Annotated in this window: 53 protein-coding genes (2 of these 53 running past the window's edge); 24 read left to right on the top strand and 29 right to left on the bottom strand. The window is 41.1% G+C overall.

The window, feature by feature from the left end; all coding sequences use genetic code 11:
• On the bottom strand, positions 1-782 hold the 5' portion of the coding sequence (locus A923_RS0103960) for an aminotransferase-like domain-containing protein (protein WP_017220356.1). 565 nt of this gene lie to the left of the window's left edge; the window shows 782 of its 1,347 coding nt (coding positions 1-782); it begins with the start codon at positions 780-782; its stop codon lies off the left edge, out of view.
• A 300-nt stretch (positions 783-1,082) separates the two neighbouring features.
• Here A923_RS0103960 and A923_RS0103955 point away from each other — a divergent pair, with 300 nt between their 5' ends.
• The 3 genes from A923_RS0103955 (at position 1,083) to A923_RS0103940 (ending at position 3,441) form a co-directional block, all read left to right on the top strand.
• On the top strand, positions 1,083-1,865 hold the full coding sequence (locus A923_RS0103955; RefSeq protein WP_017220355.1) for a sulfite exporter TauE/SafE family protein: 783 nt from the start codon (positions 1,083-1,085) through the stop codon (positions 1,863-1,865).
• Positions 1,866-1,953: 88 nt separating this feature from the next.
• Positions 1,954-2,502 carry a hypothetical protein gene (locus A923_RS0103945; protein ID WP_017220353.1) on the top strand — a complete coding sequence of 183 codons (549 nt, stop codon included), beginning with the start codon at positions 1,954-1,956 and terminating at the stop codon, positions 2,500-2,502.
• 54 nt (positions 2,503-2,556) lie between these two features.
• A complete protein-coding gene (locus A923_RS0103940; RefSeq protein WP_017220352.1) occupies positions 2,557-3,441 on the top strand; it encodes a 4'-phosphopantetheinyl transferase family protein in 885 nt (294 codons plus the stop codon).
• A 13-nt stretch (positions 3,442-3,454) separates the two neighbouring features.
• Here the strand turns inward: A923_RS0103940 and A923_RS0103935 are convergent, their stop codons facing one another.
• The 4 genes from A923_RS0103935 to pssA form a co-directional block, all read right to left on the bottom strand.
• Positions 3,455-4,096, bottom strand: a complete 642-nt coding sequence (locus A923_RS0103935; protein WP_083849957.1) for a M50 family metallopeptidase — start codon at positions 4,094-4,096, stop codon at positions 3,455-3,457.
• A 2-nt stretch (positions 4,097-4,098) separates the two neighbouring features.
• Positions 4,099-4,740 (bottom strand): peptide-methionine (S)-S-oxide reductase MsrA, encoded by a 642-nt coding sequence (gene msrA / locus A923_RS0103930; protein ID WP_017220350.1) that lies wholly within the window; start codon positions 4,738-4,740, stop codon positions 4,099-4,101.
• Between the two features lie 36 nt (positions 4,741-4,776).
• Positions 4,777-5,088 carry an HlyU family transcriptional regulator gene (locus tag A923_RS0103925; RefSeq protein WP_017220349.1) on the bottom strand — a complete coding sequence of 104 codons (312 nt, stop codon included), beginning with the start codon at positions 5,086-5,088 and terminating at the stop codon, positions 4,777-4,779.
• A 327-nt stretch (positions 5,089-5,415) separates the two neighbouring features.
• Positions 5,416-6,765, bottom strand: a complete 1,350-nt coding sequence (gene pssA / locus A923_RS0103920) for a CDP-diacylglycerol--serine O-phosphatidyltransferase (protein WP_017220348.1) — start codon at positions 6,763-6,765, stop codon at positions 5,416-5,418.
• 315 nt (positions 6,766-7,080) lie between these two features.
• On the opposite strand from pssA, the gene A923_RS0103915 reads away from it, so the two are divergent.
• Positions 7,081-7,344, top strand: coding sequence for a GrxA family glutaredoxin (locus A923_RS0103915; RefSeq protein WP_017220347.1), 264 nt, complete (start codon positions 7,081-7,083; stop codon positions 7,342-7,344).
• A gap of 9 nt (positions 7,345-7,353) precedes the next feature.
• On the top strand, positions 7,354-8,007 hold the full coding sequence (gene pdxH / locus A923_RS0103910; RefSeq protein WP_017220346.1) for a pyridoxamine 5'-phosphate oxidase: 654 nt from the start codon (positions 7,354-7,356) through the stop codon (positions 8,005-8,007).
• Positions 8,008-8,146: 139 nt separating this feature from the next.
• Here pdxH and A923_RS0103905 read toward each other — a convergent pair whose 3' ends face one another.
• The 3 genes from A923_RS0103905 to tyrR form a co-directional block, all read right to left on the bottom strand.
• On the bottom strand, positions 8,147-9,550 hold the full coding sequence (locus tag A923_RS0103905) for a cobyric acid synthase (protein WP_017220345.1): 1,404 nt from the start codon (positions 9,548-9,550) through the stop codon (positions 8,147-8,149).
• 35 nt (positions 9,551-9,585) lie between these two features.
• Entirely contained in the window at positions 9,586-10,236 is a 651-nt protein-coding gene (locus tag A923_RS0103900) for a DUF3108 domain-containing protein (protein WP_237716168.1), read from the bottom strand.
• 200 nt (positions 10,237-10,436) lie between these two features.
• The gene (gene tyrR / locus A923_RS0103895) at positions 10,437-12,005 is read right to left on the bottom strand and encodes a transcriptional regulator TyrR (RefSeq protein WP_017220343.1); all 1,569 of its coding nucleotides are present in this window, start codon (positions 12,003-12,005) and stop codon (positions 10,437-10,439) included.
• A gap of 307 nt (positions 12,006-12,312) precedes the next feature.
• Between tyrR and sapA the strand changes: the two genes are divergently transcribed.
• From sapA to A923_RS0103870, 5 genes are read left to right on the top strand one after another with little or no spacing between them, the layout of a single operon-like run.
• Positions 12,313-13,911: an ABC transporter substrate-binding protein SapA gene (gene sapA / locus A923_RS0103890; protein ID WP_237716167.1), complete on the top strand. Its 1,599-nt coding sequence runs from the start codon at positions 12,313-12,315 to the stop codon at positions 13,909-13,911.
• A gap of 3 nt (positions 13,912-13,914) precedes the next feature.
• Entirely contained in the window at positions 13,915-14,880 is a 966-nt protein-coding gene (locus A923_RS0103885) for an ABC transporter permease (RefSeq protein ID WP_017220341.1), read from the top strand.
• Positions 14,867-15,757: an ABC transporter permease subunit gene (locus A923_RS0103880; protein ID WP_017220340.1), complete on the top strand. Its 891-nt coding sequence runs from the start codon at positions 14,867-14,869 to the stop codon at positions 15,755-15,757. The genes A923_RS0103885 and A923_RS0103880 overlap by 14 nt, the downstream gene beginning before the upstream one ends.
• The gene (locus A923_RS0103875; protein ID WP_017220339.1) at positions 15,757-16,770 is read left to right on the top strand and encodes a peptide ABC transporter ATP-binding protein; all 1,014 of its coding nucleotides are present in this window, start codon (positions 15,757-15,759) and stop codon (positions 16,768-16,770) included. The genes A923_RS0103880 and A923_RS0103875 overlap by 1 nt, the downstream gene beginning before the upstream one ends.
• The gene (locus A923_RS0103870) at positions 16,755-17,579 is read left to right on the top strand and encodes a peptide ABC transporter ATP-binding protein (RefSeq protein WP_017220338.1); all 825 of its coding nucleotides are present in this window, start codon (positions 16,755-16,757) and stop codon (positions 17,577-17,579) included. The genes A923_RS0103875 and A923_RS0103870 overlap by 16 nt, the downstream gene beginning before the upstream one ends.
• 75 nt (positions 17,580-17,654) lie before the next feature.
• Here A923_RS0103870 and A923_RS0103865 read toward each other — a convergent pair whose 3' ends face one another.
• The 7 genes from A923_RS0103865 to tig form a co-directional block, all read right to left on the bottom strand.
• Positions 17,655-18,029: a hypothetical protein gene (locus A923_RS0103865; RefSeq protein WP_017220337.1), complete on the bottom strand. Its 375-nt coding sequence runs from the start codon at positions 18,027-18,029 to the stop codon at positions 17,655-17,657.
• A 119-nt stretch (positions 18,030-18,148) separates the two neighbouring features.
• Positions 18,149-20,053: a SurA N-terminal domain-containing protein gene (locus A923_RS0103860; protein WP_017220336.1), complete on the bottom strand. Its 1,905-nt coding sequence runs from the start codon at positions 20,051-20,053 to the stop codon at positions 18,149-18,151.
• An 87-nt stretch (positions 20,054-20,140) separates the two neighbouring features.
• On the bottom strand, positions 20,141-20,416 hold the full coding sequence (locus A923_RS0103855) for an HU family DNA-binding protein (protein ID WP_017220335.1): 276 nt from the start codon (positions 20,414-20,416) through the stop codon (positions 20,141-20,143).
• A gap of 125 nt (positions 20,417-20,541) precedes the next feature.
• Positions 20,542-22,893: an endopeptidase La gene (gene lon, locus A923_RS0103850; RefSeq protein WP_017220334.1), complete on the bottom strand. Its 2,352-nt coding sequence runs from the start codon at positions 22,891-22,893 to the stop codon at positions 20,542-20,544.
• A gap of 154 nt (positions 22,894-23,047) precedes the next feature.
• Positions 23,048-24,322 carry an ATP-dependent protease ATP-binding subunit ClpX gene (gene clpX, locus A923_RS0103845; protein WP_017220333.1) on the bottom strand — a complete coding sequence of 425 codons (1,275 nt, stop codon included), beginning with the start codon at positions 24,320-24,322 and terminating at the stop codon, positions 23,048-23,050.
• An 82-nt stretch (positions 24,323-24,404) separates the two neighbouring features.
• Entirely contained in the window at positions 24,405-25,028 is a 624-nt protein-coding gene (gene clpP, locus A923_RS0103840) for an ATP-dependent Clp endopeptidase proteolytic subunit ClpP (RefSeq protein ID WP_017220332.1), read from the bottom strand.
• Positions 25,029-25,122: 94 nt separating this feature from the next.
• Positions 25,123-26,433, bottom strand: a complete 1,311-nt coding sequence (gene tig, locus A923_RS0103835) for a trigger factor (protein WP_017220331.1) — start codon at positions 26,431-26,433, stop codon at positions 25,123-25,125.
• Positions 26,434-26,863: 430 nt separating this feature from the next.
• Here tig and A923_RS0103830 point away from each other — a divergent pair, with 430 nt between their 5' ends.
• From A923_RS0103830 to A923_RS0103775, 12 genes are all read left to right on the top strand, one after another.
• Complete coding sequence (locus tag A923_RS0103830; protein ID WP_017220330.1) at positions 26,864-27,136, top strand: hypothetical protein; 273 nt, start codon at positions 26,864-26,866, stop codon at positions 27,134-27,136.
• Between the two features lie 156 nt (positions 27,137-27,292).
• Positions 27,293-28,462 carry a cytochrome c oxidase subunit II gene (coxB, locus tag A923_RS0103825; protein ID WP_017220329.1) on the top strand — a complete coding sequence of 390 codons (1,170 nt, stop codon included), beginning with the start codon at positions 27,293-27,295 and terminating at the stop codon, positions 28,460-28,462.
• A 58-nt stretch (positions 28,463-28,520) separates the two neighbouring features.
• A complete protein-coding gene (gene ctaD / locus A923_RS0103820; protein WP_026006054.1) occupies positions 28,521-30,122 on the top strand; it encodes a cytochrome c oxidase subunit I in 1,602 nt (533 codons plus the stop codon).
• The gene (locus A923_RS0103815) at positions 30,122-30,673 is read left to right on the top strand and encodes a cytochrome c oxidase assembly protein (protein ID WP_017220327.1); all 552 of its coding nucleotides are present in this window, start codon (positions 30,122-30,124) and stop codon (positions 30,671-30,673) included. The genes ctaD and A923_RS0103815 overlap by 1 nt, the downstream gene beginning before the upstream one ends.
• A gap of 21 nt (positions 30,674-30,694) precedes the next feature.
• On the top strand, positions 30,695-31,591 hold the full coding sequence (locus A923_RS0103810; protein ID WP_017220326.1) for a cytochrome c oxidase subunit 3: 897 nt from the start codon (positions 30,695-30,697) through the stop codon (positions 31,589-31,591).
• A 254-nt stretch (positions 31,592-31,845) separates the two neighbouring features.
• Complete coding sequence (gene pyrC, locus A923_RS0103805; protein WP_017220325.1) at positions 31,846-32,877, top strand: dihydroorotase; 1,032 nt, start codon at positions 31,846-31,848, stop codon at positions 32,875-32,877.
• 152 nt (positions 32,878-33,029) lie between these two features.
• Positions 33,030-33,761, top strand: a complete 732-nt coding sequence (locus A923_RS0103800) for an SURF1 family protein (RefSeq protein WP_017220324.1) — start codon at positions 33,030-33,032, stop codon at positions 33,759-33,761.
• 35 nt (positions 33,762-33,796) lie between these two features.
• A complete protein-coding gene (locus A923_RS0103795; RefSeq protein ID WP_017220323.1) occupies positions 33,797-34,306 on the top strand; it encodes a hypothetical protein in 510 nt (169 codons plus the stop codon).
• A gap of 25 nt (positions 34,307-34,331) precedes the next feature.
• Positions 34,332-35,372 carry a COX15/CtaA family protein gene (locus tag A923_RS0103790; RefSeq protein ID WP_017220322.1) on the top strand — a complete coding sequence of 347 codons (1,041 nt, stop codon included), beginning with the start codon at positions 34,332-34,334 and terminating at the stop codon, positions 35,370-35,372.
• A complete protein-coding gene (gene cyoE, locus A923_RS0103785; protein WP_017220321.1) occupies positions 35,369-36,265 on the top strand; it encodes a heme o synthase in 897 nt (298 codons plus the stop codon). Before A923_RS0103790 ends, cyoE begins: the two co-directional genes overlap by 4 nt.
• A 361-nt stretch (positions 36,266-36,626) precedes the next feature.
• Positions 36,627-38,018 (top strand): L-serine ammonia-lyase, encoded by a 1,392-nt coding sequence (locus tag A923_RS0103780; protein WP_017220320.1) that lies wholly within the window; start codon positions 36,627-36,629, stop codon positions 38,016-38,018.
• A gap of 431 nt (positions 38,019-38,449) precedes the next feature.
• Positions 38,450-40,069 carry a wax ester/triacylglycerol synthase family O-acyltransferase gene (locus tag A923_RS0103775; protein ID WP_017220319.1) on the top strand — a complete coding sequence of 540 codons (1,620 nt, stop codon included), beginning with the start codon at positions 38,450-38,452 and terminating at the stop codon, positions 40,067-40,069.
• A gap of 32 nt (positions 40,070-40,101) precedes the next feature.
• Here the strand turns inward: A923_RS0103775 and cysB are convergent, their stop codons facing one another.
• A complete protein-coding gene (gene cysB / locus A923_RS0103770; protein WP_017220318.1) occupies positions 40,102-41,076 on the bottom strand; it encodes an HTH-type transcriptional regulator CysB in 975 nt (324 codons plus the stop codon).
• Between the two features lie 104 nt (positions 41,077-41,180).
• On the opposite strand from cysB, the gene A923_RS0103765 reads away from it, so the two are divergent.
• Complete coding sequence (locus tag A923_RS0103765; protein WP_017220317.1) at positions 41,181-41,918, top strand: sensor histidine kinase; 738 nt, start codon at positions 41,181-41,183, stop codon at positions 41,916-41,918.
• A gap of 55 nt (positions 41,919-41,973) precedes the next feature.
• Entirely contained in the window at positions 41,974-42,747 is a 774-nt protein-coding gene (locus A923_RS0103760) for a hypothetical protein (protein WP_017220316.1), read from the top strand.
• 98 nt (positions 42,748-42,845) lie between these two features.
• Here A923_RS0103760 and A923_RS0103755 read toward each other — a convergent pair whose 3' ends face one another.
• The 13 genes from A923_RS0103755 to flgJ all read right to left on the bottom strand — a co-directional run.
• Positions 42,846-44,129, bottom strand: coding sequence for a CinA family nicotinamide mononucleotide deamidase-related protein (locus A923_RS0103755; protein WP_017220315.1), 1,284 nt, complete (start codon positions 44,127-44,129; stop codon positions 42,846-42,848).
• Complete coding sequence (locus A923_RS0103750) at positions 44,129-45,313, bottom strand: Bcr/CflA family multidrug efflux MFS transporter (RefSeq protein WP_017220314.1); 1,185 nt, start codon at positions 45,311-45,313, stop codon at positions 44,129-44,131. The genes A923_RS0103755 and A923_RS0103750 overlap by 1 nt, the downstream gene beginning before the upstream one ends.
• Before the next feature lie 60 nt (positions 45,314-45,373).
• Complete coding sequence (locus A923_RS0103745) at positions 45,374-47,485, bottom strand: motility associated factor glycosyltransferase family protein (RefSeq protein ID WP_017220313.1); 2,112 nt, start codon at positions 47,483-47,485, stop codon at positions 45,374-45,376.
• Positions 47,486-47,494: 9 nt separating this feature from the next.
• Entirely contained in the window at positions 47,495-47,815 is a 321-nt protein-coding gene (locus tag A923_RS0103740; RefSeq protein WP_017220312.1) for a hypothetical protein, read from the bottom strand.
• Positions 47,815-48,237, bottom strand: coding sequence for a flagellar export chaperone FliS (gene fliS, locus A923_RS0103735; RefSeq protein WP_017220311.1), 423 nt, complete (start codon positions 48,235-48,237; stop codon positions 47,815-47,817). The genes A923_RS0103740 and fliS overlap by 1 nt, the downstream gene beginning before the upstream one ends.
• Positions 48,238-48,286: 49 nt before the next feature.
• On the bottom strand, positions 48,287-49,681 hold the full coding sequence (fliD, locus tag A923_RS0103730) for a flagellar filament capping protein FliD (protein WP_017220310.1): 1,395 nt from the start codon (positions 49,679-49,681) through the stop codon (positions 48,287-48,289).
• Between the two features lie 90 nt (positions 49,682-49,771).
• Positions 49,772-50,167 (bottom strand): flagellar protein FlaG, encoded by a 396-nt coding sequence (locus A923_RS0103725; RefSeq protein WP_237716166.1) that lies wholly within the window; start codon positions 50,165-50,167, stop codon positions 49,772-49,774.
• 77 nt (positions 50,168-50,244) lie between these two features.
• Positions 50,245-51,066 carry a flagellin N-terminal helical domain-containing protein gene (locus A923_RS0103720; RefSeq protein ID WP_017220308.1) on the bottom strand — a complete coding sequence of 274 codons (822 nt, stop codon included), beginning with the start codon at positions 51,064-51,066 and terminating at the stop codon, positions 50,245-50,247.
• Between the two features lie 361 nt (positions 51,067-51,427).
• Positions 51,428-52,255 carry a flagellin N-terminal helical domain-containing protein gene (locus A923_RS0103715; RefSeq protein WP_017220307.1) on the bottom strand — a complete coding sequence of 276 codons (828 nt, stop codon included), beginning with the start codon at positions 52,253-52,255 and terminating at the stop codon, positions 51,428-51,430.
• A gap of 514 nt (positions 52,256-52,769) precedes the next feature.
• Positions 52,770-53,594, bottom strand: a complete 825-nt coding sequence (locus A923_RS0103710) for a flagellin N-terminal helical domain-containing protein (RefSeq protein WP_017220306.1) — start codon at positions 53,592-53,594, stop codon at positions 52,770-52,772.
• A gap of 123 nt (positions 53,595-53,717) precedes the next feature.
• Positions 53,718-54,956 (bottom strand): flagellar hook-associated protein FlgL, encoded by a 1,239-nt coding sequence (gene flgL / locus A923_RS0103705; protein ID WP_017220305.1) that lies wholly within the window; start codon positions 54,954-54,956, stop codon positions 53,718-53,720.
• Between the two features lie 5 nt (positions 54,957-54,961).
• Complete coding sequence (locus tag A923_RS0103700; protein WP_017220304.1) at positions 54,962-56,941, bottom strand: FlgK family flagellar hook-associated protein; 1,980 nt, start codon at positions 56,939-56,941, stop codon at positions 54,962-54,964.
• A 104-nt stretch (positions 56,942-57,045) separates the two neighbouring features.
• Positions 57,046-57,671 carry the 3' portion of a flagellar assembly peptidoglycan hydrolase FlgJ gene (gene flgJ, locus A923_RS0103695; protein WP_017220303.1) on the bottom strand. 352 nt of this gene lie beyond the right edge of the window, so only the last 626 of its 978 coding nucleotides appear in the window; its start codon lies off the right edge, out of view; it ends in the stop codon at positions 57,046-57,048.

The raw sequence follows: 57,671 nt of genomic DNA, 5'->3' as shown, positions 1-57,671 counted from the left end.
ATATCATCTTCTAACAACCAGATGTTACCTGCTGCAATCACCTTGGCAATCGCTTCTCTACGCGCTTTCGGCATCGTCACGCCCGTCGGATTTTGATGTGACGGCACGATGACAACCACTTTTGGCTTATCGCTAAGAATAGTCTGTTTAAGCGCAATCGGGCACATGCCTTTATCGTCCATCGCAACTTCGACAATACGACGACCCAATAAATTAGCGATAGAGAGAATACCAGGGTAAGTAAATACTTCAACAGCAATACAATCCCCCGGATTGGTATAGGTCTGGATCAGAATTTCCAGTGCATTCTGCGCACCACTGGCAAGCAGTATTTGGTCAGGATCAGAAACTGACAAGCCAAACTCCGCCGCCCATTTCATCCCCGCTTGTCGATGCGCTAGATGTCCTGAGTGTTCAATATAACCTAATAGTTCACTCGGTAATGCAACATAGGTTTGTTGAAATGCGGCCTGCAGTGGCAACACATTATATTCTAAGCAAGGCTGTAGAATCGAAAAGTTATAATCCGCATCATTCTCTGGTGCTTGAATAACCGTTTCCAATTCTGAATCACCACAGACAAACGTACCACGGCCAACAAAGGATTCGACTTTGTTTTTATCTGCCAATAATTTATAGGCTTTGGACACCGTTGTTGGCGTGGTTTCAAGCTCATCAGCGAGCACCCGATGTGGCGGTAATTTGGTATTAGCTGGATACACACCGGTATTAATTCTAGCTTCAATGGTTTCGGCGATCTGTCGAAACTTAATATCACTCATTAACTTGCCTCTAATGAACACTGTAAAAACATAATCTTGATTGTCCTTAGTTTACCCTGCTGAAATGAAACATACAGCGCTAGATCCATCATACCTCTCTATTTATCGATTCATAAAAGCATCGTTTCATAAAAGCATAGATGTTAATTAATTGTATGAATGTAATTGACATACCACACCATAATGCAATACCGTACAAATTGACATATGTCACTGGCATTTTCGTTATGTTAGATCCAATTCAGGATCAGTAAGGATCATGGTGATGGCTAAATTACTTACACTGAGGAGATAACGACGATGGAAATTTTTGGTTCAGATATAACGTTATGGATACTGCTAGCATTAATGGCATCGGCTTTTGCGGCGGGCTTTATTGACAGTGTGGCAGGCGGTGGCGGCCTGATACTGGTACCTTCGTTCATCTTGGCAGGGCTGCCACCACAGGTCGCGCTAGGGCAAGAAAAGATAGTCAGTACGCTGGGCACGATTGCAGCAATCCGTAACTTTGTAAAAAACAAGAAGGTTATTTGGAATGCCGTAGCATCTGGGATCCCCGCAGGATTAGTGGGCGCTTACTTGGGCGCTGAAGCGATCCTCTACTTTGATCCTGATACGGTTGGTAAAATAATCCTTGGCATGTTACCTATCGGCATCATCATTTCTTTTATTCCCAAGCAAGATAATCACCACAGTGAGCAAGTAATTAATACCAAGATTATCTATTTTGGCGTGCCACTCGCGGTATTTATAATTGGTTTTTATGATGGGTTCTTTGGACCAGGTACGGGTAGCTTCTTAATCTTGGTTTTACACTACCTGTTAAAATTTGACTTAGTCTCGGCATCGGCAACCTCGAAACTCTTCAACTTTTCTTCTAATATCGGAGCACTAATAGCATTTATGTTAGCGGGTAAATTGCTTTATATGTTGGCGCTACCTTTAGTGTTTATAAACCTAATCGGTAACCATTTAGGCAGTGCATCTGCACTGAAATTTGGCCCTGACTTTGTGCGAAAAACATTATCCGTCTCGCTGATGTTATTGATGGCGTCATTAGGTTATAAGTTTCTATTAATGTAAATGCATTTTGGTATAGCCATAATCGACTATACTAATAAGGTTGTGCGCTAAAATCATTATCATGCCATTAAGCTGTAAGGTGGTTACCATGTTAAGGCATTATTATATAATCGATTCGCTGGATGAACTGGAGATGATCGAACATGAACTACAGTCTTTTGGCATCGATAAAGGTCAGATCCACACCTTAACCAATGATGATAAATCCCTCGGCAAGCATTATTTATATCAGGTTGATAACTCACTGAAGAAAGGTTTAGTTAAGAGTGGGGATATCGGCGCTGCGATTGGTATCGTGTTCGCTATCACCATCTTGTTGCTGACTTATATTCAAGGTTGGTATCTTGGTCCACTCGGAGGCATGCCGATTATCATGTTCGCCTTCATGGTACTGGTCTTTTGTACTTGGGAAGGTGAGCACATAGATATTCAGTTGCCCAATATTAATAGTAAAGTATTCAAACAATCCCTCGAAAATGGCAAGACCATCTTATTTATCGATCTCGAACAGCAACAAGAGTTAACGGTGAATAAAATAATGCAATTACACCCGATGTTAAAACCAGAGGGGGTCACCTCAACAACACCTGAATGGCTATTACAGCAGCAAAAAAAATACCGCAGTTTACTGAAGTAACAGGCAGAGATTGTTATACTTTGCGCCCACAGCACTATAACGGTCTCAGCTTGCATGCCACACACTGCCCTATTCTTTCGTCAGCAATTAACCTTTAGTTCGCATAACGACTTGCCAGTCAATGCAGATGCGCCAATGGACGTTTACTTATTTAACAGTAACACCATTGCTAGCGAACAGATCACGGCACTGGCTGCGCAGTATTTACAGCCGCAAGAACAGAGCATATTTACCAAACGTAAACAGCTGCAAGCAAAGCAAGAATACCTCGCGAGTCGTTTTATTATTAAGACTTATGCTAGCCAATACTTCGGCTATGATTTTGACTCACTTACTGTGCTGTTCGATGATAAAGATACTTGCTTAAAGGTGTATCAGCATGGCCAAGCTATCGCGCTGCGCAGTTGTATATCACACTCCCACGGCCAAGTGCTAATCGCCCTTGTGCCAAGCCAACAGTCTGCGGCATTACAATCAATACAATTGGGTGTCGATTTAGAATGGCTCTCGACCAAACGTTCACTCGAAAAAGTAGCGAAGCATTATTACCACAGTGAAGAATTACGCGCCTGTATGGCTCAAACTGAATATGTGGCTGAAGGCGTTACTGAAGACATTACTGAGGACGTTACTGAAAAGAAGAGCAAAGCAGTGCATGCTAAGGCGCTATATCGCATATGGACGTTAAAAGAAGCGTTAGCGAAAGCCATCAAACAACCGATAGCGACATTGCTACGTGATAATGTGTTTGAGCATTGCCAATCGTTGAATGTACGTTCTGGTCGTTATGAAGCACTAGATAAAGAACTAGATGAAGTACCGAGTGGAGTGGTTAGTAAGACATTTGATATTAGTATCATCAGTGATATTGAACTCACTGATGATACTCATATTCAGATACTAACCAATACGCTAGTCGATACAGTATTGGTGCAGTAGTTAATAGCTAAAATCAGGATTTACGCAGGGTTAAATAAATAAAATACAAACTCGCGACAAACCACAGACCGCCCCACATAAAGGTCGCGCCGCCCATTTCATTGGCTAACATACGCGCATCAGATAATGCGCCACTATGCACGATGGTATCTTGCCAAATATCGATGGGCACATAAATCATGCTGGCACTGGCAAACACCAATAATACGGTTTGCTTGACCGCCGCATTGGCATACTTTAATAATGTCATGATTGCCAAGGCAATGACTGCCGCAAAGCCAATGGTATATGCCGTGCCACCAAAGAACACAGCAACCATTAACATCGTAATAGCCAATAACGCTAAGCTAATATCGGTCGTTTTTCGTCGGCTACTGGCCGCATAAAATAACAAGCCAAACAGTAACGAGCCTAAATAGCCAGCACTGAGAATAATAAACCGCGAGCCGCCCATAGAACGCACATGGCCACTTTGATAAGCCGAGACCACAAACTCCACAACCTTGCCACCGGTTAACCAAGTCGCTAACGCATGACTCAGTTCATGTAAGAACACCACTAAAATTTTAAGCGGTGCAATTAGCGTACTTTGCCACATAAAAGCGAGTATCGTGAACACCAGTATAAATAGAATGCGTCTATCTCTCGCGATCATGATTAATTACTCGGGTAACAAATGCCACTACCGCCTATGCCGCAATAGCCTTGTGGGTTTTTAGCCAAGTATTGCTGATGATCGGCTTCGGCATAATAAAATGGTGCAGCGAGATCGATTTCAGTGGTAATGGTTTCAGTACTACCGCCATCTGCTAATGCTTGTTGATAATGCGCAGCAGAGTCTTTAGCTTCAGACAACTGCAGTTTCGAAGTGCAATAAAGCGCAGAACGGTATTGCGTACCCTGATCATTACCTTGGCGCATACCTTGGGCTGTTTGATGGTTTTCCCAGAACAGGATTAATAATTCTGCGTAGCTAATCACTTCCGGATCAAACACCACTAATACCGCTTCGGTGTGGCCCGTTTGACCTGTGCATACTTGTTGATAACTTGGGTTTACTGTGTAGCCACCTTGGTAACCAACAGCCGTTGTCACAACGCCAGGAATAGACCAGAATAATCGTTCAGCGCCCCAGAAACAGCCCATGGCGAAATAGCATACTTGATACTGGGCAACAAACGGCGGCACCATTTTGCTGGCAGATACATAATGTAACGCATCAACTGGGATCGCCGTAGGGTTGTCAGGCAGTGCTTCAGACTTGCTAACCATGGCTAACTTATTTTTTGAAAAAAACATAGTGAACTCCTGCGTTAATGAGTCAAAAGACAGCATTTACTTAAACATGCTATCGCCGACTTGATCGATGAATAACTTACACTTTTGTAACGTGATCTGTTCAGCTTGCGGTTTGCTCATGCAAACATCTGAACGAATAAATGCATGTTTTAAATTCTCAGCGTGTTCATCGTCTGCTACTGGTTTTTCAATTAAACCTGCCACACGGTATTGACCCGATTCTTCCTTCGGCATCACAAAAATAAGATAGCCGTTGTAAGCAACAGGTTCAACATTTGGTGTGTTGTCGACAGGTTTAGCATCCGAATCTTCAGAAGCAGAAAAAAAACGTTTTAAAAATCCGAACATGAAATCACAGCCAATTTATTGTTTAATAGTTAATCAAGTATAATCAGCAAGCTAGAACAGAGCAATAGCCTTTACGCAGAATGAAACTAATTTACATCATCATTTTCAATACACTTTTGCATGACTGTTTTTCAAGCCTAGTTTATGAATAATGAAAAAGAGTGCGATTCAGGTATGTAAAGCATAACCAGGGGTGTGTAAATCAGAATGAAGGTTGGAAAATAGCAGGACATATTAGTCGTTAACAATGCAAAAAGGCCTGCGGCTATCACGCTAATAAAGTGACAGTCACAGGCCTTTTTTTGCTTAATTTTTACAACAACTAAGTTACAAAATACGTTTTAGCAACATATCCAAGCGCGTGGTTTTAATACGGCGCATAAATTTCTGCACTGGTGCTGGGTAGTCCGACATACTTTCTAAATCAGAAAGGTGTTTAATACGACGGGTGTTTTTCAACACATGCTCTTGCTCAGCTTGCAGGGTATCTTTTAATAACTGTTTAGTATCATGAATTAAAATACCATTTTCGAGATCTAAACCCCATGCGCGTGGGTTTAAGTTATTACCTGTTAATAGATGATACTTATAATCACAACACAAACCTTTAAGGTGGAAGCTGTTGCCTTCATCGGTCCATAAACGCACATTAAGCAGGCCTTTGTCGATATAAGGCTGGCACGTTTTTACAAACTTATGCAGGTACGTTTCATAGATATAAGGCAGTGCAGATATCACTTTAAATGGTTCTTCCGGTGGAATGAAGAAATCATTCGCGGTTTTATCACCGATAACCAAGGTTACTTTCACATTACGTTTTAACAGACGCTTAATATCTTTCGATATTGATAGCGGTAAATTAAAGTACGGTGTAAAAATAGTCACTTCGCTTTCTACAGCGCGTAGCAAGTTAGTGATGGTTTGATTTAATTTATTACCATGACGACCAAACCCTGAAATAGGCGTGATACCCACTTCATTACTTTCCGGTGTCGTATTAATATAATGATACTGCGCGCTACGTAACGTTTGTTTGAATTGACGAATATCTTGCTTCAAGGCTTTGCTTGACGGAATAGACTCCTCATCAAGTCGGGTAACCGCGTTTTGGCTTACAAAGTAATCTTCTAAATACGCGACCATAGAATCTGCTAATGCAGGGTTGTACAACACATGGTAACGGTCACAACGGTATTTTTCTGCTTGGTGCAGATAGATATCATTAATACTCGCGCCACTGTACAGCACGTTATCATCGAAGATGAAACCTTTAAGGTGCAATACACCCAATACTTCCTTACCTTTAACAGGCACACCTAGGATCGTCACTTTATCGCCTAGTCTTTTGCGCATGTCTTTATACAGATCGGCATTACCGCCATGTTCTTTCTGGCCAATAAGACCACGTTGTGCACGATGAAAATCAACGAACACTTTAATCACTAAGCCCGGGTTGTTTACCCGCGCCTGGTACAGCGCATTAAGTACTTCTTTACCTGCATCATCATCTTGGAGATACAACGCCGAAAGATAAATACGTTTCGAAGATGAAGCAATTAAGTCTAATATTTTTGCTTTAAAATCACGCGCTGAAAATAAAACATCAATATGCCCTGCCGACATCGGCAGTTGCTTTAAGTTGGTAATCGTAGATTGATAAAACTCTAATGATTTCATATGTTGTTTCAAGCTGATTTATAAAAGTTAATCGATAATTATCACTGATTCCAATCATGATTGCTATTTATCTCTGCAATTATTAGAACTCGGTGCGAAAAATTTACGTTTCTTAACAGAAGTCATACGGATAATGTTAAATTTGTCATCAATAGATAATTCCTATTGATTATTATTAAATAAACAATTTCATTTTATTTCAGAAAAACATACTATGTAGGCATTAAGAGTGAAGTCACTCACTAGCAACTGGTACTTGATAATAGAGTACACATAGCGTGCTAACCAATTTTTTTTACCCGGAGTATTTATATTATGTTTACAGTTATCTTTGGTCGTCCTGGTTGCCCTTTCTGTGTACGTGCAAAACAAATTGCAGAAACATTAAAAGCTGACAATGAAGATTTTGATTACAACTACATTGATATGCTTGCAGAAGGCATCAGCAAAGCTGACCTAGAAAAATCAGCTGGCGTACCTGTTAACACTGTGCCACAAATTTTTGTTGACGAAAAACACGTTGGCGGTTGTACTGAATTTGAACAGTTCGCTAAAGCAAACTTGGGTTTATACGCATAAGGCTTAGCCATGTCGTTATTAAATAAGATCCGTTGTGCATTTACTTTAGGGCAAGGCGTATTAGTCGACTTGCCCGACCTTGATCCGAGTGTTGATCCATTTGAGCAGTTCCAAAACTGGTTCAAAGTGGCGCAAGACTGCGGGATCGTCTTACCTGAATCCATGACAGTGTCGACCGTTGATGCTAATGGTTACCCTTCTTGCCGTGTGGTTTTACTGAAAGAATTGACTAAAGAAGGCTTTGTTTTCTTTACTAATTACGAAAGTAAAAAGGGCCAAGAACTGGCTCAGAACCCACATATAGCAATCACATTCCACTGGAATATTTTACAGCGTCAAGTACGTATTCAAGGTGTGGTCGAAAAGATCTCAGCTGAAGACTCTAACGCTTACTTCCAATCTCGTGGACGTGGCAGCCGAATCGGCGCGTGGGCATCAAGACAAAGTACAGTGATATCTTCTCGCAACATTCTCGAACAACAAGTTAAAGATGTGACGAGTAAATTTGCGGATAAAGAAGTACCACTACCTGAGTTTTGGGGCGGCTACTTAGTAAAACCAAGTAGCATTGAATTCTGGCAAGGTAAAGCCGATCGTCTACATGATCGCTTTAGTTATGTGAAAGAAGGTAATGATTGGCGTGTTGATCGCCTAGCGCCTTAACATCGCCAATGTCAGTTACTTTTATCTTTGCAGATGAAAGCCAAAAAAGCAGGTAAGTCATTACCTGCTTTTTTTTATCTAGCGTTTATGTCGAACTCACTGTTTATAACTAATTTAGTATTTGTAACCAGCTCAGTATTTATAACCACTTTAGGCTTTCAAACATATCGCCCACACGGTTTAATTCCGCATCTAAGCTAACCGCATGATCATCCGCTTCACCAACCCAGCCTAAATTACCTAAAAACTGATTAATAAAGCCTTTGTTATCAAATAATCCATGTAAATAACAGCCATAGATATTACCTTTCTGCCAGCCTAAATTCACTTCGATAAAGCTTTTACAACGGGTCTTTTCACTCTCTTTACTTATTGTTGTTTTACCGTGATGAATTTCATAACCGGATAATTTAAAACCTTGCCAATCAATATCACGTTGTTTGGTGGTTTTAGTCTGTGCATGTGCCGTTACGATAGGCAATAGCCCTAAGCCTTGTTCATCACCACCTTCGATATAGTGCGGGTCAAGGATCTGCTCACCAAGTAATTGCATACCACCACAAATCCCCAAGATTGGCTGGCCACGCTGTGCCGCCTTGCTGATCTCGTTGGCTAAGCCTGATTCCCGTAGATGTAATAAGCTCGCCGCTGTATTTTTACTGCCGGGTAATATAATAGCGTCAAACTCAGCTAACGATTGACCGTCTCGCAGTGGTACAACACTGACGTTATCTTGATGGATCAAGTTATCAAATTCATCCATATTGGCGGCATAAGGATACGCGATTAAAGCGATATTAATCTGACCACTTTTAAATTCAGCACGGTGGTGCAAGGTATCTTCTTCCGGTAAACGATGGGGGAAGTAGTGAATGTTCGCTACTGTCGGTACACCCGTTTTATCTTCTAACCAGTCCATCGCATTACCCAATAGTAATGGGTCACCACGGAATTTATTTAACACAAAACCTTTAATTAGTTTTTGCTCTTCCTCGGCAAGACACATGAATGTGCCGAGCAAATGCGCAAATGCGCCGCCCTTATCAATATCGGCAACCAAATAAACATCGGCATTGCAGGCCAAAGCTACACTCATATTAACAATATCACTGGCACGTAAGTTTACTTCAGCCGGACTGCCCGCCCCTTCAATAACAATTTGTTGAAAATCTTGTTGTAAGTCAGCAAGGGCTTTTTCAACATGCTGAAACAGGTATTCTTTGCGTTCCATCCACGGAATGTTACTCAACTCAGGTGCCGGTTTACCATTGAGAATAAGCTGACTTTGAGTATCAGCACTGGGTTTAAGTAAAACAGGGTTCATGCGGACATCAGGCTGTACTTTCGCAGCAATGGCTTGTAAGTATTGTGCACGCCCAATTTCAGCACCTTGTGCAGTGACAGCGGCATTATTGCTCATGTTTTGCGCTTTGAAAGGCGCAACATTGACACCACGATTAGCAAACATACGGCATAATCCGGCGACAACGAAACTTTTACCGGCGTCGCTAGTACACCCCATTATCATGATTGGCTTGGTCATTTTATCTTCTTGAATTAAATATTAAGTGTCAGTGGTTACTGAAAAGTAAGCGCGGTGAGTTTTAAATACGATTTACGGACGCCATGTTTATACACTTCAACTTGCGCGAGTTGGTAATCTAATTTAGGTACAAACCAATAATAAGTCGCACGGTTTTTCTTCTTTTTAACTTCTTTAACTTTAACCGCAATCATGTCGCCATATATCGTATTGATCGTTTCTTCTTGTACAACTTCAAATGCAATGGTTTCCAATTTTTTTTCAAATACCCATTCGTAACTGAATGCAGTTTTGCCTAACTTAAGGTCATTTTGCACGACAATAGTCATCGCCCCTACATCCATCACATCCGGCTTTGATTTTATTTCGACATGGCCATCTTCAAAATCCATTAAAATGTCACCATTATCTTCAAAAGAGGCTGATGACACATCGCCAAAGCCCATTACCGATGTTTCATGTTCGTAACGGTCAGTGGTCAATACGTTGTCTTTAAAATTAAACCACGAATTATTGGTATAGTCACCAGTGCCAAATAATACGCTGGCTTGCGTTGTTATTTTATAACTATCACCATTTAAACGGCGCAATGTGCGTTCGCCACTACCAAATCTGACGTCTTTGTAATACACAGCGTATTTAGCTTGGAAAGGATATATCTCAGCGTGCACCGCAGATGCGCTCATAGCGTAAGTCCCTATACTCAATACAGCCGTGTAAAATAATTTGGTTAAAATATCCATCGTCTGAACTCCGTTCAAGTAGCGCGCAGTGGTCGGATGCGAGCCATTACTGTTTTAACTTATAAACCCTAATAATTTTAGTCTATAGCGAGGTAATTAACCTACCGGAACGTCTAGACTAAAAGTAAATTCGCAACTAAATACTATTTTTTAGTGATCTGATAATCGCGTAATTTATTGGCAATCGCAGTATGTGATACCCCTAAACGCTTAGCTAGTTGACGCGTACTTGGATAAGACGGATAGAGGCGTTGCAATAACAGTTTTTCAAACCGTTTACAGGCTTCATCTAACGAACCATCAAACAAGGCTTCATCAAACTTTTCATTCTTGGCTGCCGGCAAGTTCAAATCACACGGATTTAGCACGTCACCTTCTAACAAGGTCAACGCGTGATATAACACATTACGTAATTCACGTACGTTGCCAGGCCAAGGATAAGATTGTAATAAATCGAGTACATTACGGCTTAGCTGGGGTTTGGTACGTTGTAATTCATGACTAAAGACACTGCAGAATGAATGACAAAGCGGGATAATATCCTCTTTGCGTTCACGTAACGCAGGCACTGTCATCGATAATACATTCAAACGATAATACAAATCTTGACGGAATTTACCATCGCTAATCAACTGCGGCAGATCATTTTGAGTGGTACAAAAAATACGCACATCAACGCGCACTTCTTTCTCATCACCAACGCGGCGGAAACAACCGGTTTCGAGTAAACGTAAGAACTTAGTTTGTAAGTACGGCGACATGTCACCGATTTCATCAAGCAGGACTGAACCTTCATTAGCCAGTTCAAAAATACCACGCTTGGTTTCACCGTCATCAGTGACAACACCAAACAACTCTGATTCAGCAACAGAATCCGGCACTGCGGCGCAGTTTAGCGCTAAAAACTGTTGTTGTGAACGTCCACTCGCTTGATGACACGCTTTGGCAATCAGTTCTTTACCTGCGCCCGTTTCACCTAAGATCATTAACGGAGCGTCTAACATGGCTAATTTTTTAGCCGTGTTGATTAACTTATGCATTTTATCGCTTTTGGCATGGATCTCATCAAACGCGGCAAACTGAAAGGTACGTAAGAAATTAAATTGCTTACCAATACGGTCAACCGATTTAAGAATAATCACTGCGCCAACAAGTTCATCTGGTTTTACGCTTGCTGCGGCTTTTGATAATGCCACCTGATTAATATCACTGCGAATACTCAACGGCAGAATATCCCCCAGAAAGTCTTCATCTAATAAGGTCAGTTTTTGGGTTTGGGCGCAGACTTCCTCTGACTCTAACCACTTTGCAATGGAGAATCCTTTGACGAAATTGCTAATACAATGGCCTTTCACTTGCGACTCCGAAAGTCCAAGCGCAGTCAATGCCGGCGTATTAACCAAAGACACTAAACCTTTTACATCCACCGAAAAGACAATATCAGGTAAGTTAGTCATCAAGGTTTGAATTTCTTGATGCTCAAGTTCAGAGGGTAAATAACTAACGGTTTTGACATCACATACGCCGCTAATACGGCGAAGATTCGTCATCAACGCCTGCAGGTCAGAAAATTCTAGGTTCGGTGATTTAATAAATATCCGATCGGGTTGTTGGATCTCAATCGCCGATAAATTAATATCTCGCGCTAAAAAACAATCAAGAATTTCTCGACTGATACCGACTCTATCTTCACAAACTAATTCCAAACGCATTATTGTAACCACCATTAAATACTATGTGCCTATAATAGCATGTAAAATACGCGACCAACGCCACTAAAAATGTATCGGCTGATATTACGATAATCGACATAGGTGAGATCAATAAATCACCAGACAATGTTGCTACATAATGCCCTGTGGCAACAAAACAGGCTGATATGAATCGACTTTTTCCATCATATTGCAATAAATTTAACTATTATGGTGTAAAAGGTATAGATTAACTTGGTCGAACATTACCTTAGTGATAAATTAGTCAGGTGAGTAACCGTGATAAAACAATATGCATATTCTAAATTTGATTAAAACTATACTGCCGCTAACCGTTATCTTGTTGTTAACAGCCTGTGATGAGCAAACCAAAATTAAACAGAACGGTCTGTCTTATTGTACAGAAGGTAGCCCCAGTTCATTTAACCCGCAAACAGCCACATCGAATGTGACCCTTGATGCAACGACGAGTCAGCTTTACGATCGTCTGCTATTTATTGATCCCAATACACAGCAATTCAAAGCAGGTTTGGCCATCGACTGGGAAATATCTGCCGATCGTCTCTCTTATCGCTTTTTCTTGCGTAAAGACGTGCGTTTTCATCAAACCGATTACTTTACTCCAACACGCACGTTTAATGCCGATGATGTCATGTTCAGTTTTGCTCGGGTATTAGATAAAAAAAATCCATATCATGATGTGTCTAAAGATGGTTATCCGTTTTTTGAGGGCATCGAGCTCGATCAACAGATCCGCTCACTCGTGAAGATTGACGATTACACTATTGAGTTTAACTTGGTGTTACCTGACTCTTCATTCATTGCTAATTTAGCCAGCGATTTTAGTGTTATTTTATCTGCCGAATATGCCGATAGCTTAATCGCATTAAACAAAAAAGCAGATATCGATAATCTGCCAATTGGTACGGGTCCATTTAAGTTTAAAGAATACCGAACTGATAATTTTATTCGCTATCAAAGACATGATGATTATTGGGGCGACAACGCCAAAATTGAACAGTTAATTTTTGATATCACGCCGAATTCATCATCACGCTTAGCCAAGTTATTAACCCAAGAATGCGATATCATGGCTTATCCTGCGGCCAGCCAAGTAGCAATGATCAGTGAACATGACCGCGTGAAGATATCGGTAGAAACCGGATTAAACGTGGCTTACTGGGCTTTCAATACTGAAAAAGCACCCTTTAACAACCCTAAAATACGCCGCGCATTAGCCCACACAATTAATCAAGATACCTTGCTACAAGCGGTTTATTATAATACCGGCGTTAACGCTAAATCAATTTTACCGCCCGTCTCTTGGGCTTATAACCCTTATCTTAAAAGCTATAAATACAACCTTGCCTATGCCCGCCAATTAATCACTGAAGCCGGATATCCAAATGGTTTCAAAATGAATATTATGGCGCTAAAGTCATCACAAGTTTATAATCCAGATGCGGTTAAAATGGCTGAGCTGATTCAATCAGAATTAGCGCAAATTGGCATCGAAGCAAAAATCATCAAATATGAGTGGCAACTCATGGAAAATAAATTACAGCAGGGTGAATATGATAGTTACCTGCTGGGTTGGGTTGCAGATAATAATGATCCTGATAATTTCTTCCGCTTCCAGCTAAGTTGCAACGCGATTAACACGGGTTCTAATTATACTCGTTGGTGTAATTCCGAGTTTGATGATTTGATTAACCAAGCGGTCACAGAAACAGAATACATTGAACGCGTCACGCTCTATTATCGCGCCCAAGAAATTATTCAACAAGAATTACCCCTTATCCCACTGGCACACTCTTTGCGTTTACACGCCTATAGCAGTGGAATAAAAGGCGTTGAAACGACTGCTTTCGGCGGTATCAATTTCATCAATACAGTGCGGCAGTAACTCATGTTTTTTTATATAATAAGACGTATTAATTTACTGGTCATTACCGTGACGGCATTAACCGTGATTGGTTTTTTCCTTCGTAGTCGAGTGGCTGGTGACTTGGCCTTAGAAGGTAATCTATTCAGTAATTATTTCGATTATTTGATGGCGATAGTGCAAGGTGACTTAGGCGTAACTAGCGGTACCGGTCAACCTGTACTGGATGAGATATTAATCGTATTTCCCGCCACACTCGAACTTTGTTTCAGTGCTTTTATTCTGTCGATAGCCGTTGGTGTACCCATAGGGACGATTGCCGGTATGCAACGCGGCAGCTCACTTGATAGTACGATCATGGGTATCTCGTTATTTATATTTTCAATTCCGGTGTTCTGGTTAGCATCATTAGTAATGATGTACTTTGCGCTTAATTGGAACTGGTTACCAGTGACGGGTCGGCTTAACTTACTGTATGAAATTGATTCCGTTACCGGTTTTATGCTTATCGATACGCTTATTTCGGATAATCCGCATAGCCAAGATGCATTTTACGATGCACTTAAACACTTATTGCTACCAACCATTGTATTGGCTACTGTACCCACCACCGAAGTGATCCGCCAAATGCGTAATCACGTCAGTGATGTGATGAAACAAAAATATATTAAAGCGGCTGCAAGCAAAGGCTTAAGTAAAACTGAAATTATCATGCGTCACGTGCTACGTAACGCCATTCCGAATATGATCCCACATTTAGGACTGCAATTTAGTACCGTATTAACGACCGCGATGGTCACCGAAGCGGTATTCTCATGGCCGGGGATTGGCCGTTGGTTAATCAACAGTATTTATCAACAAGATCACGCCGCGATCCAAGGTGGTATGTTAACGGTGGCTATTTTCGTAGTCACTGCGAATGTATTAACTGAAATATTAACAGTCGTCATTAATCCAATTCGCAGGAAAGAACTCTATGCCCAATCTTAATGTCTTTGCGGATGAACATATTTTGTCTCCCGCAGAGCAAACCTGGAAGCATTATTCATCACAGCAAATCGCCATGGCGGCATTGTGGGCACTGGGGTTACTCTTTTTCTTACTCGTATTTGCACCCTTTATTGCCCCCCATGAGCCTGATTTAAGACAAGCTCACTTACTATTACAACCACCTTCATGGGATGATAAAGGCACGGTCGATTACTTTTTGGGTACTGACGATCTGGGCAGAGATGTACTCTCGCGATTATTATATGGTTTACAATTAACCTTTGGTAACGCCCTACTCATTAGCTTTATCGCCTTGATTATCGGTACCACGATTGGTATTACAGCCGCGATAAGCCATGGCCTACTATCGAGTACCCTACATCATATAATGGATACAGCATTATCCATTCCATCTTTATTATTAGCGATAATCTTTATCTCAGTGCTTGGGCCTGGTTTAGACCACAGTTTATTAGCTATTTTATTGGCTTCTATTCCCCAGTTTATTCGTGGTGTGTATCTATCGGTTTACCAAGAACTGCAAAAAGAGTACATCATTGCGCTCAAACTCGACGGTGCTAATAATTACCGTATTATTCGCTATGGTGTATTCCCGAATATCATTGAAACACTAGTGAACTTACTTACTCGCGCGATCTCATCAGCTATAATTGATATAAGTGCGTTAGGATTTTTAGGCTTAGGCGCACAGCGTCCGCTTTCAGAATGGGGCACGATGTTATCAGGGGCAACCGACCTGGTATTTATTGCACCTTGGACAGTAGTGCTACCTGGATTAGCTATTTTAGTGACTATCTTCATCGTTAATATCGTCGGCGAAAGTTTAAGACAATCTATTATTGCGGGAATTGACTAATGGCTCTACTTGATATTCGAAATCTCACTATCGAAATTATCACACCGCAAGGTACGTTAAAAGCGGTTGATAAATTTAACATTACCCTGAGTGATGGTGAAGTTCGTGGTCTGGTTGGTGAATCCGGTTCGGGTAAAAGTCTGGTTGCAAAAGCTATTATGGGCATCACTAAAGATAACTGGCGTGTCCGAGCTGACCGCTTGCGACTTGGTGATATTGATTTACTGAACTTAACCCCTGTGCAGCGCCGCCGAGTCATGGGCAAAGAAATCGGTATGATCTTTCAAGATGCCGCCGCACACTTGGATCCATCCGAAAAAGCCGGAGATCAACTTGCAGAAGCGATCCCGTGTGATCAGTTTACCGGTCATTTTTGGCAACGTTTTAACTGGCGTAAAAAACAAGCCATTGCCCTACTGCACAAAGTCGGTGTAAAAGATCATAAAAGGGTGATGAATAGCTATCCTTTTGAGCTCTCAGAAGGGCTTTGTCAAAAAGTAATGATCGCCATGGCTATCGCCAAAAAACCTCGTCTGTTGATTGCTGATGAGCCAACAACAGCAATGGAACCGAAAACACAGAATCAAATATTACGGTTATTAGACAAGCTGAATAAGTTATCCCACACCACGATTCTGCTGATCAGTCACGATTTAGAAACGGTGAGTTTATTAGCGGATAATATGACGGTGATGTATTGCGGCCAAATGGTTGAGAGTGGCACGCGTGATCAAGTATTTAACCATACTCATCACCCTTATACCGATGCGCTTTTACGTGCCAATCCCGATTTTAGCCAAGTGCCACATAAAGCACGTTTGAATACCTTGGCTGGACAGGTGCCACTATTACATCATTTACCGATTGGTTGTCGACTCGGACCTCGCTGTCCGAACGCTCAAAAAAACTGTGTGATCACCCCGCCGATGCAAAAGGTTAAGGGCCATATGTTTAGTTGTCACTTTCCATTAAATGCCGATGAATTAAAAGGTAAAAAATGCCAGAAAAAATAATCGACATCGCAACCACAACGCGTGTACAGCCGCTATTACGGGTGGAAAAATTGGGCAAGACCTATATCAATCCAACCGGTTTTTTTAAGCGTCAGGAAGTCATTGCCGTCAATGATATTTCATTTAGTTTAAATCGCGCAGAAACACTGGCTATTATTGGCGAAACGGGCTCGGGGAAATCCACCCTAGCGCGGTTGCTTGCTGGGGTGATAACACCAACAACCGGTAATATCTATGTTGATGGCTGTAAGCTTGATGCCAGTAATACCGATTTACGCTGCCGCTCGATAAGAATGGTGTTTCAAGACCCTGAAACATCGCTCAACCCGCGTACCAGCGTCGGTCAAATATTAGATGCGCCATTGCAATTAAATACCGATATGTCGGTTGCTAAGCGTGCCGAAAAAATTGCGGAGACATTACGTTTAGTCGGCTTGTTACCTGAGTATGCAACCTTCTACCCGCCGATGTTATCCAGTGGTCAAAAACAACGTATTGCGTTGGCTAGAGCCCTTATTCTGAATCCAAAAATCATTATTGCCGATGATACCTTATCAACTCTGGATATTTCATTACGCTCACAGATGATTAATTTGATGTTAGAGCTACAAAAAACAATTGGCATCTCTTATATCGTTGTTACCCATAATATGGGCTTAGTGAAGCATATAAGTGATAAAATGATAGTTATGCATCAAGGGGAGTGTATTGAGCAGGGTTGTACTGAGCAGCTATTCTCGCATCCTACAGCAGCTTTATGCGGACAGATATTGTCGAATCAATATAATATGAAAAAACAACGTGGCTAATTGATAGGCGATTAATAGTGTGACATATTTCTGGTGATCACTTTTAATCGTAATCGTAATCGTTGATTATAATTATTAATCGTAGCGGCTTATACCTGGCTTGGTTACGCTTTCTCTCATCTCTTCAAATACATCTGCACGTAAAAAGAAACGCCATGTTTGACGTGGTACTCGCTGCTTAATCATATTCTCGCTAACCAATAAATATTCAGTAGTAGCTATGTTTGTAGTTACGGTGACCTTCTGACGTGATATATCAAAATCTGCAGGCACATGGCTACCATCTTTAAACATACCGAATTCAGTGAATACTAACCTGGCAGGCTTGCCGTAAATATCATCTGTCGATATCCACTCGCCTAAAAGCGGGTTGTCTTTGGGTAAATAAAACCACAACCCAGCCAGCAAAATCACCATAGTGATAATAAAGGTCAAAATATACTTAATCATAATTATCGCTTTTAATAACAAAAAAATCTCGATGCAATATAAATCACACCGAGATCCAATCAACTCACTTCACACAGACATATGTTGCTGTCTGGCTAGTCCTGTTATTACTTTAGGCTTTACTCTGCAATTGCAGGGTAAGATACATCGGCTGCTTTAATCAGCGTTTGTATCAACATTTCATAGTCAGCTTGAGCATTCATATTCTTGAGAGTATCAGCTAAACGCGCCGCGTCTTCAGCATTAGTTTCAGCATCACGCACAGACGTAAATTTAAGCAGTGTTACATCGCCACTAAGTGATGTTTCAGTTGCTACGTTAACTTGTGCTGCTGCAGGTTTAGGCATTGAGAATAATTTACTCAATACTTTGAAATCTGCTTTTGTATAATCAAAACGACTTAGCCATTCCGGTGCTGTAAAGCTTGCATCAACACTTGCTAGTTCAGCTGTAACGCTTTCACCTGCGTTAATTTTAGTTGAAACAATGGTCATAAAGCTTAATGCTTTTTGCTCTGCTTTTGTGGCTGTTAAGCGGGCCACGATTTCGTCATTAACATCTGCTAACGCTTTGGTCGTTTGTGGCTTGTATTCATTAATGCGAACAACAATGCTTTGTGTATCAGTAATATTAATAATTTCAGAGTTCATCGCTTCTGCGATAAAGTCTTGGTCAAATAATATCGCCGCTACCTTCGGATCATTTAACGGTGCAGGGATCGTGTTAGCAGAAAACATTTCAGTTGAAACAATCGCTAGGCCTGTTTCTTCAGAAGCAACATCCAATGAGTCTGGCACTTCAAATGCTTGTTCAGCTAATTGCTCAGCTAACTCATCAAAGCGAGACACAGCTTGTTCATTTTTCAAGCGTGTTTCGATGGTTGCTTTAACGTCAGCAAATGCTTTCATTTTACCTGGTTCAACAGCAAGTAATTTAATGATATGGAAACCAAAATCACTGCGAACGAGTTCAGTTGTTACATCACCATCATTCACTAATGCAAATGCCGCAGTTTCGAAAGCAGGGTCCATAATATCTTTTTCTAACCAATCCAACTCACCGCCATTCTCGCCGCTGAAGGTATCATCTGAAGATGATTTCGCTAACTCAGCAAAGTCTGCGCCTGATTGTATTTGTGTTAGTAAGTCTTGTGCTTTTTGTTCTGCTGCTGATTCATCATCATTGAATGCCACAAGGATATGCGCCACTTTACGCTTATCTTCTTGTGCATAAGATGCTTGATGTTCATTGTAGTAATTTTCAGCGTCGTCAGCGGCTAATTCAACATCAGCACTGATGTTATTCATATCAACTAAAATATAGTCTACAGAAGCTTGCTGTGACGTCTGGAACGATGCTTTATTCGCGTCGTAATAGGCACTTGCTTCAGCATCCGTAACCGCGATATCAGCGGCAAATTTATTTGCTGGCACGATAAGTTGGCTTAATTGACGCTGTTGATTTTGTAATGCGGCTAATTGCTGCACTTCATTTGGTAAACTAAATTCAGAGTTTACTAATGCGTCAGTCAATTGTTGTTGTGCAAAGTCAGTACGTAGACGTTCAACAAATTGCGCAGGTGTCATACCGCTTTGACGTAACAAACTAACATAACGGTCATCATTGAAAACACCATCAGTTTGAAATTCTTGCATTGCAAAAATATAACCACGGATTTTTTCATCACCAATGCGTAATGCTAAGTCATCTGTCATTTGCTGTAATAAATTTTGCGCAACTAACGTATTAAGAGACTGTTGACGTACTTGATTTTGGAATGCTGGTTGTTCCCAACGCGCGGCGAATGATTCACCTTGTTGAGACTCTAAACGAGAACGATCGGTTCTCACTTGATTTTCGAGTGCTTGTGTTGAAATATCGACACCATTCACTGTTGCAGCATTTTGAGCGCTACCACTACCTAGATAGCTACTTACACCAGCAAGGGCAAATGTAACAATCACTGCGCCTAAAATAATTTTAGCACCTGGTCCTTGTGAACCTTCGCGAAACTTCTCTAACATAATTCTATTCTCTAAACTGCAATACAGTAAATAACAATAAAAACGCACCTTATGGTGCGTCTTTACTCAAAAATCAAAACGAATAGCTTATGCTTTTAATGCATCTTTTAATAATTTCCCAGCTTTAAAAGCGGGAAGTTTAGATGCTGCTATTTGAATTTCGGCGCCTGTTTGTGGATTACGGCCAGTACGTGCCGCACGATCTCGAACGCTAAAAGTACCAAAACCCACTAGCGTAACAGATTCTTCTTTTTCTAGTGTTTCAGTTACCGCTTCGATCATTGCATCAATTGCACGACCAGCAGCAGCTTTAGAAATATCAGCTTTAGCGGCAACACTATCTATCAGTTGAGCTTTATTCACTTTCTTCCCCTAATCTTAGTTATTTCTCTAACGGAACATAAATAGAACTAACGTTTATAGCGTTTATAACAAGGTTAGAGTGACTATTCAAGTCTGAATCGACACTCTAACCTCAAGCAATGACACTATGTTGCTACAACTTCAAAAGCATCTGGATGATTTTCTAGTGCCAGCACCAGAACTTCTTCAATCCAACGTACCGGATGGATCTCAAGATCACCAATCACGTTTGCTGGGATCTCTTCCAAATCACGTTCGTTTTCTTTTGGAATCAAAACACGCTTAATACCACCACGATGCGCAGCAAGTAACTTCTCTTTCAAGCCACCGATAGGTAATACTTCACCTCTTAACGTGATTTCACCTGTCATTGCAACGTTTGCACGTACAGGGTTACCCGTTAAGCTCGATACTAGCGCGGTACACATAGCAATACCTGCACTTGGACCATCTTTTGGTGTCGCGCCTTCAGGTACATGCACGTGAATATCACGTTTTTCGTAGAAGTCTTTATTGATGCGGAGTTTTTCAGCACGAGAACGAACAACCGTCATCGCCGCTTGAATAGACTCTTGCATCACTTCACCTAATGAACCGGTGTAGTTAAGCTTGCCTTTACCAGGAACAGAGGTGGTTTCAATAGTCAGTAATTCACCGCCTACTTCAGTCCATGCTAGACCCGTCACCTGACCAACACGACTTTCACTTTCAGTCTTACCAAAATCAAAGATTTGTACGCCTAGGTATTCTGATAAGTTTTCTTGAGTGATCGTCACTGATTTAAGTGATTTATTCAGCAAAATCTGTTTTACCGCTTTACGGCATAATTTAGAAATTTCACGTTCAAGTGAACGAACACCCGCTTCACGCGTGTAATAACGGATAATACCCATTATTGCGCTATCTTCGATGTTAATTTCTTTGGCTTTTAAACCATTACGCTCAATTTGCTTGTCCAGCAGATGCTGTTTAGCAATATTTAGTTTTTCATCTTCGGTATAACCCGATAAACGAATCACTTCCATACGGTCAAGCAGTGGACCAGGAATGTTCATTGAGTTCGATGTCGCAACAAACATCACGTCTGACAGATCGTAATCAACTTCTAAATAGTGATCATTAAACGAAGTATTTTGTTCTGGGTCTAATACTTCCAGTAATGCCGATGCTGGATCACCACGCATATCCGACGCCATCTTATCGATTTCATCTAATAAGAACAGGGGATTACGCACTTCAACTTTCGCCATTTTCTGGACTATTTTACCCGGCATAGAACCGATATAAGTACGACGATGTCCACGAATTTCCGCTTCATCACGTACGCCACCAAGGGCCATACGTACATACTTACGTCCCGTTGCTCTCGCAATCGATTGGCCTAACGATGTTTTACCAACACCAGGAGGACCGACAAGACATAAAATAGGGCCTTTGAGTTTATTCACTCGGCTCTGTACTGCTAGATATTCTAAAATGCGTTCTTTTACTTTATCCAAACCAAAATGGTCTGCATCAAGTATTTCTAGCGCTTTAGCGATGTCTTTTTTAACTTTTGAACGTTTCTTCCAAGGAACTGAAACCATCCAATCGATATAACTACGTACTACAGTTGCTTCTGCAGACATAGGCGACATCATTTTTAATTTATTTAACTCAGCAATGGTTTTAGCTTTTGGTTCAGCAGGCATTTGTGCTTGCTCAATTTTCTCAGCTAATTGTTCAAATTCATCAACACCATCTTCAGATTCACCGAGCTCTTTTTGAATCGCTTTCATTTGCTCATTCAAATAATATTCGCGCTGGCTTTTTTCCATCTGCTTTTTAACACGTGTACGAATTTTCTTTTCCACGTGTAATAGGTCGATTTCAGATTCCATTTGTGCCATTAGGAACTCAAGACGTTCTGCAACGTTACTCAGTTCTAATACCACTTGCTTGTCTTCTAATTTCAACGGCATATGTGCTGCCATTGTATCTGCAAGACGCGCAGCTTCGTCGATCGCCATCACTGATGTAAGTACTTCAGCAGGGATCTTTTTGTTTAGTTTGATATAACCTTCAAACTGACCGATTGCAGTGCGAATAAGTACATCTTCTTCCTTGTCAGATACTGACTCAGAAATAATGTATTCAATCTCGGCCTGGAAGTAATCATCGCCATCACTCAAGCTATTTAATTTAGCTCGTTGTGTGCCTTCGACCAATACTTTAACCGTGCCATCAGGCAATTTTAACATCTGTAAAATATTAGCGACTGTACCGACGCTATTCAGATCATCAACTTGGGGATCATCTTGAGCTGCATCTTTTTGTGCAACTAAAAATATTTGCTTATCTGTATCCATTGCGGCTTCAAGACAACGAATTGACTTTTCTCGGCCAATAAACAAAGGAATTACCATGTGGGGATAAACCACAACATCACGCAATGGTAATACAGGTATATCTACGCGTTCAGTACGCTCAAAACTCATCTTGTCCTCACTTATAAAACTGGACTAAGGGCTAATATTGAATATATAGGGGTTATTACTCAACAATCAATGCTAGGAGCTTAAATTATGAAAAAAAATATAAAAAAAGGGGCATTGCGCCCCTTTTTAACAGTAAGTGTTTAAAAATCTAACACTAGTCTGCTGATACAGCCTGATTTTCAGTATTCTCATAAATCAAAATTGGTGCTGATTCTTCTTTAATAACAGATTCATCAATAACAACTTTGCAAATATCTTCAACTGAAGGAAGATCGTACATCGTATCCAGTAAAACAGCTTCTACAATTGAACGTAAACCACGTGCACCAGTATTTCGAGACATCGCTTTTTTAGCAATTGCAGTTAATGCATCTTCACGGAACTCAAGTTCAACGCCTTCTAAATCGAATAGTGCAGCATACTGTTTAGTCAGTGCATTTTTCGGTTCAGTTAGGATTTGAATTAATGCTTCTTCATCAAGTTCTGTTAATGTCGCGGTCACAGGTAGACGACCGATAAATTCAGGGATAAGACCGAATTTAACTAAATCTTGTGGTTCAACTTTAGCAAATACTTGCGATAACGTTGCTTTGTCAGCTTCGCCTCTCACTTCTGCCGTAAAGCCAATACCACTGCCTACGTTACTGCGCATTTCGATTACTTTCTCTAAGCCAGCAAATGCACCACCACAGATAAATAGAATCTTAGATGTATCTACTTGTAAAAACTCTTGTTGAGGATGCTTACGACCACCTTGTGGCGGTACTGAAGCAACAGTCCCTTCAATGAGTTTTAATAATGCTTGTTGAACACCTTCACCCGATACGTCACGAGTAATCGATGGATTATCAGATTTACGTGAAATTTTATCAATTTCATCAATATAGACAATACCGCGTTGGGCTTTTTCTACATCGTAATCACATTTCTGCAATAATTTCTGAATAATATTTTCAACATCTTCACCAACATAACCAGCTTCAGTTAATGTTGTTGCATCAGCCATAGTAAAAGGTACATCAAGAATACGCGCTAATGTTTCAGCTAATAATGTTTTACCACTACCAGTTGGACCAATTAACAAGATATTACTCTTACCTAGTTCTACACCATTTGATGTATCGCCATTGCGCAAACGCTTATAGTGATTGTATACCGCTACTGCTAATACTTTCTTCGCATGGTCTTGACCAATAACGTAATCGTCTAACTTGCTACGAATCTGATGCGGTGTCGGTAATTCATCACCTTCACGTTTTGGTGCAATTTCTTTAATCTCTTCACGAATAATATCGTTACAAAGATCAACACATTCATCACAAATGTAGACAGATGGGCCGGCAATTAATTTACGTACTTCATGTTGGCTTTTGCCACAAAAAGAACAATAAAGTAATTTACCGTTATCCCCACTTTTTGTTTCTGTCATTCGATAACCTCACATTACAGGTAGAAAGTCTTATGCCCAATCTTGATTATGGCTAAAAGAGAGTCGACCTGTCAAAAATTACTTAGTCACGTTTTGTTATTACTGTATCGATAAGACCGTAATCCATCGCTTCAGCTGCCGTCATATAATTATCACGGTCTGTATCTGCCGCAAGACGATCATATTCTTGACCTGTATGCGCAGCTAATATTTCATTCAATTTACGCTTAGTTTTAAGAATCTCATTGGCGTGAATTTCAATATCAGATGCTTGACCTTGATAACCACCTAAAGGTTGGTGAATCATGATCTTAGCGTTAGGCAATGCGTGACGCTTACCTTTTTCGCCACCAGCAAGAAGGAATGCACCCATGCTCGCAGCCATACCCATACAAATTGTAGACACATTTGGTTTGATAAACTGCATGGTGTCATAAATTGACATACCAGCACTTACAGAACCGCCTGGTGAATTGATATAAAGAAAAATATCTTTATCTGGGTTTTCTGATTCTAAGAAAAGTAGCTGTGCAACAACTAGATTGGCCATGTGGTCTTCAACCTGGCCAGTCAAAAAGATTACACGGTCTTTTAAGAGTCGAGAATAGATGTCATAAGAACGCTCGCCTTTAGCTGTTTGTTCAACAACCATAGGCACTAACGCGCTTGACGGAGACTCTGTGATATCATTAAAGAATTTTGACATATTATCATCCCTAAATAAAAATGGCCCAAGTGAAATACCCCCACTCGAGCCATTATAGCGCTTAATTATGTATTTTGTTCAATCGAATCAACAATTATGCGTTTTGAGTCGCTTTATTCATTAGTTCTTCAAACGCAACTTCTTTTTCTGAAACGTTAGCTTTTTCTAATACTAAATCAATAGCTTGGTCTTCAACAGCTACGTTACGAACGTTTTCTAGTGCTTGTTCGTTGTCTTTGTAGTGTGCGATTACTTCAGCTGGATCTTCGTATGCAGAAGCCATAGATGCGATCATGTCTTGAACACGTGCGTCATCTGCAGTGATTTCGTTTACTTTGATGAATTCACCAAGTACTAGACCGATGCGAACACGACGGCTAGCTTGCTCTGTGAATAACTCATCAGGAAGTTCAGGTGCGTTTTGTGGCGCCATTTGACCAAAACGTTGCATAGCTTGCTCACGTAATGTAACGATTTCTTGCTTAACTAGTGCAGCAGGAACGTCGATGTCATTTGATGCAACTAATGCGTCAAGCACTTTAGTTTTTGTGTCAGCTTTGATAGCTTGCTCAAGTTCACGGCTCATGTTTTTGCTGATTTCAGCTTTTAGAGACTCAAGAGTACCGTCTTCAACACCAAATTTACCTACAAATTCAGCATTGATTTCTGGAAGTTCTTGCGCTTCAACAGCGTTTAGCGTGATAGCGAAGCTTGCAGTTTTACCTTTTAGGTTTTCTGCATGGTATTCTTCAGGGAAAGTTACTTCAACAGTGAACTCTTCGCCAGCAGATTTACCTACGATGCCTTCTTCGAAGCCAGGGATCATACGACCTTGGCCCATAGCTAGTGTAAAGTCTTCAGCTTTGCCGCCTTCGAATTCTTCACCGTCGATGCTACCGTTAAAATTAACTTTAACTTGGTCGTTAGCTTCAGCAGCGCGATCAGCAGTAACCCACTCAGCGTGTTGCTTACGTAACGTTTCGATCATGCCATCAACATCAGCTTCAGTTACTGAAGATACTGATTTTTCGATAGTCATTGCTTCGATACCAGCAACTTCGAATTCAGGGTAAACTTCAAGTGTTGCAGTGAAAGAGAAGTCTTCGCCTTCTTTAACGGCTGCTGGTTCTAGTGTTGGAGCACCAGCTAAGTTTAATTTTTCAGCTACGATTGCTTCGTAGAAGTTACGTTGCATGATTTCACCAGCAACTTCTTCAGCTACAGCAGCGCCAAAACGTTTCTTGATTACTTTAGCTGGAACTTTACCAGGACGGAAACCATCGATACGTTGAGTTTTTGCTAAACCACGTAAACGGTTATCGATTTCTTTGCTAACTGTTGCAGCTGGAACTGTGATAGTTAAACGGCGCTCTAGGCCTTGAGTCGTCTCTACAGAAACTTGCATTTAGATACCTCTAAGTAATTTATAACATTTCCAACTGGAAATTTATGACGCGACATTATAGCTAGCAGCAATAAAAAAATCGAGCATTGCCGCTCTATATAGCACTTAAATAATTTATTTGCTTATAATGTATGGATGAAAAGTTAAAATTCAAGAACAAAAATGATTTTTATGGGCAAATAAGATAAAAAACAATAAATTTTACAACTTTATATCTCAACATATCGCAACGTTGGTTAATTAGTCACCATCGACGTTCTGACCATTCATCTCCCAATCTAACAAATCACCCCGCCATTCTGATACTAATATGCTGTTTATCGCCCCCACAGAAAACTGAATTCCCTGCGCAGTAGAAAATGAAAATATACACTATAATCAATTTAACGTTAGCCAGATTAATCCCTTTAAATTGTTATTAGGAGTTGCGATGACCCTTATCGAAATTGAACGCGCATTTGTAGACTTTACCAATCAACTTGAGTCGCTCAAAGAAAAATATCCCAACCCCGAAATGATGCAGCATATTGACAATCTCATGACCGACACACAGATCATCAAATTAAAAGTAATGCGCTTAGATAGTGTCAAAGACCAAGAGCAACAAGACTTATCACAATCAGTTGCCAGCCACATCGCGCGATTACAGGCTCAAATAACAACATTAAAGCAATCATTTGAGATTGTTACCTTCAATGCTTGATGCGCAATACATAAAGTAATTTATCTTCGCCACAAAGTAGCACAATTAACATTTCTGTAACTATACTTCGGCAAATAACAGTGGATTGTTAAATGCTTAGCGTCGTAGCAAAGGACACAATTCACTCATTATCTAATCTATATCTTACGAGTCATTATGGATAATTTTGAGGGAGGTTATGTGCGCTTATCTAAACTAACAACACCACTAATCGCATCTGTACTAGGGATTGTATCAACACCGCTATTTGCCCAGCAGTCGACACTGAATATGACCGAGGGCGTCACAGGTATCAGTAATACCGTTTATAACTTACACATGACCATTCTCTATATTTGTATTGCGATTGCAGTCATTGTTTTTGGCATCATGTTTTGGTCTTTATATCGTCACCGTAAGTCCCAAGGAGCCATCGCTGCCAAGTTCCATGAAAGCACAACAGTCGAAATAATTTGGACCGCGATCCCCATCGTCATTTTAATTGCCATGGCGATCCCATCAACCCAAGCGCTCATCTTAATGGAAGATACCAGTGAAGCGGATATCACCATTCAAATAACAGGTTCGCAATGGAAGTGGCATTATCGTTATTTCGATCATGATCTTGAATTCTATAGCCGTTTAACCACCAGCCAAGCAGAAATTAATAACGAAGTTGAGAAACAGCCTTATTATCTAAAAGAAGTCGATAACCCTCTGGTATTACCGATCAATAAAAAAATCCGTTTCTTGGTTACTGCCGACGATGTTATCCATTCATGGTGGGTACCAGCCTTTGCCGTAAAAAAAGACGCCAATCCCGGTTTTATTAACGAGGCTTGGACCAAAATTGATACTCCCGGTACCTACCGCGGCCAATGCGCTGAACTGTGTGGTAAAGATCATGGCTTCATGCCAATTGTGGTCACCGCACTAGAGCCTGAAGCTTTTGATGACTGGCTAGCACAGGCAAAGATCACGGCGAATCAGCAGTTACAAGCAGAACAGCAAAGCCTGACCAAAACAATGGACATGCCAACAATGATGACGCTTGGTGAAACCGTCTATAACCGTACCTGCGCAGCTTGTCACCAAGCTGGCGGACAAGGTATTCCCGGCGCGTTCCCCGCATTAAAAAACAGTCCAGTTGCACTTGGCGATGTCAATAAACACATCAATATTGTCCTGCAAGGCGTACCCGGTACTGCCATGGCTGCATTTGCCAAACAGTTAACAAAAAAAGAGCTCGCAGCCGTTATCACCTATGAACGCAATGCTTGGGACAATAATACCGGTGACATTGTACAGCCAGCACAAATCGACACTGCATTAACCAATAGCAACTAATCGGTAATTCAAGGGACTGCACATGAGTGATATTAAAATAAAAGATAATGCCGAGCAAATGATTAACTCTACTTCTGATTTACACCACGCCGATCCACACCAGGGTGCTGAGCATCACGGCGCGCCTAAAGGTTATAAACGTTGGTTATTTTCCACTAACCATAAAGACATCGGCAGCCTATATTTGTGGTTTAGTTTGACGATGTTTTTTATTGGTGGCGCTATGGCCATGATCATTCGTGCAGAACTATTCCAACCCGGCCTGCAATTAGTCGAACCTAATTTCTTCAATCAAATGACCACATCACATGGGTTAATCATGGTGTTTGGCGCCGTGATGCCCGCCTTTGTAGGTTTGGCCAACTGGATGTTGCCGCTAATGATCGGGGCACCAGATATGGCCTTGCCACGCATGAATAACTGGAGTTTTTGGATCTTACCGTTTGCTTTTTCATTATTGCTGCTATCGCTATTTACAGAAGGTGGCGGGCCTAATTTTGGTTGGACCTTCTATCCACCCTTATCAACTAAATACAGTCCCGACAGTACCGCGATGTTTGTATTCTCGGTACATTTAATGGGGATCAGCTCGATAATGGGGGCGATTAACGTCATCGTCACTATTTTAAATATGCGCGCACCGGGCATGACAATGATGAAAATGCCAATGTTCGTGTGGACCTGGTTAATTACCGCATTCCTATTAATTGCTGTTATGCCAGTATTGGCAGGTGCAGTGACAATGATCTTAACCGATAAGTATTTTGGTACCAGTTTCTTTGATGCTGCTGGCGGTGGCGATCCGGTACTCTTCCAGCACATATTCTGGTTCTTTGGTCATCCCGAAGTTTATATCATGATCTTGCCATCATTTGGCATTATCTCTGCGATCATTCCGACCTTTGCTCGTAAACAGTTATTTGGTTATCACTCGATGGTGTACGCCACTGCATCCATTGCTATTTTAAGCTTCACCGTGTGGGCACATCACATGTTTACCGTCGGTCTGCCACTTGCCGCAGAACTATTCTTTATGTATTGCACCATGCTGATATCGGTACCGACGGGGGTGAAAATATTTAACTGGGTATCAACACTCTGGCGTGGTTCGATCACCTTTGAAGTACCCATGCTATTTTCACTGGCTTTCATTGTATTGTTTACCATAGGTGGTTTTTCGGGACTGATGCTGGCCATTACCCCCGCCGATTTTCAATATCATGATACCTACTTTGTTGTGGCTCACTTTCATTACGTACTGGTCACTGGCGCGGTGTTCTCGATTATGGCGGCAGCCTATTACTGGCTACCTAAATGGACCGGCTACATGTTCAATGAAAGACTGGGTAAATGGCATTTTTGGTGTTCACTTATCTCGGTCAACATTCTATTTTTCCCGATGCATTTCTTAGGTCTTGCAGGTATGCCACGCCGTATACCTGATTACGCACTGCAATTTGCCGATATTAACAAGATCGTCAGTATAGGTGGTTTCATGTTTGGTCTTTCGCAACTCCTTTTTGTTGCCGTTGTGATAATGGCCGTTCGTGGTGGTCAAAAAGCCCCAGCAAAACCTTGGGAAGGTGCTGAAGGATTAGAATGGACGGTACCGTCTCCCGCGCCTTATCACACCTTTGATACCCCACCTGAGGTGAAATAATGACAGCACCTAAAATAAAAAAACACTTACGCTTGCTGATTTTTAGCGCCGTCGGTATGTTCGGGTTCGGTTTTGCCTTGGTGCCACTCTATGATGTGTTTTGTGACATTACCGGGCTAAACGGTAAGGATTATAGCCGAGAATCATCTGTACCGATGACAACTGTCGATGAGTCTCGCACTGTTAAAGTTGAGTTTGTTACCTATCTAAATAAACAATTACCTTGGCAATTTAAGCCGGAGATTAACAGTATTGAGTTACATCCTGGTGAACGTTATCAAGTCAGCTTTATGGCGGTTAATCAAAGTGACCAAGACACCTTTGGCCGCGCGGTACCGTCGATCAGTCCAGGTTATGGCGCACAATACCTCGTCAAAACAGAATGCTTTTGCTTTCAAGAACAAATGTTAGCGGCAAATGAAGAGGCGACGATGCCACTTATCTTTTATATCGACCCCAATATACCAGCCGATATATCGACATTAACCCTCGCCTACACCCTGTTTAAAAACGAGCCCAATGCTGATTTAGCAATGAACCAAAAAAAGTAACGATGCGCTAGGAGCCTTGTAATGCCAGATAATAACGAATACGCCAAAGCCCCAAAGAACTACTATGTACCAGCCAGTAGTGCTTGGCCTTTAGTCGGTGCCATCGCTCTTTTCATCATTGCTATTGGCGCTGCAACCACAGTACAAATGATCGGTAAAGAAGGCAGTAATACTGGCATACCCATTTTATTTGTCGGTATCGCCATCTTATTATTCATGCTGTTTAGTTGGTTTCGTAATGTCATTAGCGAATCGATGAAAGGCCTCTATAATGAACAGCTAGATCGTTCCTTTAGAATGGGTATGTTGTGGTTTATCTTTTCTGAAGTGATGTTTTTTGTGGCGTTATTTGGGGTATTGTTTTACCTGCGAAACTTGTCTATTCCGTGGCTCGGTGGTGAAGGTAATAACGCCATGACCCATGCGGTAATTTGGGCTGACTTTATCCCTACGTGGCCATTAACCATCACCCCAGACGGGAGAGAAACACAAGCTATGCCTTGGTATGGGCTACCACTCGTCAATACCATCATTTTGATTACCTCGTCAGTGACGTTACATTTTGCGCATCATAATCTGATTGCCAAGCACCGTGCCAAGTTAGTCACTTGGTTAGCAATTACCGTGGCGCTGGGTATTACCTTCTTATTCTTCCAAGTAGAAGAATACCTACACGCTTATCAAGAATTATCATTGCGTTTTGATTCCGGCGTCTACGGTAATACCTTTTATATGCTCACCGGTTTTCATGGTATGCACGTTACATTGGGCGTGATCATGTTAACAGTGATGCTATTGCGAGTTATCAACGGTCACTTTACCCCAGGCAAACATTTTGCTTTTGAAGCCGCGGCTTGGTACTGGCATTTTGTTGATGTGGTCTGGATAATTTTATTTCTGTTTGTCTATATTGTTTAGTCACACTCTTTAATGACATTGTTTAGTGAAATTGTTTAGTGACGATTCTAGTTTTAAGATTAACAATATCGACCTTGAACAGTCGCCCTCACGATCACTTTAACCTAACAATATACGACGACTTCGATACCAAATAAGCTAAAATTAACAATAGGCTTGCTTGGTATCGTCTTTTCTCACCAATTGCGACTAGCGCTTTGACTTCACCAGCATTAATCTTTAGAATCTGCGGAAATTAGCGATGGAGAAAGCAAATGGAAACTTTAACGATCACCCGCCCAGATGACTGGCACCTGCACCTTCGAGATGGTGATGTTTTAAAACATACTGTTGCTGACATTAGCCGTTACATGGGTCGCGCAATCATTATGCCGAACCTAGTACCACCCGTAACGAATGCTGAAATTGCCCAAGACTACCGTCAACGCATCTTAGCGAACGTACCTGCAGGTTCTACTTTCAGTCCATTAATGACTATCTATTTGACTGACCAAACAACGGCTGAAGATATCCGCGCGGCAAAAGCAACTGGTATCGTTTATGCAGCAAAGCTTTATCCAGCCGGTGCGACGACAAACTCATCTTCAGGTGTAACCTCAATTAAGAATGTTTATCCTGCGCTACAAGCATTACAAGATGCAGGTATGCCACTGTTATTACACGGTGAAGTGACAGATGCAGATATCGATATTTTTGATCGTGAAAAAGTATATTTAGATACTGTGTTAAAACCAGTTATTGCTGATTTCCCAAATTTAAAAATTGTGCTTGAACACATTACGACTGCAGATGCAGTTGAGTTTGTGAATAATGCGAGCGACAATATTGCTGCAACAATCACAGCACATCACTTATTATTCAACCGTAACCACATGTTAGTTGGCGGCATCAAGCCACACTACTACTGTTTACCAATTTTGAAGCGTAATACCCATCAAGCCGCACTGATTCAAGCCGCTACAAGCGGTAGCAACAAGTTCTTCCTGGGTACAGATTCTGCGCCACACGCCGATGACAAGAAAGAATCTGCTTGTGGTTGTGCCGGCGCTTATACCTCACATGCTGCCATTGAGCTGTATGCAGAAGTATTTGAGCAACAGAATGCGCTGGATAAGCTAGAAGCATTCGCCAGCTTTAATGGTCCTGATTTTTATAACTTACCACGCAACACTGACACGATCACGTTAGAAAAATCTGCATGGCAAGTACCAACAACGCTACCTTTTGGTGACGCGAAAATGGTACCAATCAGAACCGGCGAAACAATCGCTTGGCAAGTTAAATAACACCGTTTTAGTCATGTGTTACTCTCCCAGTACCCTGTACTGGGATATTCTCCTGTAAGCCACTTATATATTTAACTTTTCTACTGTTCTACGCCCACTTTATTAAATCAACTCTATTCTTAATTGCACGCTGCTATTGATCGAGAGTAGATATGCAAACTCATGTTACTACCATACCAAAACCTAAATACCCTAAACGCTTAATCGGGTTCGTGATCTTTAGCCTACTTGCCATCGGTATTTGTATGAAACTGGGCCTGTGGCAACTTGCACGTGCGCAAGAAAAACAAGCGCTATTGGATATCGATAAAACCGTCATCACCACACTCTCGCAAGTAACAGCGCGCAACCTGCACCATTCCGTGTCATTACAAGGCTATTTTGATAATCAACAGCCACTATTACTCGATAATCAGATTAATAATAAACGTATCGGTTATCACTTATACCTACCTTTTCACAGCGATGAACAAACCATATTAGTAAACCTAGGTTGGCTAGCGGCTTCACCATCACGACAAGTATTACCTGCAATACCAGCATTCATCGGTAACTATCATTTAACCGGCACATTAAGCGCAGCACAAGGATCACCTTGGTTACTTGGTGATAATATCTATACTGGTGAAAATAATATCTTGGTGATACAGCGCACAACTATTTCACAACTGCAGACCACCCTAAATATGCCACTGACCCCCTTACTATTACAGCTTAAAAGTAACTCCCCTGTGGGCTTTAGTAAAACCTGGCAGATCACCGTCATGCCACCAGCAAAGCATACCGCCTATGCTGTGCAATGGTTTGCCTTAGCGTTAGCATTAAGCCTGTGCAGTGGCTACTGGATAAAGAAATACCAAGTAACCAACAAACTAAATACCTAAGTAACGAAAAATTATATGCAAGATAAGGATTAGTCATGCAAAAGAAACCTTTATTTATCATGCTCGGTTTATTTATCGCTCCTATTTTAGTCGCAAAAGTGGTGCTAGTGAATGACTGGTACCAAGGGGCTAAAACCAATACTGGTGAATTAATAACACCACCGTTAACCCTCGCCTCCGCACCGCAAGCCTGGTTACTACTCTATAATCCTAATGAAGACTGCAGCGCCGTTTGCCAAGAGAGTATATGGCAAATCCAACAAGTGCATACGCTACTCGCTTCCGAAGGCCGTCGCGTGCAACGCTATCTCACTGCAACGCCCTCATTTGAATCTGAGAGTATCAATACACAAGCGCTCACAAAATTACAATTAAGCGCTGTTAACCAGCAGCAATTAATCACGGATACACTATATTTAGTTGACCCATTAGGAAATGTTTTCATGCGTTATCAATTCCCTGCAGATAAAACAGCGGCATTGAAAGTATCAGCGGGTTTATTAAAGGATTTAAAGCGCTTACTTAAAATATCTAAAATAGGGTAAGTAATGCAATAAACAAGGATTGTCTATGTCAAAACTGCTCAACCTGACGATTTTATTAGCTTTTGTCGTCATTGTTCTTGGTGCTTATACGCGTTTAACCGATGCCGGACTCGGTTGCCCTGACTGGCCCGGTTGCTATGGCTTTAATACTGTGCCGGCCAACGCACAAGATATCGCCTCTGCGCAACGCGCTTATCCCGATCAACCTTTACTGCCAGAAAAAGCCTGGAATGAAATGATCCACCGCTATATTGCTGGGCTGTTAGGCCTGCTTATCCTGATTATTTTCATCGTCAGTGGTAAAAAGCGACAGCAACTTGGATTGGCAACAGGGCTCACGCTACTGGTGTTATTTCAAGCCGCGTTAGGGATGTGGACAGTCACCATGAATTTACAGCCCATCATTGTCATGGGGCATTTATTGGGTGGCTTTAGTATTTTATCCCTGCTGGTATTATTTCGATTGCGGTTATCTCAACCGCCAATGACACCGAACCTATTAACCCAACCTTTAAATGATTTACGCCACAGTGATCGAATATTGCCCACCCATAGACAACGATTAACCCGCATTCAATTATATTGCAGTATTGCGCTGGCAGTCGTCATTATCCAAATTGCACTGGGCGGTTGGACAAGTTCAAATTACGCCGCCATTGTCTGCACTGAATTTCCGATTTGTAATGGTGACTGGTTAAGCCGTTTTAATCTCAATGATGTATTTAGTCTCAGCCCTGTTGCTGACACCTACCAGTATGGTGTGCGAGATACTATCGCCAGAATGAATATCCATATCACGCACCGTATCTGGGCTGGAGTGACTATCGTTTATCTGCTACTCACTGCCTATCAATTACTCAAGTATCAACCAGAAAGAAAGATACGCTTTATTGCCAAAGCCCTACTTGTGATTCTTTGCTTACAAGTCAGCTTAGGTATCGCTAATGTTTTATTCCAACTACCGCTGGGTATCGCAGTGGCGCACAACCTAGTCGCGGCGATCTTACTGATAACCTTAGTCACCCTACTTTGGTTCAACCAACAACAATTGCAAGAGGTGTTATGAATACGCAATCTATCATATTAACGCTTACCCCTAACTGGCGCGCCTACTATCAACTAACCAAACCTAAAGTCGTGGCGTTGTTACTGCTCACTGCATTGGTCGGTATGGTGCTGGCACTCCCTACGCTACCGCCACTGAGTTTATTGGTGCCAGCATTAATTGGTATTGGACTACTGTCAGCAGCCGCAGCGGCCTACAACCACATTCTCGACCAACGTATTGATGCCATCATGACCCGAACCCACCAGCGGCCCCTCGTGCAAAATACCATTAGCACAGCAAAAGCATTGGTCTTTGCCACAGGCATGGCCATCATCGGTATGGCGACGTTGTTTGTTTTTGTTAATGCGTTAACGGCTTGGTTAACCTTCGCCAGTTTGATTGGGTATGCGGTGATTTACACCATGTACTTGAAACGGGCAACACCACAAAATATTGCCATCGGTGGACTTGCAGGCGCGACCCCTCCACTACTGGGTTGGACAGCAATGACTGGCGAGGTCACCGGACAAGCGTTACTGCTTGTAATGATTATTTTCATCTGGACGCCCCCCCACTTTTGGGCGCTGGCGATCCATCGAGAAAAAGAATACGCCAAAGCCAAGATCCCGATGTTACCTGTGACCCATGGTGCGGAATATACTAAAACCCTGATATTGCTATACACGTTACTGCTATTACCTGTCACTTGGTTACCTTGGCTGACTCAACTCAGTGGCTTACTCTATTTGGCTGGTTCAACCGTCTTAGGGCTGAGCTTCATTTATTACGCTTATCGCTTAAAATTCAAACCCACCCGAAAAACTGCTTTCCAAACATTTAAATTCTCGATCATACATTTAATGGTGTTATTTATATTGTTGTTAGTCGACCACTGGATTATTCACTATTAACAAACAACCGCCACTCCTGCCTAAACCATTAATTATTAAAGGTAATAGTCACGTGTAAATACCCGCCAAAAATACACGCGTTTATGACCTTGGTAATTAAAAGTTCTTCCTCATATAAAACAAACAAAGCTTTACACTGCATTTTTTAAACATAATAAATTGTTATATGGGATCAATCTCTAAATAACAGTGTTGCCTGCTATATTGACAGTTGTTTTTTCGAATTAAATCGCTATTATAGCGACATAAAATTTGAGAGATTAAAAAAAAGTTTAATCCTCCATTATTCTGCCTAGCAAGAAACTGTTAGCGCGCTAATTATTTAAGCTTATATAACTTAAGCATCTGCTGAGGAATTACTATGATCAGTGTATTCGATATCTACAAAGTTGGTATTGGTCCATCAAGTTCTCATACTGTTGGTCCAATGAAAGCTGCTAAACAATTTATCGACGACCTACGAGCGACAGGGAAGATCCGCGAAGTCACTCAAATCACAGTGGATGTGCATGGTTCATTATCGTTGACTGGTAAAGGTCACCACACTGATATTGCTATCTTAATGGGTTTAGCAGGTAATTCACCTGAAACTGTTGATATTGATGCAATCCCAGAGTTTATTCACCGTGTTGAACAAACACGTCGTTTACCAATCGGTCTACACTGTCATACTGTTGATTTTCCCCCTTCAGCTATGAATTTTATTGATGAGCCGCTTGCACTACACGAAAATGGTTTGAAAATTCACGCTTACATCGATGGTGAAGTATCGTTTACAAAAACATACTACTCTACTGGTGGTGGTTTCATCGTTGACGAAGAAAACTTCGGTCTAACACAAGGTGAAACAGCTGACGTTAAATACCCATTTAACAGCGCAGCAAAACTGGTTGAACACTGCCAAGCTAACGCTTTATCGATCAGTGCACTTATGGCTGAGAATGAAAAATCATTCCGCACTGAGCAAGAAACACATCACCAGTTCTCAATTATCTGGACAACGATGTTGGCAGCAATTGAACGTGGTTCTAAAACTGAAGGTTTATTAGCTGGTCCATTACGCGTGCCGCGTCGTGCAGCAGCACTTAAACGTCAACTAGAAGCAAGCGATGGTTTTAACACAGATCCAATGAATATCATTGACTGGGTTAATATGTTTGCACTTGCAGTGAGTGAAGAAAATGCAGCCGGTGGCCGTGTCGTAACAGCACCAACAAACGGCGCTGCGGGTATCATCCCAGCTGTATTAGCTTACTACGACAAGTTTATCCGCCCATTAACTCGCGATGAATACACTAAATTCTTCCTCGCATCAGGTGCTATTGGCATCCTATACAAAACTAACGCATCTATTTCAGGCGCGGAAGTAGGTTGTCAAGGCGAAGTAGGCGTGTCATGTTCAATGGCAGCAGCAGGCCTTGCAGAACTGATGGGTGCAAGCGCATCACAAGTTTGTCAAGCAGCTGAGATCGGCATGGAACATAACTTAGGTCTAACTTGCGACCCTGTTGGCGGCCAAGTACAAGTACCTTGTATCGAACGTAACGCGATTGCAGCAGTAAAAGCAATCAATGCTTCACGTATGGCAATGCGCCGTACCAGTGAACCTTGTGTATCGTTAGATAAAGTTATCGAAACAATGTACGAGACTGGTAAAGACATGAATGCTAAATACCGTGAAACATCACAGGGTGGTTTAGCAATTAAAGTACTAAATGTTGGCGATATCAAAAAAGCCCACACTTGTACTTAATATGTCTCACCTAAATAACTAACATTATTTAGGTTCAGAGCGAATAAAAGCCAGAATGTGATCGTCACAATTCTGGCTTTTTTATATCCGTAGTTTTTATATCCATAGTTTTTATATCCATAGTTTATATCCATAGTAATGCGCCCGACTCATCTTCAACTCCCCGACCTTGTCTTATCTTCAAATACACTACCTCAAACTAACCACTAACAGGTATTAACCGGTCCTCACACCTTTGATTACGGATTTATCTCAACATGCAGTAACCCCTGAGAAAAAGCCTCATACTTTTAGGTGTAAATAGCAGTGATTAGCCTTGGCTCTAATGACTTTGCAGCTTAACTACTCTCTACTCCAGCATTAGGTCACTTATTCTATTTTATCGCACGACGTAACCAGCTGTCCGCTCTGCCAACATTAGGGAAATTTTCATGAAAGCGCTCACTCTACCCGATATGGGATTCCTGTATTGCGAAACGGTATCACGCCCAAACCATGTAGCAGCAATGCAAATTTTTGATATTCCAAATGACTATCAAGGCGATTATGGTGAAGATCTGTATCAACAACTGATGGCATGTACGAAAGTAGAAAAACCATTTAATTACACATTACACACCGCTTACTCGGGTATGATGCACTGGCAAGAAGATCATAACGTTGAGCTTGATTATCACGTGCGCCGCATTCGCTTACCCCAGCCTGGTACGCGGGAGCAACTTATTGAATACATAGAGCACTCCCACTCTAACCTGATGGACCGTAGTCGCCCACTCTGGGAAATGCATTTAATTTCAGGACTAGCGAACAATCAATTCTCCATCTATCTAAAATTGCACCATGCCTTTACTGACGGTGTCAAAGCCAACCGTATTATCCTTAGTTATTTATCCCCACAAGCTGATGGCGCATTGCAAGCATTTTGGAGTCAAACAGGTTTTGAGAGTAAACAGCCTGATACCGAAGTCAAAACCAGTTTGGTTAAAGCATTAAAACAAAATGGGGCAATATTAACCAAGCAAGTACGGGCAATACCCTCGATTATTGGATTGGGTTCTAAGTTGTTATTACAAGGCGCGAAGGTCTACAAAGCCAATATCCCGACCCCGTTTACAGCGCCCAAAACACCATTTTCAGTGAGTCCAAAACGTGCGCGCCGAGCGGCAACAAGCCTGTTACCGCTCGCTCGTGTAAAGAACATAGGTAAAATAGCTGGGACAACGGTAAACGATGTCGTGGTCTGTATTTGTGACATCGCATTACACCGTTATTTAGCGGATTTAAATTTTAAACTTAAACAACCGCTCACAGCCCAAATCCCAGTAAGCCTGCGCGATCCCAGCGACACAACATCGAATAATCGTATCGCCATTACGATGGTGGAATTAGCCCATAGTGACGCCTCACCACTAACGCGTCTAATGGCCATCAAAGACGCTTGTGACAAATTAAAACAAGAAGCCAGATTGTTATCTGATGAAGCATTAACAAGCTATACGCTCGCCAGTCAAGGTTTGGCGGTGATCAGTGAATTACTGAATCTCGACACCATATTACCGCCTGTCGGTAATGTGCTTATCTCAAATGTTCCCGGCCCACGTAAACCTATGTATATGATGGGTGCGAAAATGCAGGAATGCTTCCCGTTATCAGCACTACCACCGGGAATGTCACTGAATATAACCTTGTACAGTTATATGGAACATCTCAATGTCGGTTTAATTGCATGTCGCACAAATCTACCCGACCTGACGAAAATATCAAGTTACATCGAAGATGCATTTACCGAGTTAGAACAAGTGGTGATGACCAGTGCGATTGATATTGTCAGTGAACAAATAGCACGACTTGGCCACGATGATGCATTATCAAATAGTATGCATGAATTGATTGATGTCATTAACGATAATGCTTGTTCAACGGTGACATTGGATACAACGACAGCAACATCTACGGCTATAGCATCAAATAAAGTCGAAGCGGTGGCGAAGAAAAACGATAAGAAAAGAATGGGAAAAGAGAAAAGACAAGCTGAAAAAACGCTCGGCTAAACACAAATAATTAGCCGAGTCATACTATCTCGTTACCTTGTTGGTAGCGAGATCTCTTTAAACATGTCATCAATTTCATCTGCTGTTTTAAGCATAATTGCTTTATCAACAACATCGCGTGTTAAATGCGGTGCAAAACGTTCCATAAAATCATACATGTAAGTACGTAAGAACGTGCCTTTACGGAAACCAATTTTAGTCGTGCTCGAGGTAAATAAATGACTTGCATCGATACGTACTAGATCATCATCCGTGGCATCATCAAACGCCATTGTAGCTAACACGCCTACACCGATACCAAGTTTCACGTAGGTTTTGATCACGTCAGCATCTGTTGCCGTAAACACAATTTTAGGCTCTAGTCCGGCGGCATCAAACGCACAATCTAATTCAGAACGCCCAGTAAAACCAAATACGTAGGTAACAAGCGCGTATTTGGCGATATCTTCAACGGTAATCTTACCCACTTTGGTGAGAGGATGACCCGGTTTGACGATAATAGAACGATTCCAGTGATAACAAGGTAACATCACCAAATCACTGTATAAATGCAATGCTTCAGTCGCAATCGCAAAATCAGCAGTGCCCTTAGAAACCGAATCACTTATCTGTGCTGGCGTACCTTGATGCATATTTAATGACACATCAGGATAGCGTTCAATAAAGCCTTTAATTACTTTTGGCAATGCATAACGCGCTTGAGTATGCGTTGTCGAAATATTTAATGTGCCTTTAGAAGGATGGGTATGCTGACTCGCCACCGCTTTAATGCTTTCAACCTTGCCTAGAATATCAGCAGCAATACGAATAATATCTTTACCAGCAGGTGTCACTTTAGTGAGGTGTTTACCGCTACGTTCGAAGATTTGTACGCCGAGTTCATCTTCTAACATACGCACTTGTTTGCTGATGCCGGGTTGCGAAGTATAAAGACTTTCTGCTGTCGCAGACACATTCAAATTGTGATTGAGAACTTCGACTATGTATCTAAATTGCTGTAACTTCATTCGTGATGTGCTCTATATTCCAAATAATTAATTGTATTCTAACAAAACCAGAGCAGAATACTGTTATTTCTTGCTAATAAGATATGCTAGGGATCATTACTTTTATGCTAGTTAAAGATATGATAACACCATTAGACGATAACATTAAACCAACGAAAGACACAGTGGATTATGCGTTGATTCTGACATCGGCAGTGCACGACATGAAAAACTCATTATGCTTGTTACTGCAATCGATCGAGTCCATGTCTGCGGATATAAATACCGCGCCGGACAAGAATAAACAGGCTGCTAAACTGGCTGATTTACACTATGAGGTACTGCGTCTTAATAGCAGTCTAATCCAAGTTTTATCGCTTTACCGAGATGAAAAAGATCAGCTACCAATCAACATTGCAGAGTGTTTCATTGCTGATTACTTCACTGAGTTTTGTATTAAAAACCAAATGTACAGTGACAGTAATAACATCGAAATCAATGTTAATATTGACCCTGACCTTGCTTGGTACTGTGATCACAATTTGATTAGCTACTTATTATCCGACGTCTTTATCAATGCGCTACGCTATAGTAAAGGTAAGATCCTCGTCACGGCGAACCTCGTTAACAAACAGTTGGTCATCGAAATAGCCGACAACGGTGACGGCTACCCTGATAGCATGTTACAAGCGCAGCACAACTCAATGGCCGAGCTAAGCAGTAAGCAAGGGCGTACTGGATTAGGCTTATATTTTGCGCGATTAATTGCTAATGCACATGTGGTCAAAGCTAAAACAGGGGTTATATCTTTGCGAAATGGCGGAAAACTAGGCGGTGGTATCTTTACCTTAACACTACCTTAACTAAGGTATTTATAGTAACATCTTAGTACCGCAGCAAACTTAGGTTTATTATACAATGAAGCTCACACTTATGGTCATCGCGATTGCTGTGCTGTTGTTTTTAGTGATCGGCTATAACATCGTCCTGCAATACAAGCGTAAGGCTGAAACCGAGAAACGCCAACTCATTATCAAGCACAGACAAGTCATTCAAGAAACGGAAGAACTGCTGCTGAACGCCACCTCATTACCGTATAGTAAAGTACTGACGCTGGTATTGAATAGTCGAATGCATGACTCACTTTCCGCGACATTACAAATAGACCCTAGTTTACCGCAAGTCCGTCAACGCTTAACCAATGTCAAAGCGCAAATGGCACAGTTAAGAGAAGCCCCAGGGCAAGTTGAAGAAAAAATGTTTCGTTCTCCTAATTCCGATCGTGAAGCGATTGTATTACTCCAGCAAATAAAAAAAATTCGTGCCGTATTACGTGCCGAGCATGCAAAAAGTAAATTGAATACGCAAACGTTTGTGATTGAAGATCGTAAACTTGAATTAATGCAGCTTAATGTCAATATCGATAATTTATTGAAACGAGCCTATGAATCTCGTGCTTCGCGTCAATTTGGCTCTTGCAAGCAGTTATTACGTAAAGGCATCGATACGCTAAATAGTATTAATGATAAAAATGAAATACTTATAAGCAAACAGACAACTTTGGTTTCGTTATTAAATGAAGTCAATGAACAGCTTACCCAAGCCTCTTCAGATGACTTGAAAGACCGCCAAGAAAAAGAAGATGAGAAGAACGAGCTAGACTTACTGTTTCAACCAAAACAGAAATGGTAGTAATCAAAGCCAGAATAGAACACGTTGTGATTGCTACATCAGTGTAGCGCTCACAACGTAATTACCAGTACGCTTCGAATACCTACGATCGATACAGATTATCTCTTCACACTGTTCAGGTCAGACCGACGCTCTATTGAGCCAAACTCTGCAGCTAAATCTAATCCTAGCAATTCTCTTCTTAGCATATCTAACGCCACATATAACGCCACAGTGCGGATACCTTGACGACTCTTGCGTGGGATAAATAACAGCTGACTGTAGGTATGCGTTTTACTTGCCAACGCAAAGGCAACTGTACCCACGGGCTTTTCATCACAGCCACCACCAGGGCCAGCAATACCTGACACCGCAATACCAAAATCAACACCCGCGTTCAACATCGCACCTTCAGCCATCTCTGCTGCTACTTCGATGGATACAGCGCCGTGCTTAGCTAACGTGGTTTCATTGACACTAACCAAGCGGCTTTTCGATTCATTACTGTAAGTCACATGGCTGGAATCAAGATAACCAGAACTACCGGCGACAGCAATTAATTCACTGGCAATCAAACCGCCTGTACACGACTCGGCAAGTGACAAAGTATGGCCTTTTTCAAGCATTAATGCTTGTAGGTATTCGGCAAAACATTCATCGCCTTCAAACAACACGAACTGAGATAACTTAGCCAGTACTCTTAACCTCGCTTGCTGCAAATCAACAGCATCTGTCGACAGTAACTTCACTTCGACCAACGGAAAGTCAACACGAAAACCCAAGGTGATCGTCTCAGGTAAGCTTAATGCTAAGAGCTGTTCATTTAACACCGCTTCAGAAATACCAAAGGTTTTAATTTTAATTAAAGTCGGCACTTTAACAGCCGTAAATCGCTGTTGAATATCGGGTAATATTTGCGCTGAAACCATGTGTTTAAATTCGCTGGGTACACCAGGCGTAAAATAAAAACGCGCGCGATTCAATTGAAAACTAAAACCACAAGCGGTGCCGACAGGATTATCTACAACGTCACTACCTTGTGGTAACCAAGCTTGTTTTTCATTACTCGCTGATAATGTGCGGTCTGACTGGCCATATTTAGCCACTAAATGATCGTACCAGGCTTGCGATAGTGCTAAGGGTACAGCCATGGCTTTCGCTGCAGCTTCAGCACTCAGATCATCTGATGTTGGCCCTAAGCCACCATTGACGATCACCACATCTGCACGATGGCTGGTTTCAGTGATAATATCGATAAGCGACTCAAGATCATCTGCCACCGTATGACGACGGGTAAACGCGCGTCCTTGATGAAAGAAAAGTTGTGATATCCATGCCGCATTGGTATCGACAATTTGACCTGATAATACTTCGTCGCCAGTACTAATAAATTCAATACGCATTAACTGTCCTTATTTGCTCTATCCGTCAATATGAAATAACTCAGAAACGATAATATCCCACAGCCGCTAATCACCATGATCATCGGGAGCGGCGTGCCATCATGTAATATACTAATCACTAATCCGGATATAGCACCAAACCCGAATCGGATCGTGGCAGCCAATGCCGAGGCAGTACCTGAAATATGTGGGAATTCAGCCAATACGCCCGTCATCACATTCGAACCGATGAGACTAATTAACGAGATATAGGCCACGGTCGACATAACCAAGCCGATTAAGCCAAATGTTAGGTTAGCATTGACCAACCAAAATAACACCGACACGACCGCACTAATAATAATACCCGCACGTAATATCTGCTGATAACCAAAACGCATCACGATCTTGGCATTCACCCAAGTAACAACCATCATGCCCAATATATTACAAGCAAACAGGTAACCGTAATCTTGTGCATCTATGCCAAAATATTCAATATATACAAAGGGGGAAGCAGTTAAAAACGCAAACATACCAGAGACATTAAAGGCGCCGCACAGCATCAGGCCCAGGACTTTACGGTTGCGTAAAATCAGCCAATAATTACTGAATACCTGCGATAAATTAAACGCGACTCGGCGTTCTTTCGGTAGCGTTTCTTTAATGCCTAAGTAGCTCACTAACAAACAGACCGACGTCAAGATTGCCAATACCACAAAAATACTCGGCCAGCTAAACCATACCAATAACTGCGCGCCAATTAACGGTGCCACAAGTGGTGCTAATGTCATTGATAATACAACATAAGACATCATTTTAGAAAACATCGAACCGGAAAATAGATCGCGTAGCAATGAACTCACAACGACTGATGCAGCCCCACCGCCGATGGCTTGTAATAACCGTAACCATTTAAATTGTTCAATAGAATCGCCGTAAACAATACCAATACTGGCAATTAAATACGTGACAAGTCCACAAATAAGCACAGGTTTACGACCATAGCTGTCTGCTAATGGGCCATAAAAAAGCTGACCAATGGCAAAGCCTAATAGGTAAGTACTGAGTGTGGTTTGAATGATTTCAATAGAGACATTAAAATCGCTGGCAATATTAGGCATTGCCGGCAAATACATATCCACAGCAAGCGGCGTTAATGCGGATAATAATGCAAGAAAAGGAATTAAAAAATAAGTTTTCATCATAAGCCAAGCGATTAGAATGGCTTATGAGTATATACCGAAACGATCAATTCCAAACTTTTATTTCCAAGTATCAGAGATATCTGTTTGGTCTACCTCAAATAATTCGCGCTTATATTTAACCTTGGTCTCTTCCAAGTAATCAATATAAATATCGAGCCCTTGCTGATAGTAAATAAGACCTTGCTCTGCAGTAGCAGGTAACAACAACATCTTAATTAATGCCGCATGACAATGCTGTAATGTGCCATTCAATAACTCAACCAAAAACGCATATTTGGTATTAAGTTGACTATTTAATAACTTAAATTGCTGATGAAGTTGCTCTAATGCATCATAACGACTGAGCACCGGAGGTTTAATAATCGCGATCATTTCATCGACAAAATCAGCAAATATATCTTGCTCTAAGACAGCACTATACTGCTTGGCTAATATCTGCGTATCCGCAGAGTAATGAACCAGCATACGATCAACAAACTCCGCTTTATCAAATACCTCATCCGTTAATACCACGTCAGCTTGGTACGTCGGTATCGCATTTTTAATCTTAATGCCATTACCTAAGTTGTAACAGTTAACATCTGGATAAAAATCGAGTAACTCCCCCATGCCTTTGGCAGACATTTGGAAAATCATCGTCGTTTCTACTTCATCTACGTGATTGCCAGGGGACAGAAAGCCTGACAAGGCTTTCTTATCAAATAATAATTTGTCTTCGCCCGACTGATTATAATAAATACTTTTTTTACTGTGATGCGCTTCACCGCTAAAACCAAGGTCAACACCAAACAAGTAAATATTTTTAAAACCCATACGCGTAAAATAAGATAACGCCAGATTAGACACGGTTGGATTAACAAAAATCAATTGGGTTAAATTGTCGTTGTCACAACCCAATTCAGCATTAAGGATAATTTCAGTTGAGGGCTCTTGTAATTTTAACCCCATCAAGCTGCGATCAAATAAATTGAGCACATCAGGTGTTACCGTATTTAAGGTTAACAATGGGATTGATTTTAAATAAGCATCATCATCAACTGACTTAAGGACTGTATAAGTAACCTTAGTACGCTCCATCTCTAGATGGAAATCAGGCGTAATACCATATTGTTGCAAAGCGCGGATCGTTGTCCCACCACTAACAAGTAATACCTTATCTCGGTTTGCTCGAATATAGTCAATGTGTTCATCCAGCGATGGGCCGTTACCGAGGATAAATACCGAGCGTGTTTCACATTCCGGTAAAGGCTCTACTTTCGCCAACAAAGGGACGTGGTTATTTAAGGTGTGATACTGGTGTGCTAATGCCATCAAACTATCATCAAAGAAACCTAAACCAAACGCAACATGAAAATTTTGTTGATTAAATTTTTCTAACGCGCGATTTGTTTGCTCAGTCTTATAATGTTGATAGCAAAAACTAAACGTCGAATCATAACGACCTTTAGTCATTAATTCATAGGAAATATCCTGAAAGAATACATCTTCATCGGCACCGAGACAGAGATGTAAACTACTGCCACTATCATCCAAACGTTGTAGAATATCAGCCCAATCGAGGGTAAATAAACTGGCATAGAAGAAGTCATTCTCCGGTTCATAGATGTATAACCGTTTAACGCTGTGTTTACTGAGCATTTCAGGTAAGAAGTAACCTAAACCTAAACCAAAGCAAACCATTAAATTCACGGCTTCAGGTAGCACAAACTCTGCTTTATGCTTTTGGTTAATCCCCTGCAGTGCACGAATAAACTGGTTGAGGTATTTCACATGAATGAAATCCCCCACACTGTCGATCTCTTCGGCAAAATCAATACGCGCAAGCTGCGGATTAACACGATACTGTTCAAAATCAATCAAGCTATCGTGAAAATAGTTTTCACCTAATACCAGATTATCATCGACATCTACCAGGTGTAGTACTTCGGCTATCTTTGCCAGTTCAAATTTAGTCGGTTGGTAATTAACAAAAGACTGATAAATATCAGGAATATACTGCTGAAACGCTTGCATATTGGCATGGTACAACGCCATCGGATCAACGCTGGGTTGTGCTCTAACATTAATTTCATCAATAGCATGCGCTAAGCTTACCTGCTTTTTTTGCTGCTGTTGCTGTGACTCTAATGCAGCTATTTGCGCGGTAATATCGTGATTTAAATGGTCCATAATAACAACCTAAAATTGTTTAATAGTAAGATAGCGATTAATTGATTTAGCACTGCGCTTATTGATCACTTGCTGGGATTCAAGGACTGATTTGGTGTTTTTTAGCGATGCGACTTGCACTTCATCCGCAGCCATTAACTGGATTAGAAAAGTACGTATTCGAGGGGATTGAGCTGGATTTTCGAGTAACACTAATTGCTCAATTAAAATCTGACGTTGGATTAATAGCTGATCACATTCAGCCAACTGCTCTGCTATAACCGCCTGCTTTGCTTGCGCAGAGAGTGACGATATTTGCGCCATTAATTCAACATCAGTTACATTCATCATTAAGCACCGCTAGCTTTCTTTCGAGCCGACTCTGCTTTTTCTTTTTCTGCTTGCGGTATGTTTAACCAAGCATCTTTAATTGGTGTGACTAATGCCGTAATTTCATCTAATGGTTCAACTGACTGCTCTAACGACGCATCATTTAAACGCAATTGTATATAGCGATATATTCCATCAAAGTTCTCACCAATCTCGGGATGGATTTTATGGTTGATACCATCGATTAAACCCGAGGTAATATTGATTGATTTGTTAATCGCTTTCGCTCTACCTTCAATATCTTTACGTAAAATGCAGCCTTTTGCTACTGCGACAGCATCCAACAATCCTTGTAACAACATAAAAATCACTTGATGGTTATCAGCACTCGCAATACCACTTTCTCGACTGACTTGCTGATAACGTCTTATATTAGCTCTCATGTTTTTTTACCTAACTATTAATTTATTTAAATAACGAAGAATAATATGATTACCCTAATACATTTCGAATGTAATCACCGGTGGCATTATAACGTGATACCGTATTATCTAAGGCTGTATATTTCTTTCGTAATGTATCTTCAAATGAGGCAACGTGGCGATCTAACTTAGCCCGATCATCACCAATGTCGCGTAAGTTTTCACTCAACATATTTTCCTGCTGAGAGATCATGCCCTTATTACCTAAATTGTTGGTCAACACGCGATTAATTTGTGCCGCAATACCATTATTCCCTGCAAAAAGTTTGCCAAGATCATCTAATGAGTTATTTACTGCTTCATCTAAGCGTTGAGCACCGGATTTAGACCCACTCATACCAAATGGACTCACTGCTAACATGCCACCTTCTTCTAATGAGATGCCGGCACCGTATAAGGTATTAAGACGCTTGTTCGCATCATCAACCACGCCGCCTGTAATACCCTGAAGCTGTTGCTTGATACTTCTGGCACTGGAATCAAATTTCAAAACACCCGTCTCTGGATGGGTCAATACATTGATATTATCCATCAAAGTATTATAACCATCAACAAAACTATAAATCAGTTCTTGCACTGCAGCATGATCCGTCGACGTTGAAAAATTGGCAGGCTCGTTCAGTTTAGTCAAACTATTGGCAGTGATCGTAACGCCAGAGACAGCATGATTAAAGATATTCTTTTCTTTGGTTATAGTGTTACCGTCAACCGTAATAACGGCATCGGTCGCAGGGTGACCTTTCATACCAGATGAGATAATACTTAAACTCGAATCCGAAGTGAATACCGCTAAATCATTGGCTTTACCGCTTTTATCGGATGTATAAACAATTTTAGCGCCGAGATCAGAACTAATAACATTAGCACTAATACCGTAATTGTCTGGCGCGTCATTAATCTTTTTTTGAATGTTTTGTAACGTATCAGTGATATCGACATTGACTTGGAAAGTATCTTTTCCGGCATCAAAATACAGCATGCCCTGTCCCGGTTTTGTTTCTCGGTCGGGTAAAAAATCAGATTCTAATCGCGCGCCCTGTGCAAGTTGCTTAACTTCGACATTAAATGCACCTTTTGGTACTACGCCTTTGGTTTGAATAGTAATAGGTAAAGCGGCGCTATCACCAGCGCCACCAGCCGTTGTTTGCTCAACATTACGACCTTGATAACGAATATTGGTTTTACTTTGATAAAAAGAGTCCGGATTACCCAACTTACCTGTAATTGACTTAAAATCGGCCAAACCCGCTTTTAACGTACCAATACCAGATAACTCTGTTGTAAGGTCAGCTTCTTTTTTATTTAAGCGTGTTTCTTTTGGCGTTTTTTCAGCAGTCACAAATGTTGTAATGATCGTTTCTAGATCTAATCCAGAACCTGTACCTGCCATCGTAATACCGGCCATGCGTATCCTTAATTTCCATCAATAGTAATGTGATAGGCAATAAATTGCCTATCACATTAAACATCCGACTATCTTATCACGCTATATTAATCAAACCATCTCATCAAATAAGAGACCTGAACTAGCCGATATATTGTCTTGAAACTTTTCAATGTTAGCCGCCATCTTTAATACCGCTTCAGATGGTAGTTCTTTGAGTATTTCACCGCTTTCAGGATCAACTACTTTCACAACCAAACGGCCAGTGTCACCATGGACACTAAAATTGAGCTTCTTATTATTCACATCAAAATGCGCTTGTAGCGTATCCTTTGCTTCAAGCAAGTTTTGTTCCAAATCTATATCATTTTCTATTTTTTGTTCAGATAATGGTTTTTCTTCTGGAAAAGGCGGGTCAATCGGTGAAATGTAAACGGCAGGATTGGTAATGACAGGTTCTTTCGTCACTACAGGGTCAGGATAAAAACCAATGCTCTTACTATCCATATTATTGTCAATGGACATGGTAACCCCCAAAAATCAAAATGCCCCGCAAGGTGCAGGGCAGAAAGAAAGCTAAATGATTACAGTAGAGATAATGCTACTTGTGATGATTGGTTAGCTTGGCTTAGCATAGAGCTTGCTGCTTGTTGTTGCACTTGAGTTTGTGCAAGTTTAGCAGATTCAGCAGCAAAATCGGTATCAACGATACGTGATTTAGACGCCGATACGTTTTCTGCAATATTACTAATATTACGGATTGTTGATGAGAAACGGTTTTGTTTCGCACCAAGATCAGCACGCGTACCAGTCACAGTTTCAAGCGCTGTATCTAATGCAGCGATTGCTGATTGTGCACCCGCGGCAGTGGTAATATTCGCTGCTGCACTACCCACTGCGAGTGTAGTCGCATCCATACTAGTCGTCATTTTTAGTGCGATTGTTTGGTTCGCATCAGCACCAACTTGAATCTCTTTATCAAATGAGCCATCAAGTAATTTTTCGCCACCAAACGTTGTATCTTGTGATACACGGGTGATTTCAGTTTGTAATTCATTGAACTCTGATTGCAGCGCATTACGGTCAGCGTCGCTGTTTGAACCATTGGCAGATTGAATCGAAAGCACACGCATACGTTGTAGCATGTTAGTGGTTTCGTCTAATGCACCTTCCGCTGTTTGCGCAAGTGAAATACCGTCATTTGCATTTCGAGATGCTTGGTTCAAACCACTTACTTGTGATTCTAAACGAGAACCGATTTGTAAACCCGCAGCATCATCAGCGGCGCTATTGATACGCTTACCAGATGATAAACGTTCGAAAGAGCTTTGTAGTTCATTGGTAGCGTTGCTCAAATTACGTTGTGAATTTAAAGATGCTACATTAGTGTTTACATAAACAGCCATATTCGTCTCCTAAAAGAAATCCTGTAAAGGACTGCTGTGTATGTAAAATACAGCCCTTATGCATAATCAGTTATTTGTATTGTTATAAAAGTTATCGACACGAAAAATACATCCTTTAGAGTTTTTTTGGTTTTTTTCAGTTTTTTTTCTTAAATCGACAATAAAAAAAATTAAAGTGTTTGATTACAAGTGGTTACGATTATTTTATTTTATAGGGGAAATTATAATATGATTGATAATCATAACGATAGAAATAACAGAGGCGGTAAATCAACAGCAGGTCAAATGGAAAGGATAGTTTAGTGCGGTGCTATTTTGGCCCTTGCGAGCCAAAATAATAATGCCATTAGCTTTACGGTAATTAACCTTGCAGTAACGACATTGCCACTTGCGATTGTTGATTGGCTTGACTAAGCATGGTACTTGCCGCTTGTTGCGATACTTGATTCTGCGCCAATTTAGCAGATTCAGCCGCAAAGTCAGCATCCATAATACGTGATTTAGACGCAGATACATTTTCAGAAATATTAGATAAGTTACGGATCGTTGAAGAAAAACGATTTTGCTTAGCACCCAAATCACCACGTGTTTCAGTCACAGTCGCAATTGCTGCATCGATACTATTTATCGCCGTTTGTGCACTTGCAGGCTGCAAAATATTAGACGTCGCAGTACCAACACCTAAACCCAGTGAATTCATGTTAGTAGAAATTTTAACATTAATAATTTGATTGGCATCAGGACCGATTTGGAAGTCTTGGTTAAACGTCGAGTTCAGTAAGTCCATACCACCAAACGTTGTATCCTCTGCAACACGGTTTATTTCTTGCTGTAGTTGACCATATTCTTTATCAAGTGCCACACGGTCAGCATCACTGTTTGAGCCATTAGCAGATTGAATTGATAATACTCGCATACGTTGCAGCATGTTGGTTGTTTCATCTAGCGCACCTTCAGCCGTTTGCGATAGTGAAATACCATCGTTAGCATTACGCGCCGCCTGATTTAAGCCATTTACCTGAGACTCTAAACGAGAACCAATTTGCAGACCTGCAGCATCATCCGCAGCAGAGTTAATACGCTTACCAGAAGATAGGCGCTCAAATGATGTTTGTAACGCATTTGTAGAGTTCGTCAAATTACGCTGTGAATTTAAAGATGCTACATTTGTATTTACATATAAGGCCACGATATCTTCCTTTTTCTTGTTTCAAATTAAATAATTTTTTATATACTTTAGATATAGCAATCAGTGTGCCAAATCATAAAACCCTAAAAATAAAATCATAACAAGCTGTTTTAAAACGTCTTTTTATAATCATATTAATCTAACATTGTATGAAACACTGCATTTATGGAAACGAAGCCAAAAAATTGCCGCTCGAATGCCGGGTGTTATGTCATCTGAAAAGTATTTGTCCGTCGATAACCGACAAGCACGATAAATAAACCCTAAAAAATAGATACAAATCGCAACAGAAATACAAAGAAAGATAAAAATAAGATAGAGATAGATATAGATATAGATATAGATAAGTTAATACGCTATGGAAAAATGGTTGGTAGAGTGTGGTGCTGGTAGCGGTAGAAAATAAAAAGAAATACTTTTACCTATACGCTTAATATAGAATCTTAGCGATAAGGACATAGGTAAAAGCAATATATTAGGCGGCCCCAAAAGGGGCCAGAGGGAGCCCGCCCTCTTAGCCTAATAGCGACATAGCAACTTGAGATTGCTGATTCGCTTGACTTAGCATTGTGCTTGCAGCTTGTTGAGATACTTGATTTTGAGCAAGTTTCGCAGATTCCGCAGCAAAGTCAGCATCCATAATACGTGATTTAGATGCAGATACGTTTTCAGCAATATTCGTTACGTTACGGATTGTTGATGAAAAACGGTTTTGTTTCGCACCCAGATCACCTCGAATATCTGTTACTGATGCAATCGCAGTATCAAGTGACGCGATGGCTGTTTGCGCATCTGCTGAAGTAAGCACGTTAGAAGTTGCAGTACCAACACCTAAACCCAGCGAGTTCATGTTAGTCGTGATTTTAACATTGATGGTTTGGTTAGCATCTGCGCCAACTTGGAAATCATTGTTAAATGATGCATCCAGTAATGTCTCGCCACCAAAGGTCGTATCTTTTGCTACACGATCAATTTCATTTTGTAACTGACCAAACTCTTTATTCAACGCGGTGCGATCGGCACTACTGTTTGAACCATTGGCAGATTGAATTGAAAGCACACGCATACGTTGCAACATGTTGGTTGTTTCGTCTAATGCACCTTCAGCCGTTTGCGCCATTGAAATACCATCATTGGCATTTCGTGCGCCCTGATTTAGACCGCTTACTTGCGCTTCTAAACGAGAACCGATTTGCAGACCGGCGGCATCATCAGCAGCACTGTTGACACGTTTACCTGAAGATAAACGCTCAAATGATGTTTGTAGGTCATTCGTTGAATTAGTTAAGTTACGCTGCGAGTTTAAAGACGCAACGTTAGTATTTACATATATAGCCATTCGTTTTCCCTCTGTATATAACGTGATTAAGCAGCAACATGATTAGTATTAACGTCGCGCTTAAGTGTTAGTCTAAAAATTATTTATTGTTCATAGTATTAAATTAGCAAGTTGTATGCCAAATTAAGCAATCGAATTAAATAAGCTTAAGTTATTGATTTTATTAAATGACTTATAACTCATTTCTAAAATGTTTTGCTCTTTAGTGAGGTCCGTCATTGCCGCGGCAATATCTGCCTCGGTAAGAATTGCCATCGCTTCTTGATTGATTACTTTAAACGACTCATTGGACTCGGTAACACGTTCAATCGTATTGCTACGGCCACCAATCATCGACATAGTCGACATGACTGAATACTTAGCGTTTTCAATACCGACTTGCGCATCAGCCATACGTTCACGAAAATCGGTGTTGGACAATGACGTATCAGTAAGCGCCGTTTTCAATGACTCTAATGTGTTCAAAATATTGACATTTTTTGGCGGAGTTAAAGAAATATCGACACTGCCTGGCGATGTTCCTTGCGCCGTAATGTTGACACCATTAAAACGAATACTCTTTTCTGACGTGAAACTGCCGCTTTGAAGTACATTATTGGTACTATCTAGGATCTCAAAATTATCGCTATTACCGGGAATCAACGGCGCGGTAACATTGAGCTTAAACGTATTATTGGCTGGGTTACTGTGATCAAAATTATTGCGGTGGAAATTATCATACTCACCTTGGTCTACGACTTCAGTCTGCGCAGCAATGATATTACCGCTGAGATTACTGGTACTCGTCGTTAATCGCGCAGGGGCAGATTCAAACACCCGCTTGCCATTATCACCACCGCTAACGTAGACATTGCTCGCGATTTGAATATCATTATCTTCTTCATTGCCACGGTAACTGTATTGCCCAGTTTGATCATCTTTAACATACGCTTGTAGATGCGACGTGGTACCAGAAAAAACAAAATCGCCATTAGCATTTTTACTGTTCACCAAACTAAATACTTCTTTTTGTATTTGCCCTATTTCTAACGAAATGGCATTTCTATCTTGCTTATCAACCGTACCATTAAGTGCGCGAACCGAAAGTACGCGTCCACGTTCCATTGCCGTATGTAAGTTATTGAGTGTCGACTCTTCTAAACCCAATGTGCCTTTCAGCATTAAACCATTGGTTTGGTATTGGCTATTCTTCTTAATTTCATCATTCAAGTAGCTTGATTTCGCGATTTCAGCAGGCGCGTCGCCCGAGGTCCGAAATTTTTCTTGCGATGTCACTTGTGAATGTGCCGAGTTCAGTCGCTTTTGTGTTTGCGACATATCTTGCATTGAGCGTGAAAAAATCTGATTGTTGGTTAATCTCATGCTAATTACCTCGCCGCGTTCAGGATGGTGTCAAATATTTCTTTGGAAATACTCACGACTTGTGCAGAAGCATTGTAGGCTTGCTCGTAACGCACCATATTTGCCGCCTCCTCATCAAGGTTGACACCTGATACACTCTCAATCCAATTTTGGCTCTGTATTAACTTTGCCTCGTTGGCAGAAGAGTCAACGCGTGCAGAACGGGTTTGATTACCCACGGTTGAGATAAGGGTGGCAATACCCTCGGCAAACGTCATCTGATTCTCGCCATTATTGTTATGATTTTTACGCAATTTATCGTCGTTTTCTAAACCCGCAAGTTTTAAACCATTACTGTTATCCGCTATCGAATCGCGATTATAAGACAAAGAGAATGTTTCACCGGGATTTGGTTTACCATCCATTTTAATTTCATAACCTACACCAGGATTTAACGGTGGAATAGCATTAGAAAATAAAGCTTGACCACTTAGCGCACCAGAACTGGTGGCCATATAAGCCCCATTACCATCAAAAATATCAAAGTCACCACTATTGTTAACACTCACTTGTTGTGGCGCGGTCATGTTCAAATCATTATTAGCAAAGGACAACCTAGGATCCGATATTTGCGTAACAGCAATACGGCTCAACGTTGTGTTGTTAGGGCCCGTGGTACTTTGTAATACAGAGGCTAAAGCAAGGTCTTCTGGTTGCGTATTTGCAACGTCATAATCATTAAGATTAAATAACGTTGGACTCATTAAGAATTTGTCACCACTTTGAAAACCACCTGCCGCTGCAGAAAAGTCTATTTCAAAGCCATGGTCAGTGACTTCAACAGGACCAGGGTAAGCACCGTTAACCGCCAATGGATTCGCACTACGTTCACCATTTTTTATTTCATAAACATCAAAGGTTAGCGGACTAGTCATCGAGACTTGATATTGACTGGTTGTTAACGCACTCCCTTCACCGGCAATAATCTGAGAACTAATCACATGCGCAGGGTTAGAATTACCTGCATAGTGTTTTGCTTGGGTTGGTGGAATGGTATATATGTCTTTGCCTATTTCACCATTTATATCTAAACCCATTTTATTTTGGCTATTAACCGCGTCGGCAATACCCAGACTTAACTGACCGATTTCACGTAATGATGAATAAACCGTTTCATCACGAAACTCCATCAAAGCGCCAACACGGCCACCTAAATTTACATTTTGTAACGGCATGGTATTTCTATCAATATTTAAAACCAATTCCATGTTGCTTGGATCAGGATCAGCACCGATAGCGGAAAATTGACTGACACTGTTTTGCATCACCAAGGGTTGACCGTTAAGTAAATTGATAGAGATGCTTTTGTTGTCATTAATTATCGTTGATATATCAACTTCTTTTGCCAATGCTCCGATAGCGACATCACGCTGATCGAGTAAGGTACCTGACGCGCCTCGCGAGGTATTTTCGGCAATCATGATCTGCTTGTTAAAGCCATGCACTTCTTGAATTAATGAGTTTAACAACGCCGGCTTTTCTGCGATTTCGCTGTTTGCTGTTTTCGCTTGGCTATTTAATTGTTCGCCAACATTGCGAAAACTTGCCGCTAATGTTTTTGCATCTGAGATCGCTAATTGACGATTTGATATTGACGTTGGATCATCATTGGCGGTATGAAAAGATTCAAATAATTGTGAGACACCCGCGGCCATGTTATTTGATTTATCAGATAACACTTGGTCGGTACGCGTGATCTCAGCCAGAAATTTCTCTTTGTTGCTAAAAGCACTTGTATCAATTAATAATTCAGCTTGCGCAAACTTATTAATTTCTCGGCCGGTAACGGAACGAGCAAGCCCCATATTATCGGTTTGCGAATTATGCTGGGTGCGTTGACGGCTATACCCATCGGTATTAACATTCGAGATGTTATTACCAGTAGTTTGGAGCATTTGCTGGTGACCTAAAACACCAGACGTGCCTATTTGTAATAAATTAGCCATCAGATTAAGACTCCAGCCATCAGTACATCACTCCAAGATAAAATTATCAGCACGATTGTTCTTCTTTATTGACTCATTGTTTGCAACTAAGCCGCTAAACAAGGTTATTTAAATGCATCATGTTTCATCACATTCTGAATTTTCGCTGCGTAGTTAGGATCTGTCGCATAACCCGCTTGCTGTAAACCATTCAAGAACTGTGCCGAATCTGCAGAATTACTTAATGCATTACTATAACGATCACCGGATTGCAAAAAGTTAGCAAAGTCATTAAAGCTCGATTCAAAGTTTTCATAGCTTCTGAATTGATGTTTTTCACGCTTGGCAACACCGTCGTTAAACTCTAAGGTATCGACACTTGCTGTTGGACCATCCCAGCGTTTATCTGCTTTAATGTTGAATAAATTATGCGAGCTATCGCCTTTATTATCTGTTGATACTTTCTTACCCCAACCCGTTTCTAACGCGGCTTGAGCAAGTAATACATCCGGAGAAACATTCAAACGTTTCGCGACTGTGTCAGCAAAAGGTGCTAATGAGGCAACAAATTCTTCAGGGCTATTAAACTGCATTTTAGCGGCCGCTGCAGGTAACGCAGGATCTACCTTGATGGTAGCAACTGCGGCATTTCCGTCGGCGTTAACGGCTGGAATGGCATTACCCTCAACATTTTCTGCTAACGTTTTATCTGCAGTCTTAGCAGGTCGCAGGTTCTGTAATGGGTTGGTAT

This window comes from Moritella dasanensis ArB 0140, from assembly GCF_000276805.1.
GTDB classification, from domain to species: Bacteria; Pseudomonadota; Gammaproteobacteria; order Enterobacterales; family Moritellaceae; genus Moritella; species Moritella dasanensis.
Note: the sequence above shows the minus strand (reverse complement) of the source record. Positions and strands in the feature narration are given on the sequence as shown.

Excerpts from the sequence above, each read along its gene's own strand:
- A923_RS0103875 (WP_017220339.1), top strand. The coding sequence starts at position 15,757 with ATGGCTCTACTTGATATTCGAAATCTCACTATCGAAATTATCACACCG.
- msrA (WP_017220350.1), bottom strand. The coding sequence starts at position 4,740 with ATGTTTTTTTCAAAAAATAAGTTAGCCATGGTTAGCAAGTCTGAAGCA.
- A923_RS0103760 (WP_017220316.1), top strand. The coding sequence starts at position 41,974 with ATGAAGCTCACACTTATGGTCATCGCGATTGCTGTGCTGTTGTTTTTA.
- flgL (WP_017220305.1), bottom strand. The coding sequence starts at position 54,956 with ATGAGATTAACCAACAATCAGATTTTTTCACGCTCAATGCAAGATATG.
- A923_RS0103795 (WP_017220323.1), top strand. The coding sequence starts at position 33,797 with ATGCAAAAGAAACCTTTATTTATCATGCTCGGTTTATTTATCGCTCCT.
- A923_RS0103720 (WP_017220308.1), bottom strand. The coding sequence starts at position 51,066 with ATGGCTGTTTATGTAAACACTAATGTAGCATCTTTAAATTCACAACGT.
- A923_RS0103830 (WP_017220330.1), top strand. The coding sequence starts at position 26,864 with ATGACCCTTATCGAAATTGAACGCGCATTTGTAGACTTTACCAATCAA.
- coxB (WP_017220329.1), top strand. The coding sequence starts at position 27,293 with ATGGATAATTTTGAGGGAGGTTATGTGCGCTTATCTAAACTAACAACA.
- A923_RS0103900 (WP_237716168.1), bottom strand. The coding sequence starts at position 10,236 with ATGAGCGCATCTGCGGTGCACGCTGAGATATATCCTTTCCAAGCTAAA.
- A923_RS0103765 (WP_017220317.1), top strand. The coding sequence starts at position 41,181 with ATGCTAGTTAAAGATATGATAACACCATTAGACGATAACATTAAACCA.
- A923_RS0103925 (WP_017220349.1), bottom strand. The coding sequence starts at position 5,088 with ATGTTCGGATTTTTAAAACGTTTTTTTTCTGCTTCTGAAGATTCGGAT.
- ctaD (WP_026006054.1), top strand. The coding sequence starts at position 28,521 with ATGATTAACTCTACTTCTGATTTACACCACGCCGATCCACACCAGGGT.
- A923_RS0103790 (WP_017220322.1), top strand. The coding sequence starts at position 34,332 with ATGTCAAAACTGCTCAACCTGACGATTTTATTAGCTTTTGTCGTCATT.
- A923_RS0103915 (WP_017220347.1), top strand. The coding sequence starts at position 7,081 with ATGTTTACAGTTATCTTTGGTCGTCCTGGTTGCCCTTTCTGTGTACGT.
- A923_RS0103710 (WP_017220306.1), bottom strand. The coding sequence starts at position 53,594 with ATGGCTATATATGTAAATACTAACGTTGCGTCTTTAAACTCGCAGCGT.
- A923_RS0103780 (WP_017220320.1), top strand. The coding sequence starts at position 36,627 with ATGATCAGTGTATTCGATATCTACAAAGTTGGTATTGGTCCATCAAGT.
- A923_RS0103745 (WP_017220313.1), bottom strand. The coding sequence starts at position 47,485 with ATGGACCATTTAAATCACGATATTACCGCGCAAATAGCTGCATTAGAG.
- A923_RS0103800 (WP_017220324.1), top strand. The coding sequence starts at position 33,030 with ATGCAAACTCATGTTACTACCATACCAAAACCTAAATACCCTAAACGC.
- cyoE (WP_017220321.1), top strand. The coding sequence starts at position 35,369 with ATGAATACGCAATCTATCATATTAACGCTTACCCCTAACTGGCGCGCC.
- fliD (WP_017220310.1), bottom strand. The coding sequence starts at position 49,681 with ATGGCCGGTATTACGATGGCAGGTACAGGTTCTGGATTAGATCTAGAA.
- pdxH (WP_017220346.1), top strand. The coding sequence starts at position 7,354 with ATGTCGTTATTAAATAAGATCCGTTGTGCATTTACTTTAGGGCAAGGC.
- A923_RS0103905 (WP_017220345.1), bottom strand. The coding sequence starts at position 9,550 with ATGACCAAGCCAATCATGATAATGGGGTGTACTAGCGACGCCGGTAAA.
- A923_RS0103935 (WP_083849957.1), bottom strand. The coding sequence starts at position 4,096 with ATGATCGCGAGAGATAGACGCATTCTATTTATACTGGTGTTCACGATA.
- A923_RS0103860 (WP_017220336.1), bottom strand. The coding sequence starts at position 20,053 with ATGTTAGAGAAGTTTCGCGAAGGTTCACAAGGACCAGGTGCTAAAATT.
- A923_RS0103775 (WP_017220319.1), top strand. The coding sequence starts at position 38,450 with ATGAAAGCGCTCACTCTACCCGATATGGGATTCCTGTATTGCGAAACG.
- tyrR (WP_017220343.1), bottom strand. The coding sequence starts at position 12,005 with ATGCGTTTGGAATTAGTTTGTGAAGATAGAGTCGGTATCAGTCGAGAA.
- tig (WP_017220331.1), bottom strand. The coding sequence starts at position 26,433 with ATGCAAGTTTCTGTAGAGACGACTCAAGGCCTAGAGCGCCGTTTAACT.
- clpX (WP_017220333.1), bottom strand. The coding sequence starts at position 24,322 with ATGACAGAAACAAAAAGTGGGGATAACGGTAAATTACTTTATTGTTCT.
- A923_RS0103750 (WP_017220314.1), bottom strand. The coding sequence starts at position 45,313 with ATGAAAACTTATTTTTTAATTCCTTTTCTTGCATTATTATCCGCATTA.
- pssA (WP_017220348.1), bottom strand. The coding sequence starts at position 6,765 with ATGAAATCATTAGAGTTTTATCAATCTACGATTACCAACTTAAAGCAA.
- A923_RS0103700 (WP_017220304.1), bottom strand. The coding sequence starts at position 56,941 with ATGGCTAATTTATTACAAATAGGCACGTCTGGTGTTTTAGGTCACCAG.
- clpP (WP_017220332.1), bottom strand. The coding sequence starts at position 25,028 with ATGTCAAAATTCTTTAATGATATCACAGAGTCTCCGTCAAGCGCGTTA.
- A923_RS0103885 (WP_017220341.1), top strand. The coding sequence starts at position 13,915 with ATGTTTTTTTATATAATAAGACGTATTAATTTACTGGTCATTACCGTG.
- A923_RS0103755 (WP_017220315.1), bottom strand. The coding sequence starts at position 44,129 with ATGCGTATTGAATTTATTAGTACTGGCGACGAAGTATTATCAGGTCAA.
- A923_RS0103955 (WP_017220355.1), top strand. The coding sequence starts at position 1,083 with ATGGAAATTTTTGGTTCAGATATAACGTTATGGATACTGCTAGCATTA.
- A923_RS0103870 (WP_017220338.1), top strand. The coding sequence starts at position 16,755 with ATGCCAGAAAAAATAATCGACATCGCAACCACAACGCGTGTACAGCCG.
- A923_RS0103940 (WP_017220352.1), top strand. The coding sequence starts at position 2,557 with ATGCCACACACTGCCCTATTCTTTCGTCAGCAATTAACCTTTAGTTCG.
- A923_RS0103880 (WP_017220340.1), top strand. The coding sequence starts at position 14,867 with ATGCCCAATCTTAATGTCTTTGCGGATGAACATATTTTGTCTCCCGCA.
- A923_RS0103865 (WP_017220337.1), bottom strand. The coding sequence starts at position 18,029 with ATGATTAAGTATATTTTGACCTTTATTATCACTATGGTGATTTTGCTG.
- A923_RS0103810 (WP_017220326.1), top strand. The coding sequence starts at position 30,695 with ATGCCAGATAATAACGAATACGCCAAAGCCCCAAAGAACTACTATGTA.
- A923_RS0103945 (WP_017220353.1), top strand. The coding sequence starts at position 1,954 with ATGTTAAGGCATTATTATATAATCGATTCGCTGGATGAACTGGAGATG.
- cysB (WP_017220318.1), bottom strand. The coding sequence starts at position 41,076 with ATGAAGTTACAGCAATTTAGATACATAGTCGAAGTTCTCAATCACAAT.
- A923_RS0103725 (WP_237716166.1), bottom strand. The coding sequence starts at position 50,167 with ATGGATAGTAAGAGCATTGGTTTTTATCCTGACCCTGTAGTGACGAAA.
- pyrC (WP_017220325.1), top strand. The coding sequence starts at position 31,846 with ATGGAAACTTTAACGATCACCCGCCCAGATGACTGGCACCTGCACCTT.
- lon (WP_017220334.1), bottom strand. The coding sequence starts at position 22,893 with ATGAGTTTTGAGCGTACTGAACGCGTAGATATACCTGTATTACCATTG.
- fliS (WP_017220311.1), bottom strand. The coding sequence starts at position 48,237 with ATGAGAGCTAATATAAGACGTTATCAGCAAGTCAGTCGAGAAAGTGGT.
- A923_RS0103740 (WP_017220312.1), bottom strand. The coding sequence starts at position 47,815 with ATGATGAATGTAACTGATGTTGAATTAATGGCGCAAATATCGTCACTC.
- A923_RS0103815 (WP_017220327.1), top strand. The coding sequence starts at position 30,122 with ATGACAGCACCTAAAATAAAAAAACACTTACGCTTGCTGATTTTTAGC.